The sequence below is a fragment of the Lentzea sp. NPDC004789 genome (genome assembly GCF_053601075.1).
In genome coordinates this window covers 1-49,482 of the sequence record NZ_JBSGBE010000038.1, presented here as the reverse complement: position 1 = coordinate 49,482, position 49,482 = coordinate 1, and the positions used below count along the sequence as shown (strand labels likewise).

Here is a 49,482-nt window from a genome sequence, read left to right as displayed (position 1 = left end):
CAACCTGCCGCCCGCGGGCGACAAGGCGTGGCTCGAGGTCGGCGAGTACCTGCGCGGGCAGGGGGTGCCCGCGTGACCCCGGCACCACACCGGCTCGTACTGACAGCCGGCGAGCTCACGTATCTGGTCGAACGCGCAGTTGTCGAACTGCCGCCCGCTTGGATGTCGTCCGCTGACATCGGCCCTGCCGAGGCGGGGCTGATCAAGAAGCGCGTGGTCGACGGGGTGGGCGGCGAGGTGCATCGGTCGGTGGTCAAGAATCTGGAGATTCTGGCGTTGCCGATGGTCATGCTGGACACGGTCGCGGCGATCGACGGCCAGGGGCTGCACAGCGTGCACGCGATCTCCGGTCCGTTGGGGGCGTCGTTGTTCGAGCTGGGTGACGGTGCGGTGGAGATGTCGATGTTCGCCTCGGCGGATCTGGGCAAGGAACTGATCCGGGCCGTTCCACCGGAGAGCCAGGACACGAACGCCGGGATCGAGTCACGCCTGGGCGGAGGCGGACCAGAGCAGGCTCCTTTGCGTGGTCGGCTGCCGCTGGCGGTGTTGCAGGAGATGGGCGCTGCCCGGCTGTTTCGGGATGCCGACCCCGGCGGTCCAGCCGCCGTGGTGGCGAGGTTGAACTTGTCCGGCGGCGAGGCGGCACTCGCTCAGCGGGTGGCGATCGAGACAGATGGGGCGTTGCGGTGTCTGGTCGTCGGTCGTAACGGGATGACGTCTCAGGTCAGCTGGGTGCACACCGACGGCGGCTGGAGCGGCCTCGATCCGGAGCCGGACGGCTCCGGGCGTCGGATGGTGCGGCTGGAACCGGCCGCTCGTAAGGATCTGGGCACGTGGGTCGCCCCGGCTGTGGCAGGAGCGCTGTAATGCCTGAGGACATGACGGTCGGGATTGCCCCGGTTTCCGGTATCGAAGTCAGCGGTGGCGCCGGCGGGTTCCGGGCCAAGGGCGAAGATCTCGTGGCGATGAGCGCCCTCACCGATGAGGTTGCCGGTGACACGCTGAAGACGGCGTTGGCCGGGCACAAGTTCCTCGCTGAGCCGGACGTGCTGGCCTCGGCTCTGCTGAACCCGTCCGGGGTGGCGAAGTTCGAGGCGGCCATGGCCACGGCGCTCGACGGGCCGACCGGTCTCACCGCGACGTCCGCGGCTATCGGCCTACGCGGCGATGCGCTTCGCGCCACGAAACTGGCCTATGAGGCCGCGGATGAGCTCGCCGCCAGAGGACTGGATGCCTCGCGATGGATGGCGGGTCTGGCGGTCGCTTCGGTACCGGGCGGTACTGTCGTGGCCGCGCTGGGGTCGGGCACGGCGATCGCCGCGGACGTGTACGCCAACTACGACGGCGACTGGCAGAAGTGGCTGGTCGATCACCCCGGCATGGTCGACACCCTGATCGGCATGTCACCCGGCATGCTGTCCTCGCTCGGCGTGCCCGTGGACCTGGCCACCACGTTGGACCTGCTGGCCGCGACCTACGCGGACGGCACAGCGGAACTCGATCCTGTCGCGAGCCACCCCGACACGGCACCGCACAACCTGCACGACATCTTGCTGGGTCTGGACGAGCGCAACAGACCCAGGAACGCGGAACCGAGCAACATCGACGTCAGGGTCGTCAAGGACGCCAACGACAAGCCGATCGGCTACATCGTGGACATCCCAGGTACCAAGGACTGGAACGCGCCCTGGGATCCCAAGAGCGCCAACGACTCCGGTGTCAACATCGACGCGATGGCGGGCAACCGAACCGTGCTGCAGCAAGGCATCGAGAAGGCACTGCACGAGGCCGGTGCGCAGGGAACCGGTGTCCCGGTGATGCTCGTCGGTCACAGTCAGGGTGGCATCGTCGCCGCCCAGTCCACCAACGACCTCATCTCGGGCGGGTACAACGTGACGCACGTGGTCACCGCCGGATCCCCGGTCGGGCGAATCGACATCCCCGGCAACGTGCAGATGCTGTCGCTGGAGAACAAGGGCGACATCGTTCCGCACCTCGACGCCAGCGACAACCCGAACATCGCGAACCGCACGACAGTCACCTTCGAGAACCAGACCGGCTCTGTGGGCGGTAATCACGACATCGGTGGCTACCGGTACGACGATCAGAATCCGGACAAGCCGCGGGTCGACCAGAACTACGTCGCGGTCGCGGGACAACTCGACCAGAGTTCGGATCCGTCGGTCCGGAGGTTCCTCGACAGTGCGGACGTGTTCACTCAGGGCGGGCCGAAGTCGACGACGCTGACCTACCACGTCCGGCGGGAGGGAGTGAATTGAACGTGTCAAGGCGCCTGATCGGTGTGGTGGGCGGGGTCTTCCTGTTGATCGGGCTGCTGACCGGATGCAATGTCTTCGTGCAGTACTACGAGGATGTGGACGAACTCGGCAAGAAGATCGTGGCGGACTGGAAAGGGCAGTCAGAGGTAGCCGATGCGAGTTATGAGTACGTGCACGGCGTCGACTCCGGCCAGCAGCTGAACCTCAAGGTCATCGTCCGCGCGGAGTCGGCTTCGAACGAGGTCGTCGACAAGCTGAAGGACATCGCCAACCGCGACTACTGGCAGAGCACGGCGTACGACCGCCAGATATCGCCGCAGTTCGTCGCCTACTCTTCGGACAATCTGCCGGTAGAGGGGAAATGGGAGCTCGCCAGCCCGATCGGCAAGGGCGGCCTCGGCGTGCCCGAGAAAGTCGGGTTGGAGAAGTACGGCCCGAGGCCTGCGAAGAGGTGAGTGGACGATGACTCCGGACGAATGGCTGGCCGACTTCGAGGCCAAAACCGCGGAACTGCAGCGCAACGCGGTCGCGTTCCGCCGCAACCTGGAGGCAGCGGGGCAGACGGTCACTTCCGAGGACAAGGCGTTGACCGTGACGGTGGCGCCTAACGGTGCGCTGCTCGACCTCAAGATCGCACATAACCCGGACCTCGCCGCGAGCATCATGGAGTTGGTGCGGCAGGCAAGGGAAGGTGCCGCGGCCAACGTGCTCGGCGAGTTCCGGAACGCGGTCGGTGGACAGGCAGGACAGCTCGACACCGATGTGTCGGTGCCGGCGTTCGGTACTCCTGAACCGCGGAGGCCCGTGCCGCGGCCGGTCGAGGACGACGACTTCAGTGACAACTCGATCTACCGGCGACCTTAGTGGTTGTGCAGCGGGCGGCCCTGTGTCACCGCGAACCGCGAGACGGCAACGTTGAGATCAAGGCCGATCAGAGCTCGGATCCGCCTGCTCGAAGGCTTCGCGATCTGTGCAGCGTCTCGCTGGAGGTGAACCGCATTGACTCCGATCGCGGGTGCCGGGCGGAGTACCGCCGCGTCATCTCAGCGCGGGGCACATAGTTGTTGTCGAGGTCGCCCTCGCGGCGGGATCGCATGATCGCAGGTAGATGCGTTGTTCGCCGACCTAGCGCTGGTTGCGTTCGTCGTCCATATCCGGTGATCCGCAGCCCTTGACCGCCATGCGCGACTCGTCGGTCTCCACGACGTGGATCACGCGCTGGAACGAATGATCGAGCCTCTTGCCGAACGGCAGACGTGTTCCCACTGGCGTGCCCCTCGTGGAGGTCGTGCACGAGGCGCGAACGACCTCACGGCCACGCCCGCGGAGCACGTAGGCGAGGTCGTCAGCAGGCACTGTCTTGCCCAACCCGTTGGCGCCATCGACGGGTCGGGCAGCGGGCTCTGCCGATCCCTGGTTCCCGCCGCGTCGCACCACCTCTGCGTTGAGCCGAGTGGGAGCAAGGTTCTGCAGGCTGTCTGTTGGCGTTGTTAACAGATTGAGTGGGGAGTGGGATGGTGATACCGTGTACTTCTGTTACGTGCGGGGGCGTCGTGACGACGTAGGGCGAGTGGGCCGTTCGCGGTCGACGAGTGCGGGAGGGTGGGAGTGTGAAGCCGGAGATGGACCTCGTGGCTGGCCGGTTCCGGCTGACGGCTGCGATCGGCAAAGGCAACATGGGCAAGGTGTACTGCGCGGAAGATCTGGAGAGCGCGGACCGGGATGTTGTTGCCGTGAAGCTCGTCCTGCGCGGCCGATCAAGTGCGGTGCTCGTCCCTGGATTCGACGAGAAGGCCGTTCGGCGGTTCGAGCGCGAGGTCCGGATCATGCGCAAGCTTGATCATCCCAACCTTCCGCGCTTGGTGGCTGGTGGTGTCGACCAGCTTCCTTATCTGGCGATGGAGCTGTTGGACGGCCGCACGCTTCGCGATCTCGTGGACGAGCATCCGCAGCTGCCTGTCTCCTGGGTTGCGGCGATCGGCGCGCAGATTGCCGATGGTCTCTCCGCAGCGCACGCGGTGAATGTCGTTCACCGTGATCTGAAGCCGGCCAACGTCATGCTCGTCCAGGGCGGCGGTGTGAAGGTCCTCGACTTCGGCATGGGGCGGATCGTTGATGATGCCGAAGACGGGAAGCTGACCAGCAGCGGTGTCACGGTCGGTACGGCTAGGTACATGGCACCTGAGCAGTTCGAGGCCGCCTCCGTCACCCAGGCGGCCGACCTGTACGCGCTGGGTTGCGTTTTGTTCGAGCTGTTGAGCGGTGTTCCACCGTTTCACAGCGAATCCGCGCACGGGCTCGGTCAGAAGCATCTGAAGCAGCAACCGCCGTCGATCAAGCTCATGCGCTCGGACACGCCGGAAGCGCTGGCGCTGCTGATCGAGAAGCTGTTGGCGAAGAGTCCTGCGAGCCGCCCATCCGACGCTGTCGCGGTTCGGGAGGCGTTGTTGCCACTCGCGGTGGGCGATGAGGGAGTTTCCGGCTGGGATTCCCTGAACCCCGTCGCTTGGCTTGAGGCGAGGCGCGGAGCGGAGCGCGTGAACGTGACGTCCGCATCCAGTGCGCTGGTGAAGACATCCGGAATGGACGTCTTTGCAGTGCACGAGAAGTTGATCGCCGACTACCGGGCTTTCACCGAGGGCGGCACGATCATTCGCGACGATGAGATCGCCGAGTTCGTCCGGCAGGACCTGGACAGCAAGTCGCAGTGGCCGGACCCGTGGGTGTCGTTGAACCCGTTCTTCGCTTCCGGTGGAACGGTGCTCGAACTGGTCAGCGATGGCGTGCTGCACAGCGAATGCGCGCGGATCTTCCAGGCTGGCAAGACTGAGAGTGGCACTGTGTGCGACGGTCGTCCTCTGACCCTGCACCGTCACCAACGCGAAGCGATCGACATCGCGGATGCGGGCCATTCCTACGTGCTGACCACAGGAACTGGGTCCGGCAAGTCGCTCTCCTACATCATCCCGATCGTCGACCGAGTGCTCAAGGAGCAGGCTGAGGCGGGACCACCCGCACGCAGGCGGGTTCGCGCGATCATCGTGTACCCGATGAACGCCCTGGCCAACAGCCAGCTCAAGGAGCTCGACAAGTTCCTGCTCGACGGCTACGGCAAGGGTCACGAGCCGATCACCTACGCCCGCTACACAGGCCAGGAAACCGACGAGCGCCGCAAGGAGATCCGCGACAACCCGCCGGACATCTTGCTGACGAACTACGTCATGCTGGAGTTGATGCTCACCCGACCGGACGACCGGAAATCGCTGATCAGAATGGCGAAAGGTCTGCGGTTCCTGGTTTTCGACGAGCTGCACACCTACCGTGGCCGGCAAGGGGCTGACGTAGCGCTCTTGATCCGCAGGGTTCGTGACGCGTGTGAAGCAGACGGGCTGCAGTGCATCGGCACCTCCGCCACCATGTCGAGCGAAGACACGTTCGACGATCAGCGGAACGTCGTCGCCGACGTGGCCACGATGCTGTTCGGCGCCGAAGTGCGACCAGACAACGTCATCGGCGAGACGCTTGTGCGCGCCACCAGTGGTGACGATGGCGCTGTTCCGATCGGACGGCTTCAAGCACTCGAACCGCCACGCGCGTATGCGGACCTCGTGACCGATCCTCTCGCCTCCTGGATCGAGACGCGCTTCGGGCTGCGAACAGACACCACCGGTCGACTGGTCCGGCAGAAGCCCGCCAAGATCGAAGACGCTGCCCGCGAGCTCGCCGACGCGAGCGGGCTCAGCGTGAGTGTCTGCAAGGAAGCGATCCAGCGGACCCTCAAGGCGGGCTCGGAGGCCCGGCATCCGGTGACGGACCGTCCGCTGTTCGCGTTCCGGCTGCACCAGTTCCTGTCGAAGGGCGACACCGTCTACGTCACGCTTGAAGACAAGGCATCGCGCCACCTGACTCGCGACTACCAGCGCGTGCTGCCCGGCTCTGACGGCAAGATCCTGCTGCCGCTGGCATTCTGCCGCGAGTGCGGGCAGGAGTACCTGACCGTGTGGCGGACAGTCAAAGACGGCACGGTTCGCTACGAGCCCAGGCGAGACACCTCGGCAACGGGTGGACGTGCGGGCGACGGCTACCTCTACTTCGACGCGGATCGGCCCTGGCCCACCACCACGGATCAGGCGATCGACGGTCGCCGGCTGCCCGAGTCCTGGCTGGAAACGGATGACCACGGCAACGAGCGCGTGCGTGAGTCGTATCGGCCGAGGCTCCCGATTTCCGTCAACGTTGATCCGTACGGCAAGGAGGTGACGGCCGGGCTCGCTGTCGCGTTCATCCCGGCGCCGTTCCTGTTCTGCCTGCACTGCTCAGTCAGCTACGAACAGACGCGGGGCAAGGACTTCGCCAAGTTGGCCACCCTGGACCAGGAGGGACGGTCGTCAGCCACGTCCCTGGTGTCCGCGTCTATCGTCCGCTCGCTCAAAGCCGTCCCGGAGGAATCGCTCAGCAAGCGAGCGCGCAAGCTGTTGACGTTCGTCGATAACCGTCAGGACGCGTCGCTGCAGGCGGGGCATTTCAACGACTTCGTGCAGATCACGCAGTTGCGCGGGGCGTTGTACCGCGCGGTTGTGGCCGCAGGGGATGCGGGCGTTCGGCACGAGGAACTGTCGTCACGGGTCGCTGGTGCGCTCGGCCTCACCCCGGCTGACTACGCGAAGGGGGCTGACGACCTCGCCCCTGGGTTGCGCACCCGTGCTGCCAAGACGTTGCAGGACGTCATCGCCTTCCGGCTCTATCTCGATCTTCAACGTGGCTGGCGGGTCACGATGCCGAACCTGGAGCAGACCGGACTGCTCCGGATCCAGTACGAGGACCTCGAGTGGCTCGCCGGCTCGAACGACCGATGGACCGGCACGCACCCGAGCATCCGTGACGCTGAGCCGGACCGCCGAGCGGAGATCCTCCGCACCCTGCTCGACCACCTGCGCCGCAACCTCGCCATCGACGTGCAGTACTTCCGCGATGATTTCGACTCCCTGCAGCGTGCCAGCGAGGAGCGCCTCGTTGATCCCTGGATCTTGTCGACGAGCGACCAGCCGCAGGTGGGAACGGCTTTTCCAGGGAGTTCCCGGCCGGGGATGAGCCGGTCCAGCCTGTTCGTGTCCGGCCGCGGAAAGTTCGGCAAGTACCTGCGTCGTGAGCATTTCAAGGGCCTGTCGACGGACGATGCCGCGCAGGTGATCGAGCAACTGCTGGAACTGCTCGCCGAAGCCGGGCTCGTCGAGCGAGTCGACGTTGCCCCGCAACGCTCCGGGCGGTTCCGGAGAGGTACGGGGTCGAGCGCCACCGGTTACCGTGTCGCGGCGAGAACCCTGATCTGGCAGGCCGGAACGGGGGAAACGGGTTCGCACGACCCGCTGACCCGCACCTATGCCAGCGGGGACGGCCCAAGGGTCAACACCTTTTTCCGCGATCTGTATCGAGAGGCCGGCAGTGCGCTCAGCGGTCTGGCCGCTCTTGAACACACCGCGCAGGTCGATCCGGAAAGGCGCGAGCAGCGCGAAGAGGCGTTTCGCAGAGGCGACCTGAAACTGCTGTACTGCTCGCCGACCATGGAACTCGGTGTCGACATCGCCGAGCTGAACGCCGTCATGCTGCGCAACGTTCCGCCGACTCCTGCCAACTACGCGCAGCGCAGTGGCCGGGCAGGCCGGTCGGGCCAGCCCGCGCTGGTCACCACCTACTGCGCCACCGGCAACAGTCACGACCAGTACTACTTCCGCCGCTCCGACCGGATGGTCTCCGGCATCATCACCCGGCCTCGACTGGACCTGACGAACGAGGACCTGGTGCGCTCGCACGTGCACGCCATCTGGTTGGCCGAGTCGGGACTCAAGCTGGGGCGGGCGATTCCCGACATCATCGACATCAGCTACCGCGAGGACACCCGCCTTCCCAATCCTGAGCTGCGCCTGCACGACGACATCGATGCGGGACGCCGTGACCCGCAAGCACAACGCCGTACCGTCGAGGCGGCGCATCGCGTGTTCGGTGCGATGCGAGCTGAGTTCGCCGAGACTTCCTGGTGGCATCCGCAGTGGGTCGAGGAAACCGTGCGTGTCGCAGGTGAACGGTTTGACGAGGCGTTCGACCGGTGGCGGCAGCTGTTCAAGGCCGCTCTGGTCGATCAAGCAGAGCAGAACCGCCGAGTGCTCGACCACACACTGTCCAAACGCGACCACGACATCGCCAGTGCCCGGCGACGCGAGGCGGAGACGCAGCTCAACCTGCTCAAGAACGACACCGCCGACAGCAAGTCGGTGTTGTCCGACTTCAACCCCTACCGCTATCTCGCCAGCGAGGGGTTCCTGCCGGGCTATTCGTTCCCTCGGCTCCCACTCGCTGCCTACGTGCCCACCTCAGGACGTCGCTTCGGTGACGGTGACTACCTCCAGCGGCCGCGTTTCCTGGCCATTCGCGAGTTCGGTCCAGGAGCGCTGATCTACCACGAAGGAAGCCGGTACCAGGTCACCCGGATCCAGCTGACGCCCGACGCGAGCGGTGACCTGGTCACCACGAGTGCAAAGCGCTGTGGTGGCTGCGGTTACCACCACGACGTCGTGGAGTCGGCCAGCCGATGCCAGATGTGCAACGAACCGCTGAGGGAGAACACGACCGGCCTTCTGCAGCTCCACACGGTGTACACCCGCAAGCGCGAACGGATCTCCTCGGATGAGGAGGAGCGGCGCCGGGCCGGTTTCCGCCTGGTGACGTCGTACCGCTTCCACGATCACGGCGCCCGTCCTGGGCGGAGGGATGCTCTGGTTTCGGATGCAGACGGCCAGATCGCAACGGTGATCTACGGGGACTCGGCAACGGTGCGGATCACCAACGTCGGCCGGGTGCGTGCGCGGGAGGACGAACCGCCGGGTTACTGGCTCGACCCCGCGGACGGTCGCTGGCTGAACGAACGTGAGGCCGGTGAAGCCTCCGGGGACTCCAGCGAGCTACCGGTGATCGACAGCGACGGCAACGAGAAGCGACACAGGAAGCGGGTCATCCCGTACGTGGAGGACCGCCGGAACGTGCTGGTCTTCAAACTCGCCGAGCCGCTCGACGAGCCGGTCGCACTGTCCTTGATGTACGCGCTGGAGCGCGGCATCGAGGCCGAGTTCGAGCTGGAGGACTCGGAGCTGACCAGCGAGCTGCTCCCGCCTGATCAGGGGCCGCGCGAACGGTTCCTGTTCACCGAAGCGGCGGAAGGTGGTGCGGGCGTCCTGCGGCTGCTGCAAGCGGACCCCGATGCACTTCGGCAGGCGGCAGCCAGGGCGCTGGAGATCTGCCACTTCGCTCCGGACGGCACAGACCTCGGTGGCCCGCACCCGGAACGGCTCTGTGCGCGAGGCTGCTACGAGTGCTTGCTGACCTACGGCAATCAAAGCAGCCACGGCATGATCGACCGCCATTCAGTGCGCGCTTTGCTCCTGAGACTTGCCGGTGCCCGTGCGGAGGCGACTGGCAGGGGTGAGTCCCGAACCGAGCAGTTGGAGCGGTTGTCACAGCAGTCGGAAACCGGGCTGGAGCAGCGGTTGATCACCTGGCTGAAGGAGCACGGCCTGAGGCTTCCCGACGAAGCCCAGCCGTTCATCGCCGAGGCGCTCGCACGGCCTGACTACGTCTACCGGTTGCCCGGCGTGAACGTGGCGGTGTTCGTCGACGGCCCCGTGCACCAGTACACCGAGGTCGCGCAACGCGATGCGGAGGCAGAGAACCGCCTGGAAGATGCGGGTTGGGATGTGGTCAGGTTTCCCCACGACGGCGACTGGGCCGCCATCGTGAGTGAGTGCGAACGCTACTTCGGCCGCATCGCGGGCGTTTGACGACGGAAGAGAACAGCACACAGATGAGCACTTACACCGCAGGCTCGCTGGTTTCCGCGCGCGGCCGCGACTGGGTGGTACTGCCCGAAAGCGCCGATGACATGTTGGTCCTGCGGCCGCTCGGCGGCTCGGACGACGACGTGGCCGCCGTCTTCCCGGCTTTCGAGGAGGTCCGGTCGGCGGAGTTTCCCCCGCCCTCTCCCGACGATCTGGGTGACGACCTTGCTGCGGGGATGCTGCGCTCCGCCCTGCGAATAGGCTTCCGATCAGGCGCAGGGCCTTTCCGATCGCTCGCCGGAATCGCGGTCGAACCACGCGCATACCAGCTCGTACCTCTGATGATGGCCCTGCGGCAGAAGACCGTGCGCATGCTGATCTCCGACGACGTCGGGATCGGCAAGACCGTCGAGGCCGGTTTGATCGCGAGCGAGCTGCTCGCCCAAGGCAGTGCGCGCCGGCTCGCCGTGCTGTGCTCACCCGCTCTGGCCGAGCAGTGGCAGGAAGAGCTGCGGACCAAGTTCGGCATCGACGCCGAGCTCGTCCTCGCCTCCACCGTGTCCAAACTGGAGCGCAAGCTCGACCTCGGGCAGTCGCTGTTCGACCGTCATCCGAACGTGGTGGTCTCCACCGACTTCATCAAGTCGACCCGTCACCGCGACGACTTCGTCAAGCACTGTCCCGACCTCGTGATCGTCGACGAGGCGCACACCTGTGTCACCGCGGACGAGACGTCCTCGACGCAGAGCCAGCTGCGCTACGGGCTCCTCCAGCGAATCGCGGCCAACCCCGATCGGCATCTCCTTCTGGTGACCGCCACGCCACACAGCGGCAAGGAGAGCGCATTCCGCGCCCTCCTCGGTCTGGTCAAGCCTGATCTCGCCACCGCAGAACTCGACACCGACGCGGGCAGGCGCCTGCTGGCCGGCCACTTCGTCCAGCGCAAGCGGGCCGACGTGCGGCAGTTCCTCTCCACAAAGGACGGACTCGCCGACGACAGCCTGCGTGAGGACACCGTGTTCCCGGCGGACCGGGAGTTCAAGGACGAGACCTACCAGCTGTCCCCGGCCTACCGCGCGTTGCTCGAGGACGCCATCGCCTACGCAGGAGAACGGGTCAGTGCTGCAGGTGATCGTGGCAAGCGGGAGGCCCGTATCGCCTGGTGGTCCGCGATCGCCCTGCTGCGATCCCTGGTCTCGTCACCGCGTGCCGCGGCACAGACGTTGCGGACTCGCTCGGCGGCGGCTGCGGCTTCGACGGTGGAGGAGGCCGACCTGCTCGGTGCACCTCTCACCAGGGACTCCGCAGACAGCGACGCGCTGGAAGGGCTTGATGTCGCTCCCGGTGCGGAGCTGGACGAGCCGGGAGCACGGCTGGCAGAGCTCGCCGACCGAGCGGCTGCTCTCGAAGGCCCTGCAGAGGACCTGAAGCTCGCTGCGTTGATCAAGCATCTGAAGGCGTTGCTCAGCAAGGGGTACAACCCGATCGTCTTCTGCCGCTACATCCCGACCGCCGAGTACGTGGCCGAGCACCTGGCGGAGGCGCTGGGCAAGAAGACGTTTGTCCGGGCGGTGACCGGAACGCTGTCCCCTCAGCAGCGGATCCAACGGATCGAGGAACTTGCAGACCAATCGCGAGGGCCTGGCGCGCGGCGAGTTCTGGTGGCGACCGACTGCCTCTCCGAAGGCGTGAACCTCCAGCACCACTTCGACGCCGTCGTCCACTACGACCTGGCGTGGAACCCGACCCGGCACGACCAGCGGGAGGGCCGTGTCGACCGCTTCGGCCAGAAGACCGACGTCGTCCGGGTAATCACGTTGTACGGCAGTGACAACGGCATCGACGGCAAGGTGCTGGAAGTTCTGATCAAGAAGCACCGGCAGATCAGGAAAGACCTGGGCATCTCGGTTTCTGTGCCCGACGAGATGTCGTCCGGCGTGACCGACGCGGTCGTGGAGTGGTTGTTGTTGCGGGATCGGCGTCCGGAACAAGCAACCCTGTTCGAGGTTGAGACCATACGCGAACGTGCTGCCGCTATCGAGGCGGAGTGGCAGTCTGCGGCCGAGCGGGAGAAAGCCTCGCGGTCCCGGTTCGCCCAACGGACGATCAGGCCGGAGGAGGTCGCGAGAGAGGTAGCGGCCGTACGGGACGCACTGGGGCGCGCGAGCGAAGTCCGCGGGTTCGCCCGGCAGGCGCTCGGTTCGCTCGACGCCGTGCTCCGCCCAGATGGCGACGGCTTCACCGCTGACGTGTCCGGCACTCCGGCTGGACTGAGGGACGCGCTCGCACCGGTCGTCGGAGGTGACCTGGACAAGCCGGTCGCGTTCCGCACCAGCGCCGCGGTGGCCCGCGGTGAGGCGGCTCTCGTGCGCACCGATCCGGTGGTGGGCGCGCTGGCCGGATACGTCCTCAACTCCGCGTTCGACGAGAAGGTCTCCGGCCCGAGGCCGGCTCGCCGCTGCGGGGTGATCCGGACGAAGGGCGTCCAGACCAGGACGACCCTCCTGATCGTTAGGTATCGGTTCCACCTCACGCTGCCGTCCCGTGCAGGAGAGCGGCAACTGGTGGCGGAAGACGCCCGGCTGCTCGCCTTCGAAGGCGCGCCGGCGAACGCCCGGTGGCTCACCGCGGACCAAGCCCAGGCGCTGCTCGAACTGACGGCTGACGAGAACACCGATCCGGCGTTCGGTCGTCGCACCATGGCCAGGGTGCTCGACGGACTGCCGGAGACCGCCGAGCACTTGACGTCTTTCGGTGACGAACTCGCCGCCGAACTACTCGCGTCGCACCGCCGGGTCCGCAGCGCGTCCGGTGAGATCGTCCGCGGTGTGCACGTGACGGCGCAGAAGCCTGCCGACGTCCTCGGTGCCTACATCTACCTGCCGGTCGCTGGAGGTGCTGCCTGATGTCCGCTGTAACCCGCAACCAGGTCTTCCCCGCCGTCGACACAATCGGCGGACTGCTGCCCGCGGACATGCTCCTGCGCATCGCTGAGGGCAAGGACGTCAGGGGTTGCACGCCTGCTGACTACCGCGTGTTCGGCTCGCGGTCGGTGCGCGACGAGGCCGAGCGCCATTGGGACTACCTCAGGGCCGCCTGGACGGAGCTGCGTGAGCACCTGCCCGTCGCCCCGGAACAGGACACGCCGGCTGATCCGACCGGCCGGGCGGTCACGGAGTGGTTGTTGCCGCTGTTCGCTGAACTCGGCTTCGGTGAACTGACAACCATCGGTGCCTCCGGCATCATCGCCGACGGTGATGACAAGAGCTTCGCGATCAGCCACCGCTGGAATCACATCCCGATCCACCTCGCGCCCTGGCAGTCCAAATTGGACAAGAGGCCGGGTGGCCCAGGCACGGTGCCGCCGCAGTCTCTGGTCCAGGAGTGCCTGAACCGCACCGACGCGCATCTTTGGGGCGTTCTCACCAACGGCAGGCAACTGCGGCTGCTGCGTGACTCGAGTGCGCTGGCCACGGCGTCGTACGTCGAGTTCGACCTGGAGGCGATCTTCGACGGTGAGCTGTTCAGCGAGTTCGTGCTGTTGTACCGGCTGCTGCACGTTTCCCGCTTCGCCGTGCCAGAGGGATCTCCAGCCGCGGCGTGCTGGCTGGAGAAGTGGCGTCTCGACGCGATCACGTCGGGCACCCGCGCGCTCGACCAGCTCCGGGACGGCGTTCAGCAGGCGATCACGACGCTGGGTACTGGCTTCCTCCGTCACCCGGCCAACTCGGACCTGCGTGCGAACCTCGACGTCACCACGCTCCACAACGGACTGCTGCGGCTGGTGTACCGCCTGCTGTTCGTCTTCGTGGCCGAGGACCGAGGTGTCCTGCACGCGCCGGACGCCACAGAGCAGGCCAAGGACCGGTACGCCGCCTACTTCTCGACGGCGAGACTGCGTGCTCACGCGCGAAGGCGTCGCGGTACCAGCCACGACGACCTCTACCAGGCGCTGTGCATCGTCCTGTCTGCTCTCGGTGACGAGAACGGTCGCCCCGAACTGGGACTGCCGGGTCTGGGCGGCATCTTCGATCCGTCTCCGGCCGACGAGGTACTCAACGGCCTCGCGTGCTCGAACGAGTACCTCTTGGCTGCGGTCAGGCACCTCGCGCAGGTGCGCGACATCGGCTCACGGCGGGTCAGGGCGGTGGACTACCGGCACCTGGACGCCGAGGAACTGGGGTCCATCTACGAGTCGCTGCTGGAGCTCGTCCCGCGGCACAGCGCGGTGGACCGCAGCTTCGAGCTGGTGGAGATCGCGGGCAACAGCCGCAAGACGACCGGCTCCTACTACACGCCGTCGTCGCTGATCGAATGCTTGTTGGACACCACTCTGGACCCGGTCATCGACGACGCCGTGAAGCGCGGTGAGCAAGTAGCTTCAGCCGCCGGCCAGGCCGATCCCACCGACTCGATCGTGAGTGAGCTGCTGTCGCTGACGGTGTGCGATCCTGCCTGCGGCTCAGGGCATTTCCTGGTCGCATCAGCTCGCCGGATCGCCAAGCGTGTAGCCGCAGTGCGCGAACGTAATCCCGAGCCCGTCACGGAAGCAGTACGGGAGGCGCTGCACGAGGTCATCGCGCGCTGTGTCTACGGCGTCGACCTCAACCCGATGGCGGTGGAGCTCGCGAAGGTGTCGCTGTGGCTGGAAGCCCTCGTACCCGGGAAGCCGCTGGACTTCCTCGACGCCCACATCAAGTGTGGCAACGCCTTGCTGGGCACCACGCCCGCTTTGCTGCGGAGAGGCATCCCGGACAGCGCGTTCATCGCGACCGAAGGCGACGACAAGAAGTTCGCCAAGGCTCTCGAGAAGATCAACGTCGAGGAGCGAGAGGGTGATTTCACCCTCTTCGACATCGAGGACGCTCCGGTGAAGGTCACCAACGCCGCATTCGCCGCCACCGTCCGGCGGATCACGGGGAAGTCCTCCGGCAAGCTCCACGAGGTGCGGCAGAAGGCCGAGGCTTACGCGTCCTGGACGGAAACGCCGGAATACGTGGAGGCCCTGCACCTTGCCGACGCCTGGTGCGCAGCGTTCATGTGGGTCAAGACCGGGGACCGTCCCCGAGCCGTGACCGAGAAGATCTTTCGGGCACTGGAGGACTCTTCCGGGGACGGTGTGTCGCAGGCGACCCACGACGAGATCGTCCGGTTGCGTGATCAGTATCGGTTCTTCCACTGGCACCTCGAGTTCCCGGAGATCTTCGCCGCTGACGCGGGCGCAGACCTGGCGGGGACTGGGTGGCGCGGCGGGTTTAGCTGTGTTCTCGGCAACCCGCCATGGGACAGCGTTGAACTCAAAGAGCAAGAGTTCTTTGCCCAGCGCTCGCCTGACATCGCCGCTGTGGGCAAGGCGGACGCCCGGAAGAAGATGATTGCGGCGCTACGGGACGACCCGGACACGCTGCCGTTGTTCAATGCCTACGCCGACGCGAAACGCGCTGTCTACGCCGAGAGTCACTTCCTGCGACGGTCGGGCCGAGTTCCCTTGACGGGCAAGGGGAACCTCAACACCTACGCGGTGTTCTCGGAGACCGCCCGCATCCTGACCGGCGACCGCGGTCGCGCAGGCGTGATCGTGCCGACCGGGATCGCCACCGACGCCAGGACCCAGTACTTCTTCAAGGACCTGGTGCTGCGCGGCTCACTCACGGCGCTGTACGACTTCGAGAACGCTGGGCCGCTCTTCCCGGACGTCCATCGCTCATTCAAGTTCTGCATCATCTCGATGGCTGGGCAGGCGCTTCGTGAACCGGCAGCCGAGTTCGCGTTCTTCCTCCACGACCCGGCCGAGCTGGACGAGGCAGGGAAGGCGTTCGCCCTGTCACCGGAAGAGATCACCCTGCTCAACCCCAACACAGGCACCTGCCCGATCTTCCGGTCACGTCGCGACGCTGAAATTACCATGGGGATCTATCGTCGTGTTCCTATCCTCGTAAAGGAACCGGACGAGCGAGGTGAAGGCGGTAGTAATTCCTGGGGAGTATCGTTCCTGAGAATGTTCGATATGTCTCATGACGCGCGTTTCTTCCGTACTCGTACAGAGTTGGAGCGAGAAGGCTGGAGACTTGTCGGCAACGTCTTCGTAAAAGGTGAGCAGCGCATGCTTCCTCTGTATGAGGCGAAGATGCTCCATCACTACGATCACCGTTGGGCTACATACTCGGACGACGAGTCGACGCGCGACCTTGATCTCTCTGAGAAGCAGAACCTGGATGTAGTCGTTCTGCCTCGATATTGGGCTTCCGAGCAGGATGTGCCGACCGGCAAGGTGGACAAAAACGGCCGCGAGATCCTGGATCCAGGGGTGTCTAGCCGTCTCGCTGCAAGGGGCTGGACTCATGGCTGGCTGATGGGCTGGCGTGACATCTGCCGGGCAACGGATGAGCGGACTGTGATTTCCTTCTTGTTTCCCGAGGGAGCAACCGGAAATAAGTCTCCTCTCATGCTTGGAAATTTCTCGGCCTTGCTCGCTGGGTCGCTGATATCGTGTCAGTCATCGTTTGTCTACGACTTTTCTGCCAGGCAGAAGATTGGTGGCACGACGATGAATATATTTATCTGGTGCCAGCTTCCAATGCTCGACAAGGACGTGTTGCTGGAGCATTCTTCGTGGATTTCCGCGCGAATTGCGGAACTTGCCTATACGGGCGAGGAAATGGCTTCCTTTGCGAAGGATCTGGATAAGGGTTATAGTCGTCCATTTAAGTGGGATGACGGTCGGCGCGCTGTAATCCGCGCCGAACTGGACGCGCTGTTCTTCCACCTTTACGGGATCGAGCGCGGCGATGTCGACTACATCCTCGACACCTTCCCGATCGTCAAGCGCAAGGACGAGGCCAAGTACGGCACCTACCGCACCAAGGAGCTGATCCTCGCCGAGTACGACCGCATGGCCGCGGCCGGCGTCAGCCTCACCAACCCGCTCGTGGACGGTGAGAACTACACCTCCACCCTCACCCCGCCGCCGGGGCACGGTCCACGTCATCCCGCCCGAGACGAGCAGCCAACGGGGTAGCCGACGATGCCGCAACTCGCGTTCGCCAACAGCTTCTGGGAAACCTATGACCAGCTGGAGAAGCAGGTCAGGGCTGGGGTGCGCAAGGCCATGTCCAAGTTCCAGCAGCTCTCGATCGCCGAGCTGTACGCGGACAAAGGGTTGCACCTCGAGTCTGTTGACAAGGCTCGTGATCCGCGGATGCGCACCATCCGGATCACCGACTTCTGGCGCGGTGTCGTGCTCGCACCAGACGACGGGAGTGACATCTTCCTGTTGCTCAACGTCGTGCCGCACGACGACGCGTACACCTGGGCTGCGAAACGGCTCTACACGGTGAACACGGCCACGCGGGCGCTCGAAGTCCGCAATGTCGTAGCGATCGAGCAGTTGACGCCTCCCTTGGAGCAAGCGGCCGCGAACGCGCCAGTGTTGCTGTTCGAGAAGCATTCCGACACAGTGCTGCGGGATCTCGGCATCGATGACCAGGTGCTCCGGGCGGCGCGCGCGATCAGCGACCGGGCGCAGCTGGAGGCGTTCGGCAGCCTCCTGCCGGAGGACCAGTTCGAGGTGTTGCAGTACCTCGCAGAAGGGTTCTCGCCCGAGGAGGTCTACCGCGATGTCGTAACCGAGCGCCGGCCTGCCGATCAACCGTCCGAAGTGGACGACAGCCTGGCCATGGCGATCACCAACACGCGCACCCGCATCACGTTGGTGACGAGCCCCGACGAACTCGCCGAGATCCTGGACAAGCCGTTCGCGGCCTGGCGGGTGTTCCTCCACCCGTCACAGCGACGGGTGGCCTACCGCATCTCCTACAACGGCTCCGCGCAGGTGACCGGTGGCCCCGGTACGGGCAAGACGGTGGTCGCGTTGCACCGGGTGAAGCACCTGCTTTCCCGTTCTCCGGATCGCCGGATTCTGCTCACCACCTACACCAACGCCCTCGCGAGGGCGTTGCGCGAAAACCTGGCGTTCCTGCTCGACGATTACGAGCAGCTTGCCAGGGTGCACGTGACGACTGTCGACGCGTTCGCGAACCGAGTTCTCCGGGACCACGCCGGACGGGTGCTGTCTCCCATCTCGGACAACGACGAACGGCAGATATGGCGGCGCGTTTGCAGACAACGAAACCTTCCCTGGAACGAACAGTTCCTCGCGAGCGAGTTCCGGCACGTCGTGCTGGCCCAAGACGTGCGAACCCACGACGAGTACCTCAAGGTCGAGCGTCGTGGCCGCGGCTCGTCGCTTCGGGCTGCGCAGCGCAGTCAGATCTGGTCGGCGATCGAGGCTTTCAAGGCCGAGTTGCGCTCGGAGGGCAAGACCACGCACCTCCAGATCTGCGCCGAGGCGGCGGACGTCCTCACGGCGGCGAGCACCAGTACGACCACGTGGTCGTGGACGAAGCCCAGGACCTGCACCCGGCTCAGTGGCGAGTGCTGCGCGCCTCCGTCAAGGCCGGACCGGACGACCTCTTCATCACCGGTGACCCACATCAGCGGATCTACGACTCCCGGGTTTCGCTGCGCGCGGTCGGCATCTCGGTCGCCGGCCGGAGCAGCAGGCTGCGGATCAACTACCGCAGCACCGCCGAGATCCTTGCCTGGTCGACCAAGCTGATGGCCGACGTTGCGGTCGACGAGCTGAGTGGCGACGGCGGCGACAGCTTGGTCGGCTACCGGTCCCTGTTGCATGGCGGGAAGCCCCGGCTGGCTGGGTACCCGAACGAGCAGGCTGAGGTCGCGGCGATCGCCGGGTGGGTGCGCGACTTGATCGCCCAGGGGATTCCGGCCGCGGACGTCGCCGTGTGCGCCCGGTTCAACCTGACCTTGGACAAGGTGTTCGACGAGCTCACCGCCGAAGGGATCCCGGCGGTGCGGGTCAAGGACCAGCCGGGTGCCGATGTCGACGGGGTCAGGCTGGCCACCATGCACTCGATGAAGGGACTGGAGTTCCGGTGCGTGGCTGTGGTCGGTGTGACCGAGAGGGCACTGCCGTTCGCGAAGGAGATCACGCCTCCTGACGTCGATCCGCGACAGCACGAGAGCAACCTGCTCAAGCAACGGTGCCTGCTCTTCGTCGCATGCACGAGGGCAAGGGAGGCCCTCGCGGTCACGTGGAGCGGCTCGGCCAGCCCGTTCCTACCCGCAGGTGCGGAACGCCAGGGGTGGCACTGACGGCTCGCTGCTGTCGTCGTGTAAGCGTTGGCGAGGCATCTCGCGGCCTCGTCCTCGTCCTCGTAGCCAGGTCGAGCGCCGGTGGCGGAGAACGTGCCTCGAAACCTAGTCGGCGGTGTTCGGGTCAGGACGCAGAGCACCGCGAGTCAGGCCGTCGCGAGCCAGCTCGGCGGCGCGCCGGCTCCACCTCGCGAGTTCGGCTACAGATCTCTCGAACTCGTCGAGACGGCGGAAGGCCGCGCCATAGGTTCGTTGATCGGCGATGCTCATCTGGGGAATCCGCGCACCGCGAACGTCCACGCGGAACGTGCCGCTGCCGCTGGTGGCACGCTTGGTGTTCGCCGCGCTACGCACGAATCCCGTCAGGTAGTCGGTGTCAAGTCTGTCGCTGGTGGAGGTGACGGCATCGCCAGAGACCTCGACGAGCCCGGCCCTGGCCAGATCAGCGATCTTGACCGCTGCACTGTCCAGCGAACCAGGACCTGCCGTGATTGCGGGCAGTAGCGTTTCCAGTTCCGCCAGCCGGGAGGCCACCGCTGCGCGAGCCGCTTCGTAGTCGGCGAAGTGGTCGATCCGGGCCGCCACCACGTACCTGCCTGGAGTCAGATCGACCTCCTCGTCAAGCAGGTCGATGGCGGGCACGTCAACCGCGTGCGCCGTGTCCGGTTCGAGGGTGTCGTCTGGTGCGTGGTCACTCAGATCGATCATGCGGACATGGCTGCCGACTGGTTCCCCATCGACCGGGCGCGTCAGCGACCAGAGCTGCACCGGCTGTTGATGGGAGGCGACCATGCCGCCCGGCAGAGCGACGACCTGGGTGAGCACACCGCGGCGGACGAGTTCGGCCCGGATTCGTCGCCCGGCCTTGCGATAGGCGGTTGAAGCCGGCATGACGACGACCGCCCGGCCACCCGGCGCCACGTGGGCATAACAGTGCTGGAGCCAAGCCAGCTCGCTTTCCGCGCGGGTCGGCACACCGAACTCCCAGCGCCTGTCCAGCAGGAGTTCGTCACGTCCCCAGTCGCTGGCGTTCACCGGTGTCTCGCATACAACGAGATCCGCGCGAAGGTCCGGCCACTGATCATCGCGAAGTGAATCTCCGACTTTGATCGTGACTTGAGGTCCGCCGCTGAGAGTCGCACGGGATGCGGCGAGGCGCGCCGCGTTCGGATCCAACTCCTGTCCGAACAGCGCCACCTCATGAGACTCGCGGCACGCGAGTAGCAACGACCCGACACCGCAGGCCGGGTCGAACACCTTTCCTCTCACTGGACCGGCGAACCGGAGCACAGCACCTGTCAAGTGCGGTGTGGACATGGGCTCGGCGCCGGCTCGGCTGGGAGACGCGAGCACCCTTGCCAGCAGCGCGTCGACGACCTCGTTCGGTGAACTGTCCCGCGCCATCTCGTGCACCTTCGCGCGGGAGGCCGATCCAAGGCTGCTTGAGTTTCCCGTCGCAAGCTCGTCTGCGACGTCGGCCACGGCTTCGACGAGGTCGTCGCCGTACTGGGCGCGCAGGGCCTGCCAGAGGGGAACTTCGGGTGAAGGGCTGTCGTCTGTCTTCCCCTGGCTGTTCAGCCACGCTTCCACGTCTGCCAACGCGAATCGGGCGGTACGGCCGACCCCGCTGGCAGGAGCAGGGAAATCCGGATACCGCTTGCGCCAGTTGGACACCGCGGCCCGCGTGACATTGGCCAGCTTCGCGATCTCGGCCGCCGTCACCAGCGGTCCGGGTTGATCTGCGAAGTCCGTGTTCACGAGACGATCGTACACGTCGGTCGCAGTTCAGCAGTCGTCTAATGTGTTAACAGAGTCAACATATGCCGATCCAAATGAATCGATTTGCCTGGGCGGGTGGCCTCGTCGCTCAGTCCAGTCGTGAGCCGCAGTCGCTGAACCGCGACACCCTGCGGATCAGCTGGCACGGCGGAGTCCAGTTCGTACCTTCCGGGGTAGCCATCAATCCTGACCTTGAAAGATCAGTCGGAGACGGGTTGCGGCGTGGGCGAGTGGGATGGCTTCCTGCTCGATCCTTCGGAACGGGGTGGTACCTGCGGTTGCGATGATGTTGTACGCGGTGGTCTCGGCTTCGGTCAGGCGCGGCAGGGTCGTCGCTGACGGCTTGATGGGGCGGCCTGACTTGTCGTGGTTGACACCGTGCTGGGCGTACTGGTGCAGGTCCGTGGCATCCATGAGAATGGAGGCGACGGGTCTCGCCGGTGCGCCGTCTGGCGCCGGTTCGGCCAGCGCGGCGCGGAACTGGTCGAGGATCGTGTACCCGTCCGCGTCGATGTCGCCCCAGTAGACGACGTGGTCCGCGGCACGGATCCAGGGGATGTTCGCGAGGAGCGCGGCTGCGGCCTTGCCACCGCCCTCGACCACGATTGTGTTTCTGACTGCTGGGAACCAGAGGCGGGAGTCGCGGTTCTCGACGACGAGGACGACGCGCGGCTGATAGGCGATGTCGTGAACATCGCCGGTGGTCCAGGCGTCGTGTCTGCGACGGCCCGACGCAATGTGCTCAGGATCGACATAGGTCAGGTGCACAACGGTCAGCCGGGGCCGGACTTCCTCTCGGACATCGCGTCCGGCGACGTCGCGCAGCAGCGTGCCGTGGGTGTCCAACCACTTGGTGTGCATTCCGGGCACCGGGAGTTGCCGCAGGGTCCATGTGCCGGCGTCGGGGTGCTGACGTAGCCAGGTCACGGCACTGAGCAGCACCTCCACGTCAACGGGCTGAAGACGGTAGACGGCCCGGAGCGTGGCCGGGGTGAGGACCGCGCCGGTGGACCGCAGTGTCGACGCGAGCGCACGGGCGCGGTCGATGGCCACGGCTGGAGGTTCTGCGCCAGCACGGTCGCTGGCTATGAGGGCGACGGCGCCTTCCAGATCAGTGATGAGCGTGGCGGGAAAATCTCCGGCGACTCTGCGGATGGTCACCGCCTTGCGAACGAGTTCCACTCCAGTGGGGAGCTGGCTGGCGAACTCACGCCACTGCATGTGCCACTCGTGCCAGGCAGCGTGTCCGAGCCGCTCGACGGCCTTGCCGGTCGACACGCCGGGTCGGATCGGAACTGAGAACACGACCTGTTCGCCGACACTGAGTTCCGCGCACACGGCCTCTGCCCACTTCTGGTCGACCTTGCGGCGAACAGTCGCTATGGCGTCTTTCGGCGTGACGAGTGCGCTCATGCGTCGGGAACACCGACCAGGGGTTTTGCCCAGGATCGGCCCTGGGAGTTTTTGAGGATCAGGTACTCCGCGTCCACGTGCGGTTCGATTGCGCTGTGCTTGTCGTTGGGCGCGCCGATGACGAGCTGGAAACCGAGGCCGCGCCACGCGCCGATGGCACGGCCGGTGAAGTGTGCGTCCGCCTTAATCAGCGCCTCGTCGAGGAACACGGGCGCGTAGCGGGGGCGGTCGGCGCCCGCGTCGCCCAGCTGGTACCGCAACGCAGCTCCGACGATGAACGCGACCAGCTCCTGCGACTCACCGCCGGACTTCTCGCCGATGTGGTCGTACACGGCGACGTGGTGACCATCGAGATCGCGTTTCTCGGCGCTGATCCGAACATGGTTGCGCACGTCGACGAGGTCGGCGAAATCAGGCGCGGTGCGTCGGATGCGGTCGATCACCTTGGCCATTCGGTGATAGGCGCGTTCCCTGTCATCGTCCGTTGCCGCCTGGTCGATGAAAGCGCGGACTTCGCGTAGCTCCTTGCGGAACCGGGCTCGCACCGCTGAGTGGCTCTCCTGTGGGTCGATCCGCAGCCGGTGGTTGTCGTCGGAGAACGGCAGTTCGGCGAGGATGCGGTTGACCGGGTCGATCCGGTCGCGGATCTCCCGGACGGCGGCAGCGAGCTCGCTGTCCAGTCCGGTCAGGTCGTTGCCGGACAGTTTGAGCAAGCTGTCGCGCCACTCGTCTTCCAGCTCGTGCAGGCCGTTGGTCTCCAGATCGGTGAGCAGTCGGTCGAAGTCGCGGTACGAGGCGTCCGCATCGATACCGAGGTTCGGGTTCGGCCAGCGCTCGAGGAACGTCGAGAACGTGTCGAGCAGAGCCTTCTTCGACCGGCCGATCGCCTCCACTGCGGACTGCCGGTCGGCGCGCAGCCGCTCGGTGGCCCGCTTCACCGCCGCGTCGAACTCCGCGAGCATCCCAGCCGGGACGGTATCGTCCAGATCGCTGGAGGACAGCGCTTCCAGGTACGCGCGGTGCGCCGCACCGACATCAGTGCCTGTCTCTGCGGCAGTGTCGAGCGCGAGCTGGGCGCGGTCCACCTCGTCGACGGTCGTCTCCCAGGACTCACTGAGTGCCTTCACGCTTTCTTTCTGCTGGCCGACGCGTTCGGTCAGTTCCCTGGCCCGTTCCTTGAGCTCGTCCACCTGGCGCTGCAGCTCATCGATTCTCGGGTTGCCTGCGCGGACCTCCTCGATAACGCGGTTCCAGCGGTCTCGTTCCGCCTGAACGGACTTGATGTCGACCTGGTCCCAGGACAACTCGGTCAGGGCCTGGTAGGCCGTGCGCCTGGTTTCGAACGAGTTGAGGTTCTCCTCTGCCCTCGTTGCAGCACCGACAGCATCGTCAAGGCGTTTGCGTGCAAGGCCGATTCGGTTCTCGAGGTCGGCAAGCAGCCTGTTGTTGGTGAAACCGAGCAGGTTGGGTCGGCCGTGACCGCCGTGTGCGCCTCGACCGCCTTCCGACGTCTGGCCGGTGATCGTGAGCGCCTTGGGGTGCTGCGCCAGCAACTTGGGGATTTCGACGCAGACGTAGTCGAACCGGCGGGCGAGTTCGCTCTTGAGCCAGGCGGTGAACGGCGACGGCCGGTAGTCGAGCCGACCGGGGAGTGTCTTGCGGTCCACCCCGATTTCGTCGCGCAGGCCGGTGGGCACGCCCTCGAACTGGATCCGCCGGGCGGTCGGCACCGCGTTGATCGCCTCGCGGAACGAGCTCAACCGGCCGATGTCGATCAGCATCCGCGTGGCGAATCCGCCGAGCGCCAGGTTGAACGCCTCGCGCCACGGCTCGAACTCCGTCCGTACCTCGATCAGCTCCCCGACGAACGGCATATCGTCCGGGCTGAGTCCGGCGGCCTCCGCCAACGTCGCGCGAGCCGCGTGCAGCTCGGTCGGGATGTTGCCCCGCCGGTTCTTCACCGCCATGTGCTCGGCGCGCCACCCGGCCAACTCGCGTTCGGCTTCTTTCTTCTCCGTCATTGCCTCGGCGAACTGGATCTGGGCGGTCCTTCTGGCGTCGGTGTCTGCCAGCGACTGGTGCGCCGTCTCGACCAGTGCGGCGAAGTCCTCCCCGGTCGACACGGTCGCGCCGATGGTGGCGAGCGCCCGATCCAGCCGCTCCCGCGAGCGTTGGACATCGCCCAGCCGCTGCTCCACGCCGCGGATCTCCCGGAGTGCGGTGTCGAGGCGGTCACCACCGGAGGCACGAAGCGTGTCAGCCACCCCGTCGCGCCTTACTTCGGTTGCCTTGACCAAGGCGATGGTCTCTGACAGTTCGTCTTTCGCGCGGCGGTGCCGCTGGGAAAGGTCTGTTTCGGCCGCGCGCAGCAGATCGAGCCGGCGTTCATGACGCCACAAAGCGGCAGGGGACGACGTGTCTGTGAACGATCCGACCTCGTCGATCAGGCGTAGCCGGTCCACCGCTTCGTCGATGGTGTGCCGGTGTTCGCGGATCGGGGTCAACGCCTTCACCTGCTGGCGGGCGGTGATCATTCTCTTCCTGGTGCCGGACAGCTCGTCGAACTGCTGCACCACCGCGTCCGCGGTGGCCAGCGTGGACGGCTCCTCGAGGACCATCGTCTTGTACAGCGCATCGACGGTGGTGATCTGCTGACCGGCCTGGATGCGACCCAGCAGCGCGACCGCCTTGTGCCCGTCGCCCGCAGCGCCGATGCCCAGCGTGGTGTGGAGACGCGCGGTGAAGTCCCGGTCGGTGTCGAAGCAGGTCAAGCCGGTTGTCGTGACCTCGGCGCGAGCGAGCTTCTTGCTTGCCGGGCCTTCCAGCGCCCGCAGTTCGTAGGCGTGGTCACAGGTGGCGCGCACCGCCACGACGTCGTCGAGTCCACGGGCGGACGATGGCACGTACCAGGCCCGAAGCGCGGTGAATTCGGCGCCGGTGTGGTCGGCCCATGTCATTGCGATGGCGGACCAGGTGTCGCGGCCGTCGCCGCGCAGCACCCGCAATTTCGTCTCGCCGTCAGTCCGGGACTCGTCGAGTTTGCCGCGCGCGTAGGAGAGGATGTTGCGCTGGTCCTTGCCACGGGGTCTGCCGACCACTCCGCCGTTGGACGCCCCGTTGAAGGGCGTCGTGTGCGGCATGAGCAACGCGATGTAGGAGTCCATCAGCGTCGACTTACCTGAGCCGGAACCTCCGCTGAGCAGGGTCGCTCCCGGTGCGAGTCGCAGGTGGTGGTACCCGTCGTAGCCGCCCCAGTTGACCAATTGCAGGTCTCGTGCCACCCACTGCTGACCCCGCGACGCTGCCGGGATCAAACCGAACAGGGTGTCGATCATGCTCATGCCGTGGCCTCGTTCCGTCCGCGCAGCCACTGCTCCAGCTCGGAGAGCTTTGCGGTGCTCAACACAACCTCCACCATCGGGGTGATCCGATACCGGCCCGCTGACTCCTCTGTGAGCAGACCTTCGGTGACCAGCCGCTCCACGGCTTTGCGGACCTCTTGCTGGCCGCGGGCCAGGTTGTGGTCGTTCGGATCGAAGTAGGTCAGCACGGTCTGTTCCAGCTCTTCGATGTCCACCCGCGCGGACGTCTCGCCCGTGCCGCGTTCGCGTTGGAAGACGGTCCGCAAGTGCACGAGCACCAAGGTCTCGGCCCGGTTGTAGGGGTCGTCCTTGAGAAGGATCGGCACGTCGAGCTCCGCTGAGCGCACCTGCTGCTTGTAAGCGACGCCCCGGTCGTGGTCGACCACGAGGCGGATGAACAGATCATGCATCCGTGACTCGATGATCTGCTGGTTCTCCAGCAGCGTGCGCCACTGCGTCGAGTTCTTCTCGGCCAACAAGAACTTGCGCCGCAACAACTGCACCAGCACCCGCCGCACGTCCGCGTCCAGGGTGCCCGCGTCGCCGGCGAACAGCTCGGCTGGATCGTCCTCCATCGAGACCGGGGCGATGAACCCGGCCTCCGTGCCTGCCGACCAGTCGTCGTCGGCGCCGTCCGGTTCACTCATCGCCACCGTTCCTGTCAGCACTCGCCGGGTTCGCCGCCACCACGCCGCCGAGGGCGAACCGACGCCGGGTCTGGTCGGGTCGGACCGTGTCGACCACGGCGACCTCGGCCGTCTCGGCCATACCGGCGTCATGGGCGATTTCCAGCAGGCCGAGCAGGTCTACCGGCCGCTGGATGTCCTCATTCGCCGCGCGGAACGCGGCCGTGACGTCCACGCTCTCCGCATCGCCCGCGAACGCCGCCAAATGCGCGCGTAGTTCGGCGTACCTGGGGCCACCCCATGCGCGGGTGTCCGCGTCCGCCGTGTCCTCGGATTCATCCCATTCCCGCAACGGCGCAGGCGGTTGTGGTGGCCGCAGGTCGCTCATCCGCTGCCGCAGGTGCCCGACGTCAGCCACGGGCAGGCGACGGAGCGGCTCGACAGCTTCGCCGCGGCGAGAGTGTGGAACCCACTTGTGGAAACCGGACATCACGTCCCGCAGCAGTTCGTCCACCTGGCGATCCCGCATCGGATCGTGGTTGCGGACCTGGGTGGTGATCACATGGGATGCCTGCCGCTGCGCGGTCAGCACCTCCTTGACGCCTTGCTCGATGCGTCGCGAGATCTCGGTGAGCTCCCGCCGCTGCTGTTCGGGCAGCAGATGGGTGAACCGGTGTCGCAGCACCGTGCGTAGGTAGCTCCACAGGTCATCGATCTGGGCAGGGTCGCCGATCAGACGCAACGCTCCCGCGAACGCACGGCCTTCTGGTGTCGCGTCCAGGATCCGCTGGCCGCGGGCCAGGTACTCGCGGAGCACCTCACCGGTTGGCCGCACGTCGTGCCGCAACTCGGCGACGACGTCGCGTTGGATGGCTTTGATCGACTCCGCCACGCGGGCGAAGTCTGCGGGCAGCTCCCGAGCCAGGTGCAGCACGTTCTCGGCCGCCTCAATCAGCTGCTCATCCTCGACGGTCTCGACGGCGCCACCCTGTTCGAGCCGCGTGAGCTCCTTCTGACGCTGCTGAATCTCCTCATGCAGGCGCGCTATCCGGGTCATCACGTCCGGATCGGCGTCCTGCGCGAGCCGCTCGATCGCCTCCAGCAGCGTCCTGACCCGGGACTCCGACACCCTGGTCCGCACTCCGCCGACCCGGCCGGCGACCTCGAGCGCACCGACGCCGTACGCGGACAGCCGGTACACCTCGACGTCGTCGTCGGACACCTGCCGCACCAGCCACCCCGCCTGCACCCACTGCCTGCACAGGTCCCGCGCATTCCCGGTAGGCAGCGGCTGGTTGTCCTCGTCGCCGTAGCCCGCGGCCCGTAGCTGAGCAAGAGCGTCGTTGATCTCCGCGTGTGAGTCAGCGACCGCCACCCTCGGCCGCTCCGCGGTGAACACCATCGCCAGCACCGTCACCACGAACGGTGCGTGTGTCTGGTGGAGCAGGGCGAGCATCGGGTTCTGGAACGCCCGGAGCGCGCCTTGGTAAGCGCCTTCTACGCCTCGTGTACCCATCGCCACTCAGCGTACGACTCGAGTACGACATAGGACCTTTGCTTGCCTGAAGGACATGCCACTCGTCCGCTCGCCTACGTGTCGACCTGGACCTCTTTGCCCATTGCGCTGCCGATGAGGGCGAGCAAGGCGGTCTCGCGGGCGGTCATCGCGGTCCTGAAGTCGTCGGCGCGCAACGCCTCGGGGGAGATCTTGTGCGATTGCACGTTGAGGTCGACCTGTTCGGGTGTTGTCTCGGCGCTCTTGGCGAGGCCGCGCAGGTATGCGGAGGGTGCGCGGCCGCCGATGATCCGGTTGGTGCGGGCGGTCAGCGGGGTCTTGTTGAGGATCGAGTTGTAGTCGGCGGGTGGGATGCCCTGCTTCTCGCACCAGGCTTTGGGGAAGATGTGGTGGATGTCGACTGCGTTGTCGAAGTAGTTCTCGTCGGACATGTCGGATCCGGTGCCCCAGTCGACGGGGCGGTCTTGCAGGAGCACCGCGTAGAGGCCCTTGTACGCCGCGGAGCCGCGGGTCCGCAGCGTCCAGAGGCGGCTGGAGAAGAACTGCGCTTCCTGCACGGTCCTGGGCTCGGTCCCGTGGCCGGTCACCCACGCGACGAGCTCGGGAAGGTCGCGAGCGAAGCGGGTCTCGGTCGTGCCGCCGTAGAGCTCTCCGAAGACTCCAGACCAGTACCAGCGGGAAATCTTCTCTCGCGCGCCGACGGTATCGGCCTTGTTGCCCAGCAGTGCGAAGGCGGCCGACAGCGGGATGAGTTGGCTTCCGTAGGGGAGGAAGCGGGTGTCGAAGATGTGCTGGGAGTGCAGGAACTGCGCGGCCGTTTTCAGGCCGGCGGTGACGCTGGGCGCCCACTTGCGGTACTCGGCCAGAGTGAGGTTGAGCATGTCGGTTCGCCGGCAGCCGATGCGTGGCGCGTTGGTCTCGTCGCGCCCTGATTCGATTGCTGCCCGGTGACGTTCGTAGGTGCCGAGCAGAGTCACCGCCTGGAGGAAGTCGGTGTTGGCGACCTCGGCGAGGATCGGGTACTTCCCGCCTGTCCATTGCGCTTGCCGGTCGACCCAGTCTTGCCGGAGGTCGAAGTCGTCCGCTGCGAACGTCGCCGTCAGCAGCTCGAAGACGGTCAGTGTCACGCCGCCGGTGTTGACCTTCTCGAAGACCTGGCACACCGCCTGGCGGGGTGTGCTCTTGCCCAGTTCGATCACCGGAAGCTGATACTGCTCGAACCGCTTGACGACGGCCTCGTGGAAGTGGCTCCACAGCTGGAGGTTGTCGCTCTGATGTTCCGGGGAGTGCTGGACGAACCCCATCATCCACTGCATCGAGTTGAACACCGCGGCGCAGGGGAACATCCGTTCGGAGTACTCCCGGGCTGGGCTGGAGAGGTCGAGCACGGCTTGGCCGCGGAAGTCCACGCGGACCTTGCTCTCCGGGACGAAGACCACGGCCTCTTCACGCTCGGCGTCGCCGAGCAGCGCCTTGTGCATGTCGATGTAGAACCAGCCGCGGACGGGTTTGCTGCGGCTGTCGTGGGTCTCCACCGGCTCGTTGCGGAAGAGCGATTGGTACAGCGAAGTCAGGCGCTGCTGCCCATCCAGGATGAGGCGGTCGGGAGTGGACGTGGTGGTGGGTGCGCCTTCCATGGCTCTGGTCTTGAAGCGGACGTCTCCGCCGTGCTTCAACATCATCACCGTGCCGGCGGGGTAGCCAAGGGAGATCGAGGCGATGAGGCTTGCGATATTCCGTTCCGGCCAGACCCATCCGCGTTGGAATTCAGGGAGCTTCGCCTCGCCCTTGTCTACCTGCGTGAGCAGATCCTTGAGGAACTCCTTCTCGATGCCGAAGGCCTCAACGCCCATGTGATCTCCTGACTTGCGGCGGTGTCGAGAGCTCTATCGCGGGACAGACAGAAAAGGTTTCGGTGCTTCGTTCGCACGGATCGGCCTGGCGTTTGGGGGATCAGCAGGTACTGAGACCGGGGATAACGGTGGTGTCGTTCAGCGCGATGCATGCAGTGCTGGCGTGGCAGCGGGCTGCGGCTCGCCACGGTGTCTACGAGGGGGCGAGGTGATCATGACTGTTGAGATGGACCAGGAACTGGTCGACCTGGCCCTGCAGAGGCCGATCTTCCACTCGGAGGCTGACTTTCAACACGCTTTGGCCTGGCAGCTTCGATGTAGGAATCCCGGCGCGCAGATCAGGTTGGAAACTCGCCCGACGAGGGGCGTCCGGCTGGATCTGCTCGTGTGCGTCAACGGGGTGAGGACTGCTGTCGAGTTGAAGTACCTCGTCGCGGGGTTCACCGGAGCGGTCGCCGGGGAGCAGTACGAGCTGCCGAATCAGGCGGCACAGGACATCGGCCGCCACGACGTGGTCAAGGACGTGGTGCGGTTGGAACAGCTGGTCACTGAGGGATGGGCGGACGTCGGTTGGGCGGTGACGTTGACCAACGATTCCAGCTATTGGCGGGCTGGACGCAAGCTCGATCCGATCGACGCCGCCTTCCGCCTGCACGAGGGCCGCACGTTGTCCGGAACGCTGGGCTGGGCACCGCACGCCGGCACAGGTACCACGCACAAGCGAGATGTACCGCTCGTACTGACGGGAACGTATGGATGCCGGTGGCGCGACTACTCGACGGTGGTGGACTCACGCGGCCGTGAAGCTGCATTCCGCTACCTCTGCCTCGCAGTTGCTGGAACACCGAGCGAGCAGAGCATCAGCTCCCCGAGGAACGCCGGCCTCGCCATGACCGACCCGCCGCTGAGCTTGCCGTTGGTCGGTGTCGGTGCACGGGAGGAGATCCTGGAGGCGGCGAAGATCCTCGCCGCGCAATCTCCTGACGGGACGTTCACGCTGACCGAGATCATCGATGAGGTCAGGCGGCGTGGCAGCCGCTACGCCGTGGGCACCGTACGCACGCACGTCACTTCTCGTATGTGCGTCAATGCACCTGATCACCATGCGACTGTGTACCCCGACCTCGAGCGGGTCGGCCCCGGCCGCTACAGACTCGTTGCTTGACAAGCAGAACAGGAGGTCGTGATCAATCGAACGCCCGCTCGTGTCATGAACTCGCTTTTGCTCAGCCCGCTGGATTTGGGTTGTCAGAGGGCATTGAGCCGTAGACTTCGGCGGTCAACGCCGACGAGGTCCGGCCGTTGCGCGCTTGTGGGGAGACGATCGCATGCAGGACCCTTCGGACTCGATGGAGATCGCCGAGCCTGAGGAGAACGGCCGGAGCGATACCACCGACTCGCCTGTGGAGGACGATCCGACGTCCGACTCAGACATCGACTCGACGACGTCGACGGTACTGGTGGAGGTGCTCCCAGGGGTGGCTGTCGTCGCCGGTGAGATTCCGCCGGAACTGAAGCCCGATCTGGTCGACTTTGGGATCGTGCCGGCTGCCGACCGCAAGCAGATCTCAGCGATCCTTGCCTCGATCGGGAACGCGGCCACCGTGGTCGGCAATGTTGGCAACGCGTTCGCCAGCGTGCAGGGGCTCTATAGGATCGGCGACACGGCACAGGCCCTGCTGAACAGCGGCGCGACGCTCGCCGTCAAGGACGGCGGGAACCTCGGAGCGGTGATGGGTCCCGGCGGCATCCTGCATCAGGCCCGCTTCTACCCCGTGACCGCGGTGAGTAAGGCGTCGATGGCGGCCTCGGTCGGGCCGGCACTGGCCATGGTCGCGTTGCAGATGATGCTGAACGAGGTCTCGGGCCTCGTCAGGGCCAACCTCGCGCTGACGAACCAGGTCCTCACCGCCGTCCGCAAGGATCAGTGGGCCGAGCTGACGGGGCTCGTCGCCGCCGTCGATCGCGCGGTCGACCAGGCCCGCGAGATCGAGTCGGTCCCGACGTCGTTGTGGGAGGACGTCGCGGGCAGCGGGGCGCTGCTGCGGAAGCAGCTCGAGCTCTACCAGGGCAACGTCCGCGACCACGTCAAGCGGATCGATCGGGCCGACGCACGCAGCCACCGCGAGTACCTGCAGACCAACGCCGAGGTGATCGCCTTCGACGTCTACGGCCTGCTGTCCTCCCTCAACGCGTGGACGGGGTATCACGCGCTGCGCGCCGCGAGGGCGAGGGCCGCCGGGCGTGAAGATGTCGCCGAGGCGCACTACGCCGAGGTCATCGCCCGCGACACCCGTGCGGAGTTCGACTCGACCCTCGCCGAGATGAGGAGCCTCGTCGACGCGCTGGTTCGTGAGCTTCGGATCACCGCTGAGCTTCGCGACCCGGACGCATGGCTGCTGTCGGGGAAGCGGAAGGACGTGAAGGCAGCCCGCGAAATTTCCGCCCGGCTTCTGGAGGCGATCGAACCCCTTGCCGACTCTCTCCATCCGCCGGTCCCTCCGCTTGAGGTCCCCGACGTAATCTGCGGACCCGAGTCGCTGGACTCAGAGCCGTACCTTCGCATTCTGCGGTGGCTCTTCGACGACGGTGAGACTCTGCGTGCCCTCGGCTTCCCCGAGCAGCTCGACGACGGTCCCATTTCCGCGATCGTCGGTGGAGCAATGGGGATGTTGGCGGCAGCGATGGACAAGACCTCGGACAGGACACTGGTCGCCGTCACAGATCGCCGCATCATCCTGGCAAGGACGAACACTTTCCTCGAGCAAGCCGAGATCTACCAGGACATCCCGATCGACCAGGTGCGCTACGTTCGAGCACCAACCACACCGAGCAGTGATTCACGCCCGGTGATCGACCTCATCACACGCGACGAGAACATCCGGTGGCGCTTCCACACCGACGTCGACAGCGCTCAAGCGGACGCGCTCGCCGCCGTGCTCTCCGAGTCGATGACGATCCCGGACGCTGAACGCGATGAGCTTCAACGGCGGCGCTACGCCTCCATTGAGACGGGTGAGAAGAGCGAGAGCGCCGGCACGCGGTCTGCCGAACCGACTGGAATCTAGGCCACGGCCAGCGATACCCAGTCCGGTAGCCGGTGCGAGGCCTCATCCATGTGACCAACTCGGAGCGCCTCGTACTCGCTGTACAGGGTCGCTCCGGACGAAGCGGTAGCCGCGGTGGAGGCCCGCATCGCTGCTGGGTTGCCCATCTCTACGTCAGACGCAAGCTGTCTCCGGGAGGTCCGGCCAGGCTCTGTGGACGTCCTTATGAATAACGTGCGTGAGGCACCCGACTCTGCCGACGCTGCCCGAGTCTTCGGCTGCACGGGCCGCCTCGACGCACTTGTGCAGTTGAAAAAGCATCTGGCCAGTCCCGATCCAACGGTGCGCCGCGCAGCAGAGGGCGGCTGCTCCTGGTGGTACGGCAACGCACTCGATCCTTCAGGCTTCGCGCTGTTCGCCGAGCTGGCCCGGAACGACCCGCACCCTCATGTCCAGCTCGCGGCTCGGGGCACGCTCGAAGACGTAGGGCGCAGCGTGCCGTGGGTGAAGCGCGCTGTGGACGACCTGTTCGAGCCGCTCTTTGACACCGATGAGCACCCACCGTTGTCTGACATGGCGTCTCTCGCAGCGCGCCTGTGGCCGGTCGGACCTGCCACCCGGAAAGCAGTCGCGATGCTGACCGCAGAGCCAAGGCTTGTCAGGCCCGAACTTCGGGAACCGCTGTCGAATTTGCTGAACGCCGCAGTGGCAGGAGAAGTCGGACTGGAGCTGAACATGGACGTCGCGAGGTTCGCGGGGAAAAGTTTCAGAGAATCTGCCCTTGTCGCCATGGCAGGCGATCAGCTGACACCCACGGGACGAGTAGAGCTCGCGGCCACCTTGGGAATGGTGTACCCGGACGATGCAGACGTTTTTGACCTGCTCGTCGCTTCGACCATTACTACACCGTCCCTGCTGTTAGAAGGCGTGATCAGCCTTTCCAGGGTTCCCAGTGCGCGAAAGATCGAAACACTATGCAGCGCTATCGAGAGTTTGCGCGAACACAACAGAGAGGCGATTGAGATGTGCGTAGGCGCGATGCGAAACATACTGCACGGGATGTCAGACGACGACCGTTCGACGGTTCGCGCCATGTGCAACGAAGCGACCGGCCGAGCTCTCGCACTCGCCGCCGAGCGTGAATTTGATCACTAGACACAAACAGCGCGTGCAGACGTCGGGTCAACGGCCTGCACGCGCCGTTCGGTGATTAAACTCTATGCCGCGGGCTAACTAAATCGCGCCGCTATCGTCCGCGAGTCACAAGGGCGGGCGAACCTGGATTTTGAGAGATCTCTGACCACAAAAGAGCGAACGACGAAGCGGTCAGAGCCGTCGAAAAGCGGGCGGAACGGAGACCTCCCGTGCACTACCCTGTGGTTGTCGATCAGGAGCAGGTCACCCGGTTTCAGCACATGGCAGTGCCTGTGTCGGCGGTAAGTGTCGATGACGGTGTCGAAGGCGGCCGTGGCCGCAGACTGGTTGCTCGTCATCAGGTCCTGGTCGAAGACGATGAACGGGTCATCCTCAGCTCCTTCGAGGATGGACAGCGGACCGCGGATCTCACCCTTGTCGAACGCCTGCCCTCCCCTGCGGAACGACAGATCAACACCCGTCATCCAGCATTTCTGGCGAAGTGTCTCGAGCTCGGCAGTGGTGACCGCTTCGGCGACCTGGCGGGCAGTGAGGGTGTAGGTCTGGGCGTTCGGGTCACCTCGCAGGCATGCGAGACTGATGAAGTCCGGGCGCAGCACGCTGAAGGCCTGTTCAGTGTGCAGTTCGAGTTCCACTGAAGAGCCGAGGCTGGTCTGGGTGTGAGCAGCCGAACGAGCAGGGACCATGTCCTGGAACAGCCGACCGAACCCTTCGGCTTCGTATGCCAGCATGTGTCCGGCCGCCTCGTTGACGATGGCTTGCGCTTTGGACAGAAGCGTGGCCTCACCGAGGTGCAACGTGTTGTCTGGAGGCGTTGCGGGAATAGGCCCTACCGGCATACCCTCGATCAAAAAGGTGCCCGTAGCGCTACCCCGACGGTCGAAGCTGAGCAGAGCATCGTGGATGCGCGTGGGGAGCACTCGCGCAGCCCGACTCGCCTGAACGCAAAACAATTCAGGGTCCATAGCAGGATCAGCAGACACCGATTTGACCAGGTCCAACATTGCCTGTTTCTCGGAAGATCTCAAGACAAGCCTGTTCTCGGCAACATAACTCGACGCAACGATCTTCGGCGTCATGTTCTCGCCTCGCATTCGCGAATGGTCAGGTTGATTCGACCAAGGCCGCCCCTGGTAAAGCGCACCGCAGATGATCAGCCGATAGAAGCTGAAGCATTCCATCGCTGACGTAGGTGAGCGAACTCCGGAGTAATTTCCAGCAACGCAACCTTGCGAAAAGAACAGTATTCGCGGCGCGTGCTGCTTGCCGATACGCAAGCAATGCGGTCACCGGTTCCTGGCTTGGGCCGCGAGGAAGTCCGCGCCCCAGGTCGTTTCCAGGTTCGGTCGCTGGTAGTGCTTGTGCGTTTCGATGTCACCGCTGAACAACGAGCAGACGAACTCCGTGCGGCAGTAGTCGCGAGAGCGGGAGTCGAGACCGTCGGGGTAGGCGGCTCGCCCGCCGAGCTTGCCTGTCTGGCCGTTGCCGCCGATCGCGCCGTTGGCGTTCGGGTTGAAGTAGGGATTCCCGTAGGTGACGACTCCGAGGATCGTTGAGCGTTCCTGCGGGGTCATCAGCGCGATGGCGTCTCCGACGACCATCGCTCCCTGGCTGTAGCCGACGAGTACGGCCTTGGTGTTCTGCCATCCACACACGTTGCCGTCGGTGCGTTTGCGGAGCAGCCGCAACGTCTCGTCTCTACCCTGCGGCACGCCGGAGTACCAGTAGCTCCAGTTGGCAGGAAGGAGATCGACGTCGTACGCCGGGTAGATGACGCCCTCGGTGTCGAGCCTGATGCCGCGTTCGGCGAGCAGGTTCCGGGTTTCCTGCACCGCGGACGGTGCGGTTCCCGACTGTCCGAGGTTCTCCGGGCCGAGCGGCTCGCCGGAGCCTCGTGCCCCGATGAACAGGACCTTGGAGCAGTCGACTGGTTGGTAGTTGAGGCCGCAGCGCGGGAGTCGGCTGTCGAAGGCGTTGAACGGGGTGCCGTTGACGTAGAAGTCCGAGATGAATCCGCCGTTGACCTTGTCCCAGATCGCGCTGCCGTTTACCACGGTTCCGTAGTTCTGGCATTGGATGCTGATGGCTGTTCCTGCTGGGATCTGGCCGAGGGACGAGGCGTTGAACGACGGGGCGGATCGGATGCTGACGGTCTGTGCGGTGGTGTACGCCAGCGGTGGCGGGGGCGGCGGTGCGTCGCACCGGGGGATTCGGGGGTCGAACTGCGCGTACGGGGTCTCTTGGACGAACAGGTCGGAGATGTAGCCGTTGTAGCCGTTGAGGCGATCCCAGACCGAAGAGGTGCCCCAGCCTGCGGCTGTGACGGTCTCGCCGGCGACCTGGCAGGCGATGTCGATCGCGGTTCCTGCGGTGGGAATGGTGTTGATCTGTGCGGTGGCCGTGCTGGCTCCGGCTCGGACGCGGACACTTGAGCCGCTGGTGTGGTAGCCGCCGACGGCGTTGGCGGGTAGGGCGGTCGCGACGATCGCTAACGCGGTGATCGCGCTAGCGATTGCAGCGATGTGGAATCGGCGTGGCCTGGAACGACCTCTGGTCATGGTTTGTCTCCTCGTCGGGTTTCTCCTCCGGGTGGAAGGGAGCGAAGCGTGGCACCGCTGTTTCGGGCTCGTCATGCCGCTTGTGTGGGGGGCACGGGGGTGCATGCGGTCGTCACCAGAGGAATTGCACGTCGTTGCCCCCTGAAGAGGGGGCACGCCGGATGATCGACCGGACGTTGCGGTCGGTGGATGATCCTGGTGTGCCGGCCAGCGATCGCACCACATCCGTTGCCGAGCCTGCCTTCGAGGCGGCCGTCGAGCTCGGTGGGCGGCTTGCGCTGCAGCCAATGGGGGCTCGAGTCGCGGCGCTCTACGAAATCACCACCGTTGCGACTCTGCTCGCGGGCACGTGGGGATCGTGGACAGCGGCGTCGCTGTCAGCGATCGCGTTGTCGGTCGTGCACGGTGTGGTGCTGTACGTCGTGTGCAGGCGGTCGCGGCAGACGGTGGCCACGCTGGCCTCCCTGGCGCTTCTGCTTGCCGCGGTGGCCGCCGTCGTATCGGCTGGGACGGAGTTGGGCTGGCACTCCGTGCAGTTGGTTCTCGCCGTTCTGGTCAGTGGCTCGACGGTAGGCCTGTCCTTGTCTCGTGGTCCGTTCTGGGGCGTTGCCGGATTGGTGGTCGGTGGGGCGGGATGGGCGGGCCTTCTGATGTGGGAGGGACAAGCCCTCGATCCGGTGGTGGCGTTGAACGGCGTGATCTTCACCGCGGCGCTCGGCGTGACCGTCGCGGTGATGATGCGGAGAGGTGCCCGCTTGACCGAGGACCTCATGGCGGCGGCCGAGCGATCGCTGACGGCGCGGGAAGTCGCGCAGGCGCGATGGCGCGCGCGGCAGCAGGACAGCAGGACGTTGCACGACACCGTGTTGTCCACGCTCACCGTGTTGGCGCACGGGGGAGGCGGGTTGCCGTCGGAGGTGGTGCGCGAGGCGTGCGTCCGGGACTCCCGCGCACTTAGTGATGCACCGGAGCATCCGCCGTTGCGGGTCGACGACTCCCGATCGGATCCAGGGAAGGTGATCAGCTACCGGACAGCCGCGTGGCACGCGCTGCAGCAGCACTGGGAAGCGCGTGGAGTCTCTGTGACCGTGTTCGGCACTCCATCCGCGCTGGCGATGGACGAAGTGCGGCCGCGTGCGGCTGACGCACTCATCGCTGCGGTGAATGAGTGCGTGGCGAACGTGGAACGGCACTCCGGGGCCACCGCCGCGACGGTAAGCGTGCAAATCGGCGCGCTCGATCTTCACTGCGCCGTCGTCGACGAGGGGCGAGGGTTTGACCTCGGCGCAGTCGCATCGGACCGGCTTGGTATCGCTGAGTCGGTGATCGGCCGGCTGAGGGACGTCAGCGGCAGTGCGACCGTGTACTCGAAACCGGGGGATGGGACCACTGTGTTCCTTACCGTGCCACGCTTTCCTGCAGCCGTGACTGAGCCCGGAGTCACCTGATGACCGACCAACTCACGCCTTCCCTCGGATTGAAGGACCGGATTCTCGCGGGCGTTGCGGTCGTGCCGAACGCAGGTCGGATCGCACTGTCCATCGGAGCGGTGAGCGCGGTGTTCTCGCTGACTCAGATGATCGCGCAGTGGCACCGGTACTCCTTGCCGTGGGTGGCGGCGGTGGCGTGGCTGGTGCAGGTCTGCGTGCTCATCGCGGTGGTCGCTACCGGAACCCGGCACGCTGGCACGTTGCCGGTGCCGGTGTTGGCGTTGTCTGTGGTGCTGCTGTATGCGGTGGACGTCGCGGTTGTGTCCCAGCTGCCGTCAGAGCTGTGGTACAGCCCCGCGTCGTGGAACTGGGGCGCGGTTGCCATCGCGCTTGTCGCGATATCGCCGTATCGCCCGTCGTGGGAGGTCGTCGCGGCTGCGGCCGGACACGCGGCAATCGGTGTGGTGACGTTGGGCCTGGCGGCGAGTGCCATGCGGCTCGACAAGGTGGCGTTGGTGCTGCTGGTGTCGGGCTGTCTGATACCCGTGCTCAGCGCAGCGCACTACCTGCGGTTGTACACAGCTGTGTTGGAGGTCCGTCGGGAGATTGCGATTCGCAGGCTGTCGGCGGAGGCGCAGCAGTCTGCCGAGGCGGCGATTCGAACGGACAGCGAAAGCCGACTGATCCGGTTGCGTGCGCAGGTCGTGCCCTTGCTCTCTGAGGTGGGCCAGGGAGCGGCACTACCCCTCGACATGACGACGACGGCACGAGCGCGAACGCTCATGGAGGCGTTGCGGCGCGAGCTGGTCGAATCGAGTACCGGGGGATGGTTGCTCCAAGCGCACATCGGATCGAACGAGGTCGAGGTGCCGGTGGAAGTCGTGGGGGCACTCGCGGGGCTCGGACAGGGCGGTGGAGCCGATGTTGCCGCATTGATCGACCTCCTGCGGAGATTCCCGGAGTGGACAACTCTCCGGGTTACCGTGGCCGATTCTGATCCGGTCGCTGTAGTCGTTGTAGCGCAAGGAGCATCCGCGCAGGAGGCGAGCGCAGATCTGTCCGTTCAGGCGGCTGCCGCTGCGTTAGGCGGAGAGGTGCGAGTGGTTGGTCCGGGTGTCCTGCTGGTGGAGGGCCGCGTCCCTCGTCAGTGACGGTAAGCACTCGGACGTCTTGAGGATTGTTCGACCGGACGGGTTGACATGATTCTAAGCGCGTTGAATCGGTGCGATACTTTGAGCATGCTGGAAGTAGATCGCCAGGTGACACCGATTCGTTTGGCGATCGTCGACAACGACTCCATCGTGCGTCGCAGTCTGGATAATTGGCTGCGCGATGTCGACTCGGCCGTGACGGTCGTCGCCGTCGTGGGTTCGTGGGCTGACCTCCTGTCCGACCCGGAGTTCCCGACGGACGTGGTTCTGCTGGATCTTGATTTGCAGGATGGAATCCCCGTTGCGGTGAAGCTGGCGATGCTGCGGCCGGCAGGGGTGGCTACCGTCATGATCAGTACCTTGTCGGACCCGCGGCACGTCCGGCAGAGCGTCAGTGCCGGAGCCTTGGGCTTCTTGCCCAAAGACGCTGACGCTGAGGAGATCCTTGCGGCGGTGAAGGCGGCTTCGGCCGGAGCCAGTCACATTACGCCTACATTGGCCAAGATGCTGATCGCGGATGAGGGAATGGCCAGTCATCCGGACCTGAGTGACCAGGAGATCCGGGCGCTAACTCTCTATGCCGCTGGACTTCCTATGAAGACTGTCGCGAGGCAGATGGGCGTAAGTGTCCACACCGCCAAGTGCTATGTCGACCGAGTGCGAGAGAAATACGCCCAGGCGGGCCGGGAAGCGCGCACGAAGTTTGAACTTCGTCAACGAGCTTTGGAGGATAACTTGATTTCGGGTCAGGGTTAAGCATCCGCCTTGACTCCTTCGACTTCAAACCTCGTAACCTTCACCCCCATGCTCCAGCGGACCTGATGGCGGACGAGGACCTTCCGCATGTGTCGGGTCTTCCGCTCCCAGGCGATCCACGCTGAAGAAGACAGCATCGCTGAGGGATGTGCGGTGCGGGTGGCGCTCGCACCGCGAGGCCGGATCGCTAACTGGCGGCGCGCCTGCTCGAATGAGCGTTCCGCCGGCCAGGGTTCGCGATCTCCCTTGAACATCATTTCAAGCCGGGTATGACGACACTCAACACGCTGATGGCAAGCGGGACGAGGATCCCGGATGCTGCGGTCAGGTTCTTGCTGACGCTGGCGTCAGCGCCGAGCAGCTGGACAAGCCTGGTACGACCGCTGACCCACTCGTCAGTTGGGCGAGCGTCGGCGGGCAGAGGGTAGATGTCATCGACGAATTCGAGGCACCGCGAGCGCCAGGTAGCGAAAACAGGCACGTACAGAAGGAGCAAGACCAATGTGAACAGGACGCCGTACACCAGCAGCCATTCAGGTGGAAACAGCTCTGGCCGAGTGCCGGTCGCAAGGTACGCCTGGCGGACGGTGCCTGTGTTGATGACGGCCGTTGTTACTAAGACGGCCAGCACCGCGAGGCAGGCGCTCTTGTCCTTTCGACACTCGATCAACTCGGCCAGTACTTCGTCGGCGCGTAGCGATTCGGCGGCGCGCCGGTCGAGGACGTCCCTGATCCAGTGCATCCGGCATTGGACACGCCACAGCCGATCACGGAGGGCGCCGCGGCCATCGTGCCCAGGACGAGGATGGCCTTGGCGACCGCAGCCACGGTCGAGGGCGATAACGCGTCGACAGTTCGACCGCGTTCCCAGACGTAGGTGAAGATCGCGCTGGCGCCCACGCCATAGATGATGAGCGGCCACAAGATCCGCACTCACAGAGTCGTGAGCCAGGGTTTAGGTGCCGCATCCATCGCTCAGGGGCCATCGTCAGCGGACATCTCATCTACCGCGTCGGACTACACGAGGTGGCCAGCTCGCTTGGCCACCGCGGCAGTGTGGTCCGCTCGAACTTGGCGTCTTTGAGCGACTAGGCCTTTGCGTGCTATCGCAGCTTTCACGCAAGGGCCGCTTCATCTCGCGCACCGAGTGCACTCGCTGATCGCGCAGTGAAGTGGTACAACCCCGGTGCGGCGGAGGCGTTGAAGGCGCTCATCCCGGACCAGCCGCAGGCATACGGCCTGATGATCCAAGCACGCTCCGTGCCCGAAACTTTGAACCTGTGGTGGCTGGCCTTTCGTTTTCCGGTCACTGAACTGGCTATGCACAAGCCGGCAAGAGAGCCACCCGACGGCCGGTCGAGTCAACCCTGCATGTGAGCTTGCCGTCCATCTGGGACGGTTCGAGAAGCTGCCGATCCATGGTGAGAGGACTTGACTCTCGACCAGGAACTCTGCCGCACAGACATGCGGGTATCCAGGACCGCCAGTTGCGGGACCGAACGATTGCATCTGGACCGGCGATCCGAGTCTGCCGCGACGCCGCTCTGCTGAGCCCCGTGTGAGGTGGACGGCTCCGGCGCCAGAGGATGATGTTGCCCTGGCGCCGGCCAGGGCTTACGGGCGGGGAAGAACCATCTGTGCCACGCGCTGTCCCGTCAGCCTCGTCTGGTAGGCCGAGCGGTAGGAGAAGACGTGAGTATCCACTGCCACCTTCACGAGCCGCTTGCGGCCCTCCGGTGTGTTGACGATGTAGTCGTGGATGACGCGGCTGGTGTCGCACACGATGTCGTCGATGAAGCAGACACCGACGGTGGATCGCTTGAACCGGCCCGGAATGTCCGTCAGGCGGTCAGGAGAGGTGCACGAAATGCCGAAATTCGCCGCCTCGACGCAGATGCCGTCCGACCCGAAGTCGGCGTCGCCGAAGTCGACGATGGTCGAGAACCGGACGCGATCGGGATCGGCCAGGAGGATCACACCTCGGATGGCAGCCTGTCCGGCGTTGTCGTTCTTCCTTGAGAGCTGCTCCAGGAACTGATGCACCACCATGGCACCCTGTGAGTAGCCGGCCAGAACGATCTTCTGGTCCGGACAGTCGGTTCGGACAGCTGTGAACGTCTTCCACAGCTGCTGGATGCCCACATCCTTGCCCGCGAGATACTTCGGCAGGTTCGTGCCGAAGACCTTCTGCAAGTTGGCCAGCGGGTTTCCGTCGAGGTTCTCCACGATGACATCAACGGGCAGTGCCGGATAGTTGAGCACTCTCAAGGTATCCGTCACGCGTCCGCCAAGTCTGTCATGAAAAGCGGTGTACGCGCTCTTCAATTCCTGAGACGGATCGAGATTGGTCGGTCCGCTGTACGCCTGGCCTGACCCCATGGCGGCGACGAAGCTGACGCCGGCGCACTGGGAAAGTGCCGCAAGCGACGCCGCTCCTCCTGTCATCTGCGCGACCGAGAAGGTCGCTGCCACCGCGGCCACGACGATGAGGTTCACGGGGCGTAGCTCGGACAAACGCCTGATCTTCACGACGACACTCCTTTTCGGGAAGGAACAGCATCGATTGCAGGAGGCTGAGTTGTGAGACCGACCACCAGACTTGCAATCGCGGGCACGACTGGAATCTGAAGCGGAAAGTCGAGGAGCGCGGCCAACGCCACTGCTGCGCACACCGCAAGACCAACAGCTCGCATCTCGGGCTGCTCAGCGAGCTTCGTTCTGGCGAACGCCCTGACTATCCGGTTGACGATCAGCCCTACCGCCAAGAGGCCTGCCAACCCGTAATACGCGAAGAACTGCAGCAAGTCGTTGTGCAGAAACAGGACAGTGATTTCCCCCTTGCTGACGGCGGCGATCTCGTGGGGTCCTCGGCCGAAGATCCAGGCCTGCCCTGCCTCGTTCCAGCCGTCGCTCCACAGTCTGGTACGCCCCTGGCCACTGCCGTGATCGAGAATGCGATCACGTGACAGCGCGACAACCAAAGCCCCTGCGGCAACAGGCAGACCGAGCACAACCCGACGAACCGTGGTCGGTGTCGTGTCACTCGACGCGAAGAATGTCAGCATCAGTGCCGCGCACAGCCCTACGACCGCGCCGACCGGCTGCGCCCCGTCGCTGTGCACCGAAGGCAAAAGCCCGGCGAACGTCACGATCGCCCAGCCGCTGCTGCGCCACAGAACCATCGCTGTCGGCCGGGAGGTTCGCCACAGCACAAAACCAGCTACGACAAGCGCCGCGATCGCACCACGTGACTGAGTGGCCAACAGGCCGACGATCACCACGGCACAGCGAATCTCATCGGGGCGACGCTGAGAGATCCTGGCCAGTCCAGCGGCACAAAGTGCGCCTGTGGTCAGGATGATCCCGGCCACGTTGGCATAGCCGAGCGTGCCCTCCGCTCGCCATCCCTGATCGAGTGCGTGAGCGAAGATTTCCAGATGAAACGCGACGCCGATCCACGAGACCACTGCAACCAGGACGATCACGTCGACGACGGCCCGGATCACGAGAACGCGCTTTTCGAGCGCGTCGATCGACGTTGCGGCCGCGCCCAGAAAGGTGGCAGCCACGACGGGGAGGAGCGCATGAACGCCGTCGCTCACCGCATCGTTGGCCACCGCCGAGGCCATGATCGCGGTGCCGATGAAGCCGGCGTTGAGCAACCACCAGAAATCGGGGCGGGTGTTGCTGCCCGTGCCATGAAGGACCACGACGACGGCTGCCAGCGCGACGAAAACGTACAGATCCGAGGCGAAGAAAGCACCCCGGGCGAACAGTCCCCACGCGAGTGCGACGTAGATGGAAAGATGAGACAGGGGGAAGCGAGCGACAGCTCCGGTAGCGCCAAGGTCTGTGGCGAAGTGCGACGGGCCGGCGAACTTCGGGCCGTCAGGTGGTCGGAACCGTCGTTTCATGGGCACGCTCTTATCGCTCTTGTGCACGCCATTCGAGTGCGTGCACGTGCTCGCGAAAGTCGGCTCGGCGGAAATCTCGCGACGTCGACAATTGCGCTGCGGGGTGCTGCAGCCTGGCTATCGACGCGGTTCCGAGATGTGTTAGCGCTACTTCGGTGTGTCACCCAAACGGCGCCACGGGCTTCGCCTCGGTGAGGCGGGCTTGTGTCATCGCGACGCTGTGCAGTGTGGGCGATCCGATCCGTCTCGGCTGCGGAGAGCGCGTCCAACGCCGCGTTCAGCGTTGAGCACCACTCGTCCGAGAGATCCGGTGCGGCGACAAGGGTGCCACCTGGTTTGAGCGGTCGTGTCGGAGCTCGCGAAGCTGCTGTCTGCCATCCGCCGGGGGCGCTTTGTCGCAAGCCGTCTTTGATCACCAAGCGCCAGGAGTGTTCCATGGCCATCGAACTACTGGTGATCCGGTGATCACCGGACGTGCCAAGTGGTTGATCAGGGCCCTCGGCCCGGTGTGCGCACGCGGATTGGGGCGGCAGCGATCGTGCTGCCGCACCTCAGCGAGGTCGCCCGCTAGACGACGCGTACCCGCGGGTCGAGGACGGCGTAGAGCAGGTCAGCGAGCAGGTTGCACAGGATGATCATGGTCGCGGTCACCACGAGCCAGCCCATGAGCATGTGCGGGTCGTACTGCCGCACCGAGCTCACCAGCAGGTGGCTCATGCCGGGCCAGCCGAACACCGTCTCGACGACAAGTGCTCCACCGAGGATGCTGCCGAAGTCCATCGAGAACATCGTCAGCACGGGGATCAGCGCGTTGCGCAGCGCGTGCCTGATGACGACCCGTGCCTGGGAGATACCTTTCGCCTTGGCCGTGCGCACGTAGTCGGAGTCCAGAACCTCCAGCATCGATGTCCGCTGTAACCGGCTGTACCCGCGAAGCTGATCACCATCAGGCTGAGCGTCGGCAGCACCAACGTCCCAGAGCACTTGTAGACGATGTCCATGAGGTTTCCAGTGAACCCCATGTTCGGCGAGCCCGCGGTGGTGATCCACCTGCCCAGTCCGAGGGACACCAACAGGTCGTTCAGCCGGATTCCGTAAGTCTTGATGATCACCGCTACGCAGAAGACCGGGATCGAGAACATCACGTAGGCGAGCCCGGTGGCGACGTAGTCGAAGATCGAGTACTGGGCGAGCGCCGACAACACGCCCACCACCACACCCAGCAGCAGGGCGAGCACGACGGCGGTGGTGATCAGCCGAGCGGTGATGGATACCGCTTCCAGAACGGCTGTCTGGACGTCACCTCGTGCGCGGTTGAGCGCGACGCTGCGTCCCCAGTCGCCCTGGACGAACCCGGTGGGCCAGGCCCAGTACCGCTCGAGTACCGGCTTGTCCAAGCCGAACTCTGTTTCCAGCGCACGAAAATGGGCTTCGGTGACACCAGGCCGCAGCCGTGCCTCCGCGAGAGGGTTGCCCGCGCTGGCCACGAATAAGAACGACAGGAAGCTACCGGCCAGCAATGTGACAGCGGCCAGCAGTAGACGGCGAAGCAGGTAGATGACCACGACGAGTCCCTCTACGGTGCCTGCATAGGGGCGGACGTCACAGGCAGGGCGGACACCGTTATGTCGCTGGGGCGGCCGACCGCGTTATCCAGCGGGTCTGGGGATCAGCGCACGGGATGAGCGGTCGCGCGCAGTTGGGTCCGGGGTTCACCGCAGTCTCGGTGATCTGGACGTGCTGCGGGGCACGACTTCCGACGTACGAGTGGCAGCAAAGTAGATCGGGAGCGCAGTCGCGACGGCGATTCCGACTGCGAGCAATGGCATCGCGGACCAGTACCAGTTCGCTGAAGGTCCGTATGTGATCGTTGCCATGATGTTCAACTCCCTTCAGTGCATCGAGCGTGCGCTCTTCGGGCCGGCGAGGTATTCGCCCCTTTGAGGAGATCGGCCGTCTTCCTGACGCGACCGATGCGTATTCGAGCTCCCTCGCAACTCATCGTGGCGTTGGGGCCATGCGCGGTGAGGTGGAAAGCCTGTTGTGCCAGGGCGAAGCCAGGGTACGTGTCGGCGAGGTGGGAGTGGCATGCGAGTTGGTCCGCCAGGCACTGAAATCCGCGAGGAGGCTGGGGCTCTGAGGGCCAGATAAGTCCAATCGCGATTGGACACCGGCTACCTACAGTCGCTGCGGACACAGTTTGCCGGCCAGGCGAACACGTGCTGGTGCACGGGTGGTGCGCCGAACACCGGCGCACCACCACGATCACCGGTCTTGCGGAGCTAGCCTGTGACGGAGATGTCGATGGTGACATCACCGTCGTCGGGGACGACGAAGAACACCTCGCCACCGCCGCTCCCTGGAATGTCCAAGAAGCCTGGAGCCCAGCGCGTGACCTTGATGGCCTTGTTGCGGTGCAGGTTGAGCTCGAGGTCCTGGCTCACCGACGACCCCTTGGACATCCGGCTGGTCTGCCAGATCAGCGAAGCCTGCGGGTAGGTGCTCTCGATGACGACGTCGACCCACTTGCCGGCACCGTTCGCCACGTTGAGCGTCAGCTTGCCGGGGCGCCAGTTCTCCCTGTCGTGCACGTGCGTGCCGTGCATCTGAAAGATGTCGCCACGGATGTCAAAGCCGACATCGTCCTTCTCGACGGTCATGATTTGTTCCCTCCACGAGTGGTTGTGGTGCGGAACTAGAGTCGACCGGCTGCGCCGGCCGGGGTATTCGCATCAAGGCGTATTTCTGTCCTGGCCGCAGGTGCAGGCGTATCGTTCGGGTGCGACCCCGGAGGGACTGCGCGATGGCGGAGCTGTTGGCGGAGAAGGATCTCCGCGCGCTGATGGACGTGGTTGATGCCGGTCGCCACGATGCTCCAACAGAGGGCATGCCGTGGGCCGCGATGGACACCTTGCGTCAACTGATCGGCTGTGACGCAGCGGTCTTTTGTGAGTTCAACCTGCTGGATAGGATCACCTTGACCAGTCAGGACGCCATGGACGGCGCACGTTCGCTGGATCTGAACGACGACGATCCCGACGATCTCTACTGGGATCTGTACCAGGAGTTTCTGCCGTGCGTCTATCACGAGCGTTCAGCCGACTTCCATGAAGCGATCAAGTTCTCCGACTTCTACACGCAGGCTGAGTACCACGACACCGCGCTGTGGCGTCAGGTGTTCAACGCGGACGGCAGTGGTGACCTGAAGTACTGCCTACTCGTGTCGATTCCAACTCAGCGGGGACGCACAAGAAGGGTGCTCCTGTGGCGATACGACGGTAGGGACTTTGGTGAGCGTGAACGTCTGCTGATGCGCATGTTGCGCCCGCATCTGTACGAGATCTATCTCGACTCGCAGCGCCGCCTGAGGAACGTTCCCCGGCTCAGCCGGCGTGAGCAGGAGGTGTTGCGGCTGGCTGCGCAGGGGCGGAGCAACGCGGAGATCGCGGGCGAGCTGTTCATCGCGGTCAGCACGGTGCGCAAGCACATGGAGCACATCTTCGACCGGACCGGTGTGCGAAGCCGCGCGGGTGCTGCCGCGCTCGTGCTGCCGCACTTGAGCACGGTCGACCCTCGCTAGCTCGGATTTCGCCTTGTGGTCCCGGCCGCCAAACATGGCTGTACTCGTCGATGGGCCTTGCGCGCGCCCGAATCGCAGCGCGAGGGTCTTACTGATACCACTGTTGTGTTCCGGGAGGTGCTCCCTGTGGGGCACCCGGTGGTGATGACCAGCATTGCCGGCTATCTCGCCGCAGAACGCCCAGGAGTGGATCTTGATCGGCTGGTCAAATCGCAGCCAGTCCACTTGATTTGCAGTCAGGTGCGCCGAACTGCGTTCAACGTTCCTGTTTATGCAGGTCAGCAGCCTGCGAACCCGTATCTGGGGGTCAAGGGGTCGCAGGTTCAAATCCTGTCGTCCCGACGGCCAATGACCAGCGGGTTTACCTTTCGAGGTAGACCCGCTGGTGTCGTTTCTGCCCGATTGTGGTCGCCAAGTGGTCGCGTTACGCCGCTTCGGCTTCTTTCAATGCCGTCTCGATCGCCTTCACCGCGTCGAGTGCGACGTGGCGGAGCAGGTGGCCGTAGATCTCCGTTGTCGTCGACAAGGTCGAGTGACGCAGGTCGTGTACGCGGATTCTGGGCAGCCCGGCCTCCTCGGCGAGCTTGTGGAACCGATGCAGGACGTATTCAGGCCGTAGTGGTTGCCCTCCGCGTCGGGTGAACACCAACGCGCGGTCGGGTTGGCGCTTGGCTTGGTTCTGGAGTGCGGCAATGACCCGGTTTGAGAGCCCGACCCACGCGAGGCTGCTCTTAGTTTTCGGTGCGGTGAAGACCGGCGTGGAGTTGTTGACGTTGGACAACGTCTGGCGCACGAAGAGCACATGCTCTTCGAGGTGGACGTCAGTCCAATGCAGTGCGAGAGCCTCGCCTTTGCGCATGCCGGTGCCGATGATCAATTCGAAGAGGTTGGTCAACGGTTCGTTGTGGTCGGCACAGTACTTGAGGAACTGCGCAGCTTGGGCAGGAGACCAGCAGGTCGGCTCGTACTTCGTCGGCCGGACGACGGAGACGTATTTGGCCGCGTTGTATGGCAGGCGGTGCTGCCGTACGGCGTCACCGAGTGCGCTGGACAGCGTTGCGACACAGCGGCGCAGTGTGGTGTGGCCGCGGCCAGCCTCCAGTTGGTTGCGGACGTAGAGCACGACGTGCTGGTGGGAGAGGTCTTCAAGTCTGATCAATCCGATGTGCGGGATCAGATCTTTGTGGACATACGCGTGGTAGTTCGCCATCGTCGTCGGCTTGAGTGTCAACGCCTTGGTGCGCAACCAACTCACGAGGTAGTCGGCGACGGTCTGCCGATCGTCGATGATGATGCCACTGCGCTCATACTCGAGCACCTTGCCCAGCGCGACTTGAGCGTCTGTCTTGGTCGTGAAACCACTGCGGCGTCGTGTTCGGCGCTTGCCGTCGAGCGTCGGTAGATCGACGGCGTAGGTCCAGCTTCCGTGCTTGCGGTCGGTCAGCTTCGGGCAGCGAGCGCCAAGCTGGCGGCCGCCAGCGTCGCGGCAAGCACAACGGCGATAGACGCGACCGCGGTTCGGATTCTTCACGAGTTCCTCCGATCTTCCTGCTCGTCTGCTCCTGGTGAGCAGGGCAGGACCGGATCATGGGCCGAGTGCGACCACCACGCGACCACAGGCCGCATCGTCGCTGGTCCGGCCGATGCCATTTGTGACCATGACAGCCGTTGCTCGCTGAGTAGAAGCACGCATCTTCGGGCGAAGAGCGTGTGCATCCACTCCCTGTCATGATTTGCTCGCTGTGAGTGAGGGGTGGAGCGCATGTACGGGAACCCGGACGAGCTGGACCGGATCGCGGGCGAGATCGAGAAACGCGCTGATGGCGTGCGGGATCGTGCCAAGAAGCTCGACGACGATGCGCGGAAGATGGAGTGGCACTCGGTCGCGGCCGAGCGGTGCCGGGACACGGTCGGTGGCGACCGGCGGCAGCTGGAGAAGGCCGCGGACGGCCTGACCGAGGCGGCTGCGCTGTTGCGGCGGCACGCGCAGGAGGTCCGTGAGCTGATCGCGATGATCAAGCGGATCTCCGAGGCTGTGGTCGGCTGGTTCACCGGTGCGATCG

32 protein-coding genes and 2 pseudogenes are annotated in these 49,482 nt (G+C 65.1%); 18 read left to right on the top strand and 16 right to left on the bottom strand.

Going from position 1 to position 49,482, the window contains the following annotated elements; translation table 11 throughout:
* The first annotated feature begins 72 nt into the window (after window positions 1–72).
* The 4 genes from ACWEIJ_RS44655 to ACWEIJ_RS44640 are packed head-to-tail and all read left to right on the top strand — an operon-like array spanning window position 73 to window position 3,143.
* Entirely contained in the window at window positions 73–867 is a 795-nt protein-coding gene (locus ACWEIJ_RS44655; protein ID WP_449843365.1) for a hypothetical protein, read from the top strand.
* Window positions 867–2,279 (top strand): lipase family protein, encoded by a 1,413-nt coding sequence (locus ACWEIJ_RS44650; RefSeq protein WP_449843364.1) that lies wholly within the window; start codon window positions 867–869, stop codon window positions 2,277–2,279. Before ACWEIJ_RS44655 ends, ACWEIJ_RS44650 begins: the two co-directional genes overlap by 1 nt.
* A 2-nt stretch (window positions 2,280–2,281) precedes the next feature.
* A complete protein-coding gene (locus ACWEIJ_RS44645) occupies window positions 2,282–2,734 on the top strand; it encodes a hypothetical protein (protein WP_449843363.1) in 453 nt (150 codons plus the stop codon).
* 7 nt (window positions 2,735–2,741) lie between these two features.
* Complete coding sequence (locus ACWEIJ_RS44640) at window positions 2,742–3,143, top strand: YbaB/EbfC family nucleoid-associated protein (protein WP_449843362.1); 402 nt, start codon at window positions 2,742–2,744, stop codon at window positions 3,141–3,143.
* 261 nt (window positions 3,144–3,404) lie between these two features.
* Here the strand turns inward: ACWEIJ_RS44640 and ACWEIJ_RS44635 are convergent, their stop codons facing one another.
* Window positions 3,405–3,545 carry a hypothetical protein gene (locus tag ACWEIJ_RS44635; protein ID WP_449843361.1) on the bottom strand — a complete coding sequence of 47 codons (141 nt, stop codon included), beginning with the start codon at window positions 3,543–3,545 and terminating at the stop codon, window positions 3,405–3,407.
* A gap of 344 nt (window positions 3,546–3,889) precedes the next feature.
* On the opposite strand from ACWEIJ_RS44635, the gene ACWEIJ_RS44630 reads away from it, so the two are divergent.
* The 6 genes and pseudogenes from ACWEIJ_RS44630 (at window position 3,890) to ACWEIJ_RS44605 (ending at window position 19,279) form a co-directional block, all read left to right on the top strand.
* A complete protein-coding gene (locus tag ACWEIJ_RS44630; protein WP_449843360.1) occupies window positions 3,890–10,108 on the top strand; it encodes a protein kinase domain-containing protein in 6,219 nt (2,072 codons plus the stop codon).
* A gap of 23 nt (window positions 10,109–10,131) precedes the next feature.
* Entirely contained in the window at window positions 10,132–13,011 is a 2,880-nt protein-coding gene (locus tag ACWEIJ_RS44625) for a helicase-related protein (RefSeq protein ID WP_449843359.1), read from the top strand.
* Window positions 13,011–17,123, top strand: coding sequence for an Eco57I restriction-modification methylase domain-containing protein (locus ACWEIJ_RS44620; RefSeq protein ID WP_449843358.1), 4,113 nt, complete (start codon window positions 13,011–13,013; stop codon window positions 17,121–17,123). The genes ACWEIJ_RS44625 and ACWEIJ_RS44620 overlap by 1 nt, the downstream gene beginning before the upstream one ends.
* Before the next feature lie 6 nt (window positions 17,124–17,129).
* Window positions 17,130–18,350: pseudogene (locus ACWEIJ_RS44615) on the top strand (UvrD-helicase domain-containing protein); the annotation flags it as partial.
* A gap of 143 nt (window positions 18,351–18,493) precedes the next feature.
* Window positions 18,494–18,559, top strand: a pseudogene (locus ACWEIJ_RS44610) (hypothetical protein); the annotation flags it as partial.
* A 162-nt stretch (window positions 18,560–18,721) separates the two neighbouring features.
* The gene (locus ACWEIJ_RS44605; protein ID WP_449843368.1) at window positions 18,722–19,279 is read left to right on the top strand and encodes a 3'-5' exonuclease; all 558 of its coding nucleotides are present in this window, start codon (window positions 18,722–18,724) and stop codon (window positions 19,277–19,279) included.
* A gap of 105 nt (window positions 19,280–19,384) precedes the next feature.
* Here the strand turns inward: ACWEIJ_RS44605 and ACWEIJ_RS44600 are convergent, their stop codons facing one another.
* The 6 genes from ACWEIJ_RS44600 to ACWEIJ_RS44575 form a co-directional block, all read right to left on the bottom strand.
* Window positions 19,385–21,037: an N-6 DNA methylase gene (locus ACWEIJ_RS44600; protein WP_449843357.1), complete on the bottom strand. Its 1,653-nt coding sequence runs from the start codon at window positions 21,035–21,037 to the stop codon at window positions 19,385–19,387.
* 201 nt (window positions 21,038–21,238) lie between these two features.
* Window positions 21,239–22,471 carry a Wadjet anti-phage system protein JetD domain-containing protein gene (locus tag ACWEIJ_RS44595; RefSeq protein WP_449843356.1) on the bottom strand — a complete coding sequence of 411 codons (1,233 nt, stop codon included), beginning with the start codon at window positions 22,469–22,471 and terminating at the stop codon, window positions 21,239–21,241.
* Window positions 22,468–25,812, bottom strand: a complete 3,345-nt coding sequence (locus ACWEIJ_RS44590; RefSeq protein WP_449843355.1) for an ATP-binding protein — start codon at window positions 25,810–25,812, stop codon at window positions 22,468–22,470. Before ACWEIJ_RS44590 ends, ACWEIJ_RS44595 begins: the two co-directional genes overlap by 4 nt.
* Window positions 25,809–26,480, bottom strand: a complete 672-nt coding sequence (locus ACWEIJ_RS44585) for a DUF4194 domain-containing protein (RefSeq protein ID WP_449843354.1) — start codon at window positions 26,478–26,480, stop codon at window positions 25,809–25,811. The genes ACWEIJ_RS44590 and ACWEIJ_RS44585 overlap by 4 nt, the downstream gene beginning before the upstream one ends.
* On the bottom strand, window positions 26,473–27,975 hold the full coding sequence (locus ACWEIJ_RS44580) for a DUF3375 domain-containing protein (RefSeq protein ID WP_449843367.1): 1,503 nt from the start codon (window positions 27,973–27,975) through the stop codon (window positions 26,473–26,475). Before ACWEIJ_RS44580 ends, ACWEIJ_RS44585 begins: the two co-directional genes overlap by 8 nt.
* 74 nt (window positions 27,976–28,049) lie before the next feature.
* A complete protein-coding gene (locus ACWEIJ_RS44575) occupies window positions 28,050–29,828 on the bottom strand; it encodes a GmrSD restriction endonuclease domain-containing protein (RefSeq protein WP_449843353.1) in 1,779 nt (592 codons plus the stop codon).
* Between the two features lie 214 nt (window positions 29,829–30,042).
* Here ACWEIJ_RS44575 and ACWEIJ_RS44570 point away from each other — a divergent pair, with 214 nt between their 5' ends.
* The 3 genes from ACWEIJ_RS44570 to ACWEIJ_RS44560 all read left to right on the top strand — a co-directional run bounded on the left by ACWEIJ_RS44570 (window position 30,043) and on the right by ACWEIJ_RS44560 (window position 34,030).
* Window positions 30,043–30,993: a DUF7669 domain-containing protein gene (locus ACWEIJ_RS44570; protein ID WP_449843366.1), complete on the top strand. Its 951-nt coding sequence runs from the start codon at window positions 30,043–30,045 to the stop codon at window positions 30,991–30,993.
* A gap of 184 nt (window positions 30,994–31,177) precedes the next feature.
* Window positions 31,178–32,896 (top strand): hypothetical protein, encoded by a 1,719-nt coding sequence (locus ACWEIJ_RS44565; protein ID WP_449843352.1) that lies wholly within the window; start codon window positions 31,178–31,180, stop codon window positions 32,894–32,896.
* 213 nt (window positions 32,897–33,109) lie between these two features.
* Window positions 33,110–34,030: a hypothetical protein gene (locus ACWEIJ_RS44560; protein ID WP_449843351.1), complete on the top strand. Its 921-nt coding sequence runs from the start codon at window positions 33,110–33,112 to the stop codon at window positions 34,028–34,030.
* 74 nt (window positions 34,031–34,104) lie between these two features.
* On the opposite strand, the gene ACWEIJ_RS44555 is transcribed toward ACWEIJ_RS44560, so the two are convergent.
* Both ACWEIJ_RS44555 and ACWEIJ_RS44550 read right to left on the bottom strand, forming a co-directional pair.
* Complete coding sequence (locus tag ACWEIJ_RS44555) at window positions 34,105–35,109, bottom strand: TauD/TfdA family dioxygenase (protein ID WP_449843350.1); 1,005 nt, start codon at window positions 35,107–35,109, stop codon at window positions 34,105–34,107.
* A gap of 207 nt (window positions 35,110–35,316) precedes the next feature.
* Window positions 35,317–36,588 carry a cutinase family protein gene (locus ACWEIJ_RS44550; RefSeq protein ID WP_449843349.1) on the bottom strand — a complete coding sequence of 424 codons (1,272 nt, stop codon included), beginning with the start codon at window positions 36,586–36,588 and terminating at the stop codon, window positions 35,317–35,319.
* Window positions 36,589–36,749: 161 nt separating this feature from the next.
* Here ACWEIJ_RS44550 and ACWEIJ_RS44545 point away from each other — a divergent pair, with 161 nt between their 5' ends.
* From ACWEIJ_RS44545 to ACWEIJ_RS44535, 3 genes are all read left to right on the top strand, one after another.
* Entirely contained in the window at window positions 36,750–38,036 is a 1,287-nt protein-coding gene (locus ACWEIJ_RS44545; RefSeq protein ID WP_449843348.1) for a sensor histidine kinase, read from the top strand.
* Window positions 38,036–39,169, top strand: coding sequence for a hypothetical protein (locus tag ACWEIJ_RS44540; protein WP_449843347.1), 1,134 nt, complete (start codon window positions 38,036–38,038; stop codon window positions 39,167–39,169). The genes ACWEIJ_RS44545 and ACWEIJ_RS44540 overlap by 1 nt, the downstream gene beginning before the upstream one ends.
* An 87-nt stretch (window positions 39,170–39,256) precedes the next feature.
* Window positions 39,257–39,925, top strand: a complete 669-nt coding sequence (locus ACWEIJ_RS44535; RefSeq protein WP_449843346.1) for a response regulator — start codon at window positions 39,257–39,259, stop codon at window positions 39,923–39,925.
* A 253-nt stretch (window positions 39,926–40,178) separates the two neighbouring features.
* On the opposite strand, the gene ACWEIJ_RS44530 is transcribed toward ACWEIJ_RS44535, so the two are convergent.
* The 6 genes from ACWEIJ_RS44530 to ACWEIJ_RS44505 all read right to left on the bottom strand — a co-directional run bounded on the left by ACWEIJ_RS44530 (window position 40,179) and on the right by ACWEIJ_RS44505 (window position 46,499).
* Window positions 40,179–40,667: a hypothetical protein gene (locus tag ACWEIJ_RS44530; RefSeq protein WP_449843345.1), complete on the bottom strand. Its 489-nt coding sequence runs from the start codon at window positions 40,665–40,667 to the stop codon at window positions 40,179–40,181.
* A gap of 872 nt (window positions 40,668–41,539) precedes the next feature.
* Window positions 41,540–42,454 (bottom strand): cutinase family protein, encoded by a 915-nt coding sequence (locus ACWEIJ_RS44525; RefSeq protein ID WP_449843344.1) that lies wholly within the window; start codon window positions 42,452–42,454, stop codon window positions 41,540–41,542.
* Window positions 42,451–43,839 carry an O-antigen ligase family protein gene (locus tag ACWEIJ_RS44520; RefSeq protein ID WP_449843343.1) on the bottom strand — a complete coding sequence of 463 codons (1,389 nt, stop codon included), beginning with the start codon at window positions 43,837–43,839 and terminating at the stop codon, window positions 42,451–42,453. The genes ACWEIJ_RS44525 and ACWEIJ_RS44520 overlap by 4 nt, the downstream gene beginning before the upstream one ends.
* Before the next feature lie 567 nt (window positions 43,840–44,406).
* The gene (locus ACWEIJ_RS44515) at window positions 44,407–44,742 is read right to left on the bottom strand and encodes an ABC transporter permease (protein ID WP_449843342.1); all 336 of its coding nucleotides are present in this window, start codon (window positions 44,740–44,742) and stop codon (window positions 44,407–44,409) included.
* Window positions 44,643–45,404 carry a hypothetical protein gene (locus ACWEIJ_RS44510; RefSeq protein ID WP_449843341.1) on the bottom strand — a complete coding sequence of 254 codons (762 nt, stop codon included), beginning with the start codon at window positions 45,402–45,404 and terminating at the stop codon, window positions 44,643–44,645. Before ACWEIJ_RS44510 ends, ACWEIJ_RS44515 begins: the two co-directional genes overlap by 100 nt.
* A 717-nt stretch (window positions 45,405–46,121) precedes the next feature.
* Window positions 46,122–46,499 (bottom strand): hypothetical protein, encoded by a 378-nt coding sequence (locus ACWEIJ_RS44505; protein ID WP_449843340.1) that lies wholly within the window; start codon window positions 46,497–46,499, stop codon window positions 46,122–46,124.
* Between the two features lie 143 nt (window positions 46,500–46,642).
* On the opposite strand from ACWEIJ_RS44505, the gene ACWEIJ_RS44500 reads away from it, so the two are divergent.
* Window positions 46,643–47,419: a response regulator transcription factor gene (locus ACWEIJ_RS44500; RefSeq protein ID WP_449843339.1), complete on the top strand. Its 777-nt coding sequence runs from the start codon at window positions 46,643–46,645 to the stop codon at window positions 47,417–47,419.
* A 424-nt stretch (window positions 47,420–47,843) separates the two neighbouring features.
* Here ACWEIJ_RS44500 and ACWEIJ_RS44495 read toward each other — a convergent pair whose 3' ends face one another.
* The gene (locus ACWEIJ_RS44495; RefSeq protein ID WP_449843338.1) at window positions 47,844–48,950 is read right to left on the bottom strand and encodes a site-specific integrase; all 1,107 of its coding nucleotides are present in this window, start codon (window positions 48,948–48,950) and stop codon (window positions 47,844–47,846) included.
* A 231-nt stretch (window positions 48,951–49,181) separates the two neighbouring features.
* Here ACWEIJ_RS44495 and ACWEIJ_RS44490 point away from each other — a divergent pair.
* The coding region (locus ACWEIJ_RS44490) for a WXG100 family type VII secretion target (protein WP_449843337.1) at window positions 49,182–49,482 on the top strand (301 nt) is incomplete at its 3' end.

What these genes read in the sequence shown, in the direction of transcription:
- ACWEIJ_RS44650 (WP_449843364.1), top strand. Translation starts at nt 867, where the DNA reads ATGCCTGAGGACATGACGGTCGGGATTGCCCCGGTTTCCGGTATCGAA.
- ACWEIJ_RS44640 (WP_449843362.1), top strand. Translation starts at nt 2,742, where the DNA reads ATGACTCCGGACGAATGGCTGGCCGACTTCGAGGCCAAAACCGCGGAA.
- ACWEIJ_RS44625 (WP_449843359.1), top strand. Translation starts at nt 10,132, where the DNA reads ATGAGCACTTACACCGCAGGCTCGCTGGTTTCCGCGCGCGGCCGCGAC.
- ACWEIJ_RS44620 (WP_449843358.1), top strand. Translation starts at nt 13,011, where the DNA reads ATGTCCGCTGTAACCCGCAACCAGGTCTTCCCCGCCGTCGACACAATC.
- ACWEIJ_RS44605 (WP_449843368.1), top strand. Translation starts at nt 18,722, where the DNA reads ATGGCCGACGTTGCGGTCGACGAGCTGAGTGGCGACGGCGGCGACAGC.
- ACWEIJ_RS44595 (WP_449843356.1), bottom strand. Translation starts at nt 22,471, where the DNA reads ATGAGCGCACTCGTCACGCCGAAAGACGCCATAGCGACTGTTCGCCGC.
- ACWEIJ_RS44590 (WP_449843355.1), bottom strand. Translation starts at nt 25,812, where the DNA reads ATGAGCATGATCGACACCCTGTTCGGTTTGATCCCGGCAGCGTCGCGG.
- ACWEIJ_RS44585 (WP_449843354.1), bottom strand. Translation starts at nt 26,480, where the DNA reads ATGAGTGAACCGGACGGCGCCGACGACGACTGGTCGGCAGGCACGGAG.
- ACWEIJ_RS44580 (WP_449843367.1), bottom strand. Translation starts at nt 27,975, where the DNA reads ATGGGTACACGAGGCGTAGAAGGCGCTTACCAAGGCGCGCTCCGGGCG.
- ACWEIJ_RS44575 (WP_449843353.1), bottom strand. Translation starts at nt 29,828, where the DNA reads ATGGGCGTTGAGGCCTTCGGCATCGAGAAGGAGTTCCTCAAGGATCTG.
- ACWEIJ_RS44570 (WP_449843366.1), top strand. Translation starts at nt 30,043, where the DNA reads ATGACTGTTGAGATGGACCAGGAACTGGTCGACCTGGCCCTGCAGAGG.
- ACWEIJ_RS44565 (WP_449843352.1), top strand. Translation starts at nt 31,178, where the DNA reads ATGGAGATCGCCGAGCCTGAGGAGAACGGCCGGAGCGATACCACCGAC.
- ACWEIJ_RS44555 (WP_449843350.1), bottom strand. Translation starts at nt 35,109, where the DNA reads ATGACGCCGAAGATCGTTGCGTCGAGTTATGTTGCCGAGAACAGGCTT.
- ACWEIJ_RS44550 (WP_449843349.1), bottom strand. Translation starts at nt 36,588, where the DNA reads ATGACCAGAGGTCGTTCCAGGCCACGCCGATTCCACATCGCTGCAATC.
- ACWEIJ_RS44545 (WP_449843348.1), top strand. Translation starts at nt 36,750, where the DNA reads ATGATCGACCGGACGTTGCGGTCGGTGGATGATCCTGGTGTGCCGGCC.
- ACWEIJ_RS44540 (WP_449843347.1), top strand. Translation starts at nt 38,036, where the DNA reads ATGACCGACCAACTCACGCCTTCCCTCGGATTGAAGGACCGGATTCTC.
- ACWEIJ_RS44535 (WP_449843346.1), top strand. Translation starts at nt 39,257, where the DNA reads ATGCTGGAAGTAGATCGCCAGGTGACACCGATTCGTTTGGCGATCGTC.
- ACWEIJ_RS44530 (WP_449843345.1), bottom strand. Translation starts at nt 40,667, where the DNA reads ATGCACTGGATCAGGGACGTCCTCGACCGGCGCGCCGCCGAATCGCTA.
- ACWEIJ_RS44520 (WP_449843343.1), bottom strand. Translation starts at nt 43,839, where the DNA reads ATGAAACGACGGTTCCGACCACCTGACGGCCCGAAGTTCGCCGGCCCG.
- ACWEIJ_RS44515 (WP_449843342.1), bottom strand. Translation starts at nt 44,742, where the DNA reads ATGCTGGAGGTTCTGGACTCCGACTACGTGCGCACGGCCAAGGCGAAA.
- ACWEIJ_RS44505 (WP_449843340.1), bottom strand. Translation starts at nt 46,499, where the DNA reads ATGACCGTCGAGAAGGACGATGTCGGCTTTGACATCCGTGGCGACATC.
- ACWEIJ_RS44500 (WP_449843339.1), top strand. Translation starts at nt 46,643, where the DNA reads ATGGCGGAGCTGTTGGCGGAGAAGGATCTCCGCGCGCTGATGGACGTG.